We start from the raw sequence: 57671 nt of genomic DNA, 5'->3' as shown, positions 1-57671 counted from the left end.
TCAATGTTCTTATGAAGCCATCGCTGCTGCTGAAAGAATGGTAGGAGACGGCGAGGTCACTGCTGTTTTGATGGGCGAGGACGTTCGTGCTTTTTCAAAAGAGATGATGGCTTATGGTGCTGACGGTGTGTTGGAAATCAATCACCCGTTATTGGAGAACGGTACACCGGACAGTTATGCGCAGGCTCTTTTTAAGGTGTTGGATGATTACTCATTTGATAGGATCGTTTTTCCTGATTCACCGTTCGGAAGAGAGCTTTCCGCCCGGGCAGCTGTAAGGATGAGGTCTGAACTCATGACCGGGGTGACAGAAATCGAGAGACTGGATGGAGGCGTTGAATTTACGGTCCTGCCTTCTCGACGAAACAGTTTGGAAGAGAAAATCAACGGTGAAGCATGGAGGGTTTTCACCATCCAATCGGGTTGTTTTACTCCTGGGATTAAGGAAGAAAAGAAAGGGTGGAAGCGCTTGGTGAACATGGAGATTGAAGATTTGAGAATGGAGCGGTTGGATGTTACAGACCTTTCCCATGGGTATGAGAGGGCTGGTGTATAAAATGATCCAGAATATCAGTGTCATTGGAGCAGGAACGATGGGCAGAGGGATCGCGTTTGCTTGTGCTCTTTCCGGTCTAGCGGTATCTGTTCAAGATAAGTTCGAAGAAAGCATAGAAGGTTGCAAGGATTACATCATTAAACAATTCGATAAAAGTATAGAAAAAGGAAAGCTTTCGAGACAGGAAGCAGAGGAAAGGAAGGAGAAGATCCGGTATTTTCAGGAACTAGAGGGGGCTGTCCGTCAAGCCGATCTCGTCATTGAAGCTGTTCCGGAGGTGATGGAATTAAAAGTGGACACCTTCAAGGAATTGGATCGCTATGCTCCTTCGGGTGCGATTCTTGCTACCAATACATCCACGATGAGTCCTACTGAAATATCGGCCCAGACATCAAGACCCGATCGCTGCATTGCCCTCCATTTTTTCAATCCTGTACCAAAAATGAAATTGATCGAGGTCATCTGTGGGCTGGAAACCTCTGAACGAACTATTGAAGAATCGTTCCACTTTGGAGCATCGATTGGAAAAGAGTGCGTGAAAATCAATGAATTCCCTGGCTTTGCTGTCAGTCGCATGAACTGTCTGATCGGTAATGAAGCGATGAACATGGTTATGGAAGGTGTCGGGTCCGTCGAGGACATTGATAAAGCCATGAACCTTGGGCTGAATCACCCCATGGGTCCGCTCGAATTGGCCGACTTAGTGGGGTTGGATACAAGACTCCGTAATATGGAATATCTCCATAAGACGCTTGGAGAAAAATACCGTCCATGCCCGATTTTGACGAAGTACGTGAAAGCAGGGCACTTGGGCAAGAAGACAGGTAAGGGATTTTATACGTATTCCTAATGAAGGGAGAAGAAGATATGAACTTTCAACTAGATGAAGAAATTGAATTCCTGAAAAAGAATGTGCGTGATTTTGTCCAGACAGAAGTAGAAGCGGCTGCGATGGATATTGAAAAAGAGGATAAAATCCCTGACCGGATCATTGAAATGTCCAAAGAGATGGGACTGTTCGGGCTTAGTATTCCAGAAGAGTATGGGGGCCTCGGAATCGGGATGGTCGGCAAGTGTGCTTTATATGAAGAAATCGGTGCCACACATAATGGGTTTACAACTTTGATTGGTGCTCACACGGGAATAGGCACAGTCGGAATTGTGGAACTCGGAAATGAACAGCAGAAGCAAAAATATCTGCCTGCGCTAGCGCGTGGGGACTACATCGGAGCTTTTGCCCTGACAGAGCCAAGTGCCGGATCTAATGCCACGAACCTCAAAACAACGGCCGAAAAAAAAGGCGACAAATACATCCTGAATGGAACGAAGCACTATATTACCAATGCAACAGTCGCTGATGTCTTTACTGTCATGGCTGTGACAGATGCGAGTAAAGGAGCGAAAGGCATCACCTCTTTTATTATTGAAAAAGATTTTCCAGGTTTCAAAGTGGGGGCGGTCGAACCGAAGATGGGCTTGCATGGCTCTCACTCTGCTGAAATTATTCTGGAAGATTGCGAGGTTCCCGCTGAGAACGTATTGGGAGAAGAAGGGCAGGGGTATGTGAACGCGCTTAAGATTCTCGCCAATGGAAGAGCTGGTTTAGCGGCAAGGAATCTAGGATCCTGCCAAAAACTGCTTGATTTGTCCATGCAGTACACGCAGGAACGTGAACAGTTCGGCGTTCCAATTATTGAACATCAGGCCGTCGCTCATATGGTTTCTGAAATGGCCGTCGAAACAGAAGCCCTGAGGTCGTTTACTTACCGCGTCGCCTGGATGGTTGACCAGGGGAAAAAAGTGATTAAAGAAGCGGCCATGCTCAAACTCTATGGCTCGGAAGTCTATAATCGGGTAGCAGATAAGGCCGTACAGGTTCACGGAGGAATCGGGTATATTTCCGACTATCCAATTGAACGTTTCTTCCGGGATGCCCGCATCACCCGAATTTATGAAGGTACATCTGAAATACAAAAAAATATCATATCGAGCCAATTGAAGAAGGAATACGCTCTTTAAGGAGGATGAGAATGAACGAAGAAATTGTCATTGTAAGCGCTGTACGTACACCGATCGGCCGTTATGGAGGTGCCCTGAAGAATGAATCATCCGGGCACCTGGCTTCCATTGCCATTAAAGAAGCTGTGCATCGTGCTGGAATAGCTTCTGAACAAGTGGATGAAGTCATTATGGGAGAAGTCCGGCAGACCACAGAGTCATCGAATGTAGCCAGAGTGGCTGCTTTGAGAGCAGGGGTTCCTGAATCATCTCCGGCCTATACGATCAATCGTCTATGTGCATCCGGTATGCAGTGCATCGCTTCCGGAGTTCAGCAAATTATTTTTGAACAAGCGGATATTGTCGTTGCTGGTGGGACGGAGAGCATGAGTCGTTCTCCTATCTACCTTAGAAACTCAAGGTTTGGCGGAGACCGCACGCAGTTGGTAGATTCCAATACAGAAGCAGGTCAGCAGCCCAAAGAAATATACGGGAATAACCTTGGAATGGGCATCACAGCTGAAAATGTGGCCGCCCGTTATGAGGTGACAAGAGAAGACCAGGATGCTTTCGCTATCGAAAGTCAAAGGCGGGCTGCCCGCGCCATAGAAGAAGGGAGATTTAAAGATGAAATTGTCCCTGTTGAGGTGAAAGAGAAAAAATCTTCGTGGACATTTGAGGTCGATGAGCACCCTCGTCCGAATACCACGTTAGAGAAGCTTTCCCATTTACGGCCTGCTTTCAGGGATAACGGAACGGTAACAGCTGGGAATGCGTGTGGTAGAAATGATGGGGCAACGGCTCTTGTTCTCATGCGGGCATCAAAAGCAAGGGAACTAGGACTGACTCCGCTCGCAAAAATCGTCGACTGGGCCACGGCGGGTGTCTCTCCAGAATTAATGGGGATCGGCCCCGTACCAGCTGTGAAAAAACTATTGGAAAGAACCAATAAATCCGTAGAACAGATTGGGTTGGTAGAGCTGAATGAAGCCTTCGCTTCTCAATCCTTAGCTGTCATCAGGGAATTAGGATTGGACCAGGATAAGGTCAATGTCAACGGTGGAGCTATTGCACTTGGACACCCCGTCGGTGCAAGCGGGGCAAGGATCGTCACCACCCTTTTACATGAAATGAAGAAAAGAAAAGAACAGCTTGGCGTGGCAACCTTGTGCGCTGGTGGCGGCCAGGGAATGGCCATCATGGTTGAACAAATGTAGCCGGGGGAGGCTTTTCATGAGGGATTTTTCAGCTTTTTTCGCTCATATCGGGTTCCACAAACATTTGGATGAGGAACAACGCGTCATTCTTGAGCTGCCACTTACCGCTGAGGTCTTGAATGAGGATGGGACCGTTCCAGCGGGCTTGTTCTCAACCATGCTGGACATTGTCATTGGATCGACGATTGGAGAAGTATTACAACAACCGACGAGTACCGTCAACTTGAACATGAATTATTTTGACTTGTCGGATAAAGGCCCCTATACCTCTTACGCATGGGTTACCCATCAGAGTGGGAAAATCGTAATCGGTGAAGGGGTTGTGGAAGATTCTGATCAGCGTGTTGTAGCAAAGGGATCAGGGACCTTTAAAGTACTGGCTGCAGAAACAAAGGAGAAAGGAAGATCATGATGGCATTAGAAAATATTGAATATGTAAGAGAAGGGCAACTCGCTTTCATTACCATCAATCGCCCGGATGTGCGCAATGCGCTTAACAAGCAGACTTTGGATGAGATCGAAGAAGCGCTGGACCGCGCCTCGGCCGATACGGAAGTAGGCGTCGTTATTTTTACGGGAAAAGGAGACAAGTCCTTCGCAGCTGGAGCAGATATCAACCAGTTGACAGAAAAGACCGCTTTGGATGCTTTGCAGGGGAATGGAATGCAGGACATCTATAATAAAATCGAAAGCTTTGAAAAGCCTACAATCGCTATGATTAATGGTTATGCGCTGGGTGGCGGCTGTGAATTAGCCATGAGTTGTGACATTCGTGTTGCTTCTACCCATGCAAAGTTAGGACTTCCGGAACTGAATCTTTCCATTATCCCGGGAGCAGGGGGGACCCAGAGACTCGCGCGCCTAGTCGGCAAAGGCAAAGCATTGGAGATGATCTTGACCGGTAAAATCATTGATGCAAAAGAAGCGCTTCAATGCGGTCTCATTACGGAGATGGCCTCTCCCGAAGATTTACTCGATAAGGTGAGAGAGGTAAGTGAAAAGATTCTTTCTAAAGGGCCACTGGCTGTGCAGCTGGCTAAGCTCTCTGTTCATATGGGTACAGAAACGGACCTGAAAACAGGACTTATGCTGGAAAAACTATCGCAAGCCGTCTTGTTTAATTCGAAAGATAAAAACGAAGGGACGAAAGCCTTTCTTGAAAAGAGAACGCCTGTGTTTAAAGGGGAATAAAGGAGGCGGAAGCGTGCAATCATTAGAGGAAGTTCAGAAGAGTTTTGAAGAGAGTCCATTTTTTGATCATGTCGGGTTTGTTATTTCCCGTTTCAACGAAGGAGACGTCCTACTGACCCTCCCCATTCATGAGCGTTTGTATAATGTGAACGGTACATTGCATGGAGGAGTTCATGCCACCATGATTGATTTAGTTTTAGGAATGGCGATACGTTCTAAAACAAGGACCCGGTGCACGACAATGAATTTGAACATGAATTATCTTGCTCCTGCACAGGGAGGAGAAATTTATGCTACAGGGAAAATCATTCAGGAAGGATACAAAATTGTTACGGCTGAGGGGGAATTGCGGGATCAAAGCGGAAAGATGCTGGCCAAGGGAATCGGGACCTTCAAATTGATAAGAGATGAATAGAGGGAGGGCGGACTATAGATGAGGTCCGCACTTCCTTTTTTATTGAAAAAGAACAGGGAATAAACGGGTGCACTAGGTGTGTAAAACGAAACCAATCAAGAGACATTTTTAAAACTCACCCTCCATAAAAATAAGGGAAGCCGGTTAGGGCTTCCCTTATTTTTTACAAGCTTGGACGGTAAGCAGTCTCAGGGATGTCTTCGTAATCTTCAGGGTTTACATCTTCAACCGTGTCTTCTGCTACACCTTCAATAATTCCTCTCAGTCCAGTTTCAACAGCTTTCACAAGCATTCCTTTCTTCTTCTGACCAAGACTTTGGGTTTGACCAGTCACTTCAAAAAGGACGGTCCCACTGCCGTTAAGTGCAAAAGAACCTAATGCTGTACCAGGAAGGTCGAGCCCTTGTCTGTAAAGGGTGATGTTGTCAAACGGGGAGTTCCCCATTTCTTGCAGCGCATCGTAGGCAGCGACATTCAACTGGCGGGAATAATCGAAATCATAGTTGTCTGCATACTCAGAGTACTTCGATCCTTCTTCTGAATTTGGATCAGGGACGAACTGGCCGGATAGAGATAATGTGACTGGATCACTCGTTCCATCCACATAATAGAGTCCCTGGTGGTGGAGGTCTATGAAAACATCGACCGTCCCGAACTCATTTTGCAAGTTTTTGTAAACATCACGGACCGTTTGGGCTTCCGGTGTAATGTACCAGCCTGGTTGTGATGAAGAACCTGGCACATCTTCCGCTTCTGGCACATAATCCAAATCAGGATTGAAGTCGCGGTTCACATCAAATCCTGGATTGGCTGCGTAATCGTCCCCTTGAATGTTGGGGGCAGTATAGTAATTCCATGTCGGTCCACCAGCATCAGCCAGTTGAGGGAAGTCTTCGACGACTTCTGACCAGGACATGTCATTGCCTCGACGGTCGAGCTCCGAAGCATCAGGGTTCATTTTTGGAAGAGTAACAAGGGTTACCTCTTCTCTGATTTTTTGGGCGTGAGGGGAGTTACTTGAACCCAAATAGCTTAATAGATTCAGAATAGCTTCGGTTCCTGTTTTTTCATTGCCGTGAATCTCGCTTTCGATAAGGATGACCTTATCGCCGTGACCGACACGGGCTTGGTAAATATCAAGTCCTTTATTGGATTGACCCACCACATCGACTTGTACGGTTCCTTGACTGGATTTTTCAATCTGCTCCAATTTTTTGGTCAGTTGAGCATAGTCTGTCCAACCCGAGCTGTTGTACGTTTGCTGCTCGGGTGTACCCGGGTGATTTCCAGCTGCAAACGTAGGGATGGCAATACTTGAAGCTAATACGATAGAACTAGCGACAGCAAAAACTTGTTTTTTCATAGACTGTTCCTCCTTATTCTGTAATTCCTACTTGATTGAATCCATCTTCGGTAGCCTGAGCTTCTTCGCTATTTTCGCCATAGAGGTCGACAGCTGACTGGATAACCGATTGTCGTGCATGACTGAAGTCAGATTCCGGCTGCAAATAGACGGTCAAAGCACGGTAATAGATTTGGCCGAGCTTGTCTTTTCCAATCTGTTCACCTGTAATGTAAGCTGCATGGTTGATGATGGAGGAGTTGATGTGGACACCGCCATTATCTAAATTCAGAGGCAAGTCATAGTACTCATCCATGTGGGAAGGATACATGCCGTTGCCATCTCCATATGGAGCGTATTTTGCACCGACAGGATACTTACTTGGATCACTCAGACTTCTTAAGGATGTTCGTCCGGAAGCAACAGCATCTCCCCCCATGATATCTTCACCGATTTCCCAATCTTCCTCATCAACGAGGGCTCCGAAAATATCAGAGAAAGCTTCGTTCAAAGCTCCGGATTGGAAACGGTATTTAAGACCTGCTGAGTAAGTGGTTACACCGTGAGCCATTTCGTGTGCAGCGACATCGAGTCCAGCGGAAAGAGGGATGAAGAATTCACCATCACCGTCGCCGTACGTCATTTGCCGGCCGTTCCAGAAGGCGTTGTTGTAATCTACACCATAGTGGACCGTAGACTTGATAGCCATTCCTTCCCCATCGATGGAATTGCGATCGTGTTCTTCTAAATAGTACTCGTACACTTTCTCAGAATTGTAATGGGCATCGACGGCCGGTTTCTCGTAATCATCATGAAAGGAAGCATTCGGAGAAGTGAACAGCTTGCCCGGTAAAGCAGAGTAGTCCCAGCTGTTTTGTGCATCGTATGTGTAAATGCCGTCTAGATTTTCATGCGATTGATCATACAGGTAAAAGTCCGTTCCGTTTGCTTCCACACCTTTTTCATTGCTGTGGGTAATGTGCAGGTTACGGTGGTCGCCGAGGACACCTGTTCCGGATCCTTTAGAAGATTGGTATCCATCAGCGTGCATAAGCGCGTTATATTTATCAATCACTTTTCCAGTGTTGGCGTCAACATACACGAACCAGTTTCCTGGGTCTTCCCCAAGGAAGTTCACATTCACTTTATAAGCGAGGTAATTCTCATCCTGGAATGGATAGATGACAAGAGTGGATGTTGGAAGCTCTACGAGTTGTTCAGGAGCATCTACGGACTCCCTGGCAATTTCCAACCCACTTGTTTCGCTTAAAGAAGCGTTCGTAGAAAGATCTTCTTGCTCAACCGCCTCGTTGAACTGCCCGTTGACGGCTTGGACTTTGTTTTCCTTATCATAGTGGACAACCACTTGGTGGCCTTCTACTGGAACGCCATTCTTCTCTTGCTGAAGCTTGACGTGAGTCATTCCCAGTTCATCTTTTGTAACGGTTGCGTTTCCTAAACTACGTTCAGGATCAGCCATTTTGAATCGATCCTTGTTCTTGTTCAAGTGTGCTTTCGCAGAGTTCTCATTCGCTTTTGTGTACTGTTCTTTTTGTTTTTCCTGTACAAAGATTGGACGATTGTCATGATCCTTATGTACACTTTTCTGCTGAATTTGCGCGTGAGCATTTGGACTTGCGTTCTCACTGATCGCATGGGTCTGTGTCGGTGCGACCGTTCCCATTAAGAGTGCAGATGATAAGACGGCCATTGGAATCACGTGTTTTTTCTTCATAACCAACCTCCTCGTCATAATGTATCCAATTATAGGTAATGAAGGATAAAGTATACAGAGTAGATTGAACTGTTTGTATATTCTGAAAATAATGTCGAATAGAAGATTAATCTAAGACTTTAATCCCGTTTATTAGACATAATCACCGTCATACGAACATTTCGAGTAACGAAATAGATTCCAACTATTGAACTAAATGGAGGAGGGATTTTAAATGGAATTATTTGTATGACCTGGTACGTAAATATATGGAAGTCTATTCTCTCTCGTAATCAATGAAAAAAGCTCCTCCACGAATGTGGAGGAGCGGGTTGGATTATACGTGAGCTGGAGTTTGAAGGGCTTCTTTTACTGGTTTGTATTCGTAACCGAGATCACGAGCTACGGCTTCATAAGTAAGGTGGCCGTTTGCTGTGTTTACACCTGCTTCAATGGCTTTGTTTTCTTCTACAGCTTTGTTTACACCTTTAGAAGCGATTTGCAAAGCGTAAGGAATCGTTACGTTTGTAAGAGCGATCGTTGATGTGCGTGGTACCGCTCCTGGGATGTTTGCAACGGCATAATGAAGGACGCCGTGCTTTTCATAAATCGGATCATCGTGTGTCGTGATGTGATCGACGGTTTCGAAGTTACCACCCTGATCAATGGCGACGTCAACGATGACAGAGCCATCTTTCATTTCTTTGACCATGTCCTCTGTCACAAGTTTCGGTGCTTTTGCTCCCGGGATCAGGACAGCTCCGATTACGAGGTCGGCTTCTTTGACCGCTTCCGCAATATTGAACGGGTTGGACATCATGGTTTGAATGTCTTTGCCAAACTGATCATCCAACTCACGAAGACGATTCGGGTTCAAGTCCAATACGGTGACGTGAGCACCAAGGCCGATCGCAATTTTCGCTGCGTTCGTACCCACGATTCCTCCGCCAATGATGACGACTTTTCCGCGGGAGACACCAGGAACTCCGCTTAATAGAATTCCTTTTCCACCGAAGGATTTTTCAAGGTATTGAGCTCCAACCTGTGTCGCCATACGTCCAGCTACTTCACTCATTGGAGTGAGGAGAGGGAGTTTGTTATCAACGGCCACCGTCTCATAAGCAATGGCCGTCACTTCGTTTTCTACTAAAGCTTTTGTCAGTTCAGGTTCCGCTGCAAGGTGAAGGTATGTGAATAGAATAAGTCCTTTACGGAAGTATCCGTATTCAGATGGAAGTGGTTCTTTCACTTTCATGACCATTTCTGAATTCGACCAAATATCGGAAGCGGTTTCAACAATCTCAGCGCCAGCATCACGATATTCTTCGTCGGTAAAATTACTGCCTGTTCCGGCCTGGGTTTCGATGCGGATCGTGTGTCCGGCTTTCATGAGATTGATGACACCTGAAGGCGTAATCGCTACGCGGTTTTCATTGTTTTTAATTTCTCTTGGAATTCCGATAATCATGGGGAACGTCCACCTTTCAAATTGAATGTAACCAAAGTATAGCCCGCATGACTCATTTTTTGTTTAGGTAAAAATGAAAAAATAAACAGGAGGATTTGTGAAAAATCACAAATCCTCCTGTTCGTTCTCATAAATCAGTAAATCCAGATAAAGCATTGTCTTTTGGTTCATATCCTTGAAGTCGATATTTCCAATTTCTTTGATCCGTTTCAAACGGTAATTCAACGTATTCGTATGAATATGCATATGGGCGGCTGCCTGGTGTACATTGCTGTTCTTCTCAAGGAAAACTTTCAACGTTTCCAAGAGCATGGAGTTATGACGTTCATCGTATGTTCGAATATTGGTCAAGGCATCGTTTTTATAATTCTCCCGTTTTTGAAGGGAGGACAGTTCATTGAGGAATTGGTAGACACCAAGATCCTGGTAATTGTCGACATGCTGAAGCCCTGCAGAATATTGCTCCTTCAATTCCAGTACTTTCAACGCCTGCTTATAACTGTCACTGATTAGAGTCGGTGAGTCATAGATCAGCCCGAACGCTCCTTTTAGGTCTTCAAAGTTGAGACGTTCTTTCATTTTTTGTGTGAACTCACGAATGAACGCCTGATTCATTTCATTCGCATCTTCCTTATTATCGGTGCGGACAAGGAGAATGAGCTGCTGGTCATCAAAGATCCGGTTCACAATCCGGGTTTGATGGAGCGTTTCGGTTAAGTAATAGGCGTGGCGCTCTACCGCCTGGCTCATATCTTCGGTGAACTCGAACACGGCTACACAAAGTTGTCCTTGCAAATTCATATGAAATTTCTTAGCGAGGCGTTTGATCTCTGCCGGATTTTGGAGCGATCCTGTCAGCAGCTGCCAGAAAAACTCTTTTCGGTTTTCTTCGGTTTTTTTCTTTTTCGCCTGCTGTCTTAGGAGATGGTGGCTGACCCACTGGGCAGCTTCTTTCATTTCTTCCAAATGTTCCGCTGTCACGGAGAGGTCATTGGTCTGTGCCCATATGAATCCAAGAATTTCGTTATTTTTGCGGACAGAGACAGCTAACCTGTGGCCGAGACCAATAGAATCAATGGTTTTCACAATGATCGGCTGGTCACTTTCAAAAAGCTTGGCCATGATGCCTTGTTTCCACAATCCATTGATCACATGTTCCGGAACTTTCCGTCTCATGATGGTTGCGATTCTTGCTTCATCTACATTTTTTTCATGTTTGCTGTAAGAGACGATGCGGTGGTTGGCATCTTCAATGGTCACCGGACATCCTAAGGTTTCCGCAATGCTGTCGGCAAGCCCCTCTGGGGAATCGATGTAATCTTTATATGAATAGTTCAAGTGTGATGAATGTTTCATAGCGGTGCTCCTTATGGTGTGAATACCTTTATATTATCATTGTTTCTCTTATAGAAACATCCATTTTCCGATTGAAGAGTTTGTTGAATTTAACAAATAAAGGGAAGGGATTCATTGATTCCACCCAAAATAAGAAAGCGTATTCATTCTGAGCTGATTTCACTTATTTCACAAAAAGATTTAGCCTTTTGACGATGTTTTTATGTATGAATGTTTATTATTGACAGAATTGTCAAACAAGTTTATGATGATTGGAGAAAGTAATCCCTCAAAAAGGTACCCCCTTTCGAATCCGGATTACTAGAACGTAACTGATCATTTGAACTGTTAAGACTGTTATAACCTCCATTACCAAAGAGGTAAATCCGCAGTAAGAAGCCAGTTCTTCCCTAGTAGGGGAGGACTGGCTTTTTTTCGTAATCAGTTCATAAACTATCAAAAATTTTGGAGGGATTTTTTATGAGTATGGTTGAGACGAAAAAGCATCCGGAGCAAGTATGGACAGGTCATGGGTATCGTATAGAGCCTAATAAGGAACATCCTCGATTGTATAAAGTAGAATTGGAACAATGGGTGGTACAGCAATTTTTGGCAGACGTCAAAGACATCAGCGATGAACAACTGGAGTATATTCCTTATCAGCGCCTTATGGTTGCAAAAGCCCTGCAGGACTTACTGGATGAATCATTCGGTGAAACCATTCGCCATATTCTACATGATCGTTTATCCGGCGGATTCACGGTCGGTCTGGGTGGGGAAAATGCAGACGCCCAGGATTATGTGAAGTTTTCAACTGCTTTTTCTCACCTGGCAGGTATTCCTAACTTTGATGCCATGTCGAAAAAGTATTACGCCCGATTCTCTGTGAAACATACCGATGACAGTGATTCCTACCTTCGTCAAGCTTACCGACGGTTTACGTTGCATACGGATGGAACCTATGTGGACGAACCAACGGACTGGCTGCTTATGATGAAAATGGAAGAGGAGAACGCTGTTGGAGGAAGCTCAAGACTTCTTCACTTGGATGAGTGGGAGGATTTTGAATACTTCTCCAATCATTCGTTAGCTTCTTATCCTTTTACTTATAAAGCCCCTGCAAGTAAGAACGTTTCTGAAGAGGTTACCAGAAAGACATTTTATACATGGAACAACCTGCCTTGTATTTGTTTTATTGATCAATTTGTTTATCCTCAAACGATTCAACAAGCGGAATACCTACAAGAGCTCTCCTATGCAATCGAACAATCCAAAGGAGTGATCGAGTTGGAACTTCCTGTAGGGGATCTTGTTATGTTGAACAATCGTTTCTGGCTTCACGGTCGAGGGGCTTTTGAACAGAATACAGAGCTGCATAGAGAGTTGCTCCGTCAAAGAGGTCGATTTGTTCAATAACGGGAGGTTTTGGGATGTATGATTATGCTGTAATCGGGGGCGGAATTGTCGGATTGTCAACCGCTCATGCTATTAAGAAGAAGGACCCACATGCAAGGGTCGCTGTCATTGATAAAGAAAAAAGGATATCGATCCATCAAACCGGACGAAATAGTGGAGTGATCCATTCTGGTGTCTATTATAAACCTGGGAGTCTGAAAGCAAGGATGGCTGTTCAAGGTCGCCAATCCATGGTGGACTTTTGTGAAAAAAACGATATTCCTCACGATGTGTGTGGAAAAGTGCTCGTAGCAACTGAAAAAGAAGAGCTTCCACGTATGGAGGCCTTGTATGAAAGAGTCCAGGAGAATGGATTGAATGTTACCAGGATCGACCGAGAGGAATTGAAAGAAATCGAACCCTATGTCGATGGAATCGCTGGGCTTAAAGTACCGACCACCGGAATCGTTGATTATAAACAGGTGAGCCAGAAGTTAAAAGAACTGTTGGAAGCGGCAGGGGTTGATATTTTGCTCGGGCAACCGGTTGAGGACCTTCATGAGAACAAGGAAGAGGTAGTCATCGATCTTCCCGGCAAGAATATACGTGCCAGGTATGTGGTGAACTGTGCAGGTTTGTTCAGTGATCGCATTGTTAAGATGGCGGGGATTCACAGTGAATTGAGGATTATTCCGTTCCGCGGGGAGTATTTCAAATTAAAAGAAGAAAAAAGCCACCTCGTAAAAGGATTAATCTATCCAATTCCTAACCCGGATTTTCCTTTCCTTGGTGTCCATTTAACGAAAACGATGGATGGAGGGGTCCATGCAGGTCCTAATGCTGTACTCACATTCAAGCGTGAAGGGTACAGGAAAACGGACTTTGACTGGAGAGATACACGAGATATTCTATCTTTTCCGGGCTTCTGGAAAATGGCTGGTTCCAATATGAAAGAAGGGATGAAGGAAATGGTACGTTCCTTTCATAGAAAAAGTTTTGTTAAGAGCCTGCAGCGTCTCGTCCCTTCCATTGAACCTGAAGATGTCCTTCCATCAGATGCTGGAGTGAGGGCACAGGCCATGTTGAAGGACGGAAAGCTCGTGGATGACTTTTATATCATTTCAGGAAAGAGGACCGTACACATTTGCAATGCCCCTTCTCCAGCAGCAACCGCATCACTGGAGATAGGCAAAGAAATTGCTGAGCGACTTCCTGAACGGTCGTATGCTATAGCAAAATAAGCAGAAAAAGGACCAGCATGTGCTGGTCCTTTTACATATGTTGGTGATACTGTTTGTGTGCATCCTTCAGGGCGGCTTCAAGGGCATTCCCGGCTTTCCCAAGATACCCTTTTCTTAATGTATTCAATGGTTCTTCGATTCCATCCTTTAAGCTGAACCCTTTTAATAATGATTTAATATAGCCTCTTCCGTGGTCAGTAGCAAGCGTACAGGAGGCATCTACGATGACACCATATTTTTGATCGATTTCCAATGTTAAAGTGAGAGATTCAGAGATATGGTTGGCAGCAATACCCGTCGGTAATTTAGAATGACCAGCGACAAACACGGTTCTCATTTCATCTTCCTCCTCAAGTGTGAAGTTATTCTTCTTGTATTCGTTCTAGTTCTTCCATCAATGATTGGCTGATATCAGTATTTTGATAGATACTTTTAAATTTCTCTTTCCAAAGCTCTTTTTGTTCGCTGCTTAAATAGTGAATCTCCATGAAGTCCATTCGTTTCATTTGGCGAAGGTGTGAGTCATTCATTTCAATGGCATGTCTCCATATCCATGCGGTCGTCTCATCCAGTGCGTTCGTAATAATCAGTTGATGTTCTTTTGAAAGCTCTTCCCAAAAATCGTTATTCATTAGGACAACATAGCCTAAGTAACCGTGATTACTAATGGTCATATAGTTCTGTTCTTCATACAATTTCTTAGAAAAAATATTGGAGGCTGTATTTTCTTGTCCATCGATAAAACCGACTTCCAAATTGCTGTAGGTTTTATTGAAAGGAATCTCACTGGTGCTTGCGCCCAGCGATTTGAATTGGGATTGAATCATAGGGCTTGGCATAATTCTAAAATGCGTCCGTTTGAAGTCTTCGGGTAAAAGCAATGGCTTTTTGTCGTTTGTGATTTGTTTGAATCCGTTATACCAATAGGTCATTCCTCTGATGTCACTGTCCAAACGATCGAATAACTGGTTACCTAATTCTCCTTCATAAGCTTTCTTTACATCGTCGAAAGTTGAGAACGCGTAGGGGAGGTCAAGAACCTGCCATCCAGGGTCATGGGCTGTCATTTTTGATGTAGCAGGAGCGATCATTTCGATATGTCCGTCTTTTAAGGCTGCATATTCGTTTTGATCATTATATAGACTGCCATTCGCATAGATTTCCACTTTGATTTCCCCGTTTGATCGTGTTTCGACAAGGGAGGCAAATTTTCTGGCTGCTCTCGCTTTTGGTGTGTTTTCGGCTACGACGTGGCTGAATTTAATAACAACTTCATCATTAATTCCTTCTTGTTCATCGTCATATTCAAGGGTCTCAGAGGCCTCGCTGAAATCAAAGCCCAAATAAAGCGCCGTTAAAATCCCCGTGCAGATAAAGAGACCGATCGCTGTGAAGGTCTTCAGAAGAATCCCTCCTGGAATCGTTTACATCAGTTTACCATAGTTCGACAATTAAGTGATACACTAGAATGAAGAGAGGATAGGAAAGGGGATGGACCATGTCACTGAAACATATGCCGATTCGTTGGAAGATTACGATTCTATCATTCGGGATCGTCCTTTTTTCTATCGTCATCGGTGGCATCGTCATTATAGGGAACACCATTGAATCCAGAGAGAAGTCTCTTGGAGAGCATGCCCTTGTAACGGGACGCACGGTAGCCAATTTGCCAGCGTTAAAAAAACATTTATCCGAACCGGAAGGATGGGACGAAATTAACCCTGTGGTGGATAGGATTCGGACCATTAACAACTCTGATTACATTGTGGTGCTCAATATGAATCGGGTTCGTTTTTCTCATCCTTCAGAAGATAAGCTTGGAACCCTTTCCTCAGGAAAGGATGAAGGACCTGCATTTGCTGAACATAGTTATACAACAAAAGCTCAAGGCGATGCCGGGGTAGCGGTCCGAGGTTTTGTACCCGTGATGAATGATGATCACGAACAAATTGGAGTCGTGATTGTAGGGAATCTTCTACCATCGATCACTGAGATTTTATCGGATATGAAAAGGGAGATTTTTTTCATCCTGTTTCTGACTTCCTTGTTCGGAGTTATTGGTTCCTGGTTACTTGCCAGGCACCTTAAAGAGCAGACGTACCGATTGGAACCCTATGAAATTGTTCAATTGTTAGTAGAGCGAACGGCTACTTTCCAAGCCATGAATGAAGGTATCATTGCTGTAAATAAAGATAGTCAGATCACCATTATGAATGAAAAGGCGAAAGAGATTCTTGGTCTGAATGGAAATTATTTGAGCAAGCCCATTCAACATGTGGTCCCGGAAATGCGGCTGCATCACGTCCTTGTATCAGGAGAGACAGCTTTCAATGAGGAAATAAGGTATGGCAGTGCCATCCTGTTCAATACAAGAGTTCCCATACGGGTGGATAAAGAAGTGATCGGGGCAGTCATGGTGTTTCAGGACCGTACCAATATTACCAAACTCGCAGAAGAACTGACGGGCGTAAAAGCGTTTGTTGATGCGCTGCGTGTTCAAAACCATGAGCATTTAAATAAATTACATACGATTGCAGGATTGATTCAGCTTGATCAAAAGGAACAAGCCTTAAACTTTGTGTTTGAAACGTCAGAGAAACATGAGAATCTTTCCCGGATGCTGGTCCACAAATTCAAAGATTATAGTTTAGCGGGGTTGTTGATTAGTAAAGTGAGTCGGGGCAGAGAGCTTGGAATTGATGTGTCCATTGATGAGAATAGTACGTTGAAAAGTTATCCTCCATTATTGGATCAACACGATTTTGTCCTCATTGTCGGGAATCTCGTTGAAAATGCTTTTGATGCTCTGCATAGCATCCATCGAGAGGAGAAGTTGGTGAGTGTGTCCATCTTGCAGGATCGACATCAGTGTACCGTTATGGTTGAGGACAATGGGGAAGGGATATCGGATGAACAGAAAGAGAAAATCTTTCAAAAGGGTTATTCAACGAAAGGAGATCAAGGGTCCGGCATTGGATTATACCTCGTGAAAAATATCGTACATAAAGGCTGCGGAGAATTAGAAGTTGTCTCACAAATCGGGGAAGGCACAAGTTTTGTTATTGAATTCCCTATGGAAAAAGAGGAGGGACAGGATGAGAAAACAACGATCGGATATTCGGGTGTTATTGATTGAAGATGATCCTATGGTCCAGGAAGTGAACCGGCAATTCATCGAGAGGGTGGAAGGTTATCATGTCGTTGCTATCGCTTCTAATGGAGAAGAAGGGTTGAAGCTTATCCGGGAACATCAACCTGACCTGGTCATTTTGGATATCTACATGCCCGCCCTGGATGGGAGGCAGACATTGCAGGAACTTCGTCGTCTAGCCTTCGATGTAGAGGTTATGGTGATCACTGCGGCCAATGACAAAAGCATGATTCGTTCCATGTTTCAATATGGGGTGGTGGATTATATTATCAAGCCATTCAAATTTGAACGATTGGAACGAGCTCTTCTCGATTATAAGAATTTCCGTACCCGTATGACAGGAGAAGGTGGGGTCGCTCAGGAACAGTTGGATACTTTATTCAACCATGCTCCGTCATCAAAAGGAATGAATCACCTTCCTAAGGGATTGAATCAACAAACCTTAAACCAAATTTTAGATTACTTGAAACAGGATGCCGTTGCCTTATCCGCCGAAGAGGTAGCGGACGGTTTAGGTATGGCTCGGGTGACAGCAAGGAGATATTTAGACTATCTTCAGAAAAATGGACAGCTGAATATCGATATCCAGTACGGCGGTGTCGGCCGTCCGGTCAATCGTTATCAGGTGAAACCATGAGGTTCTCTTATAAAAAAAGAGGCCTCTTTTTTTATGAATAAGAGCAAAGACCAAAAAGACCAAAATGTCCAATATGTCCGTAATGTTTTTTTTAATAATTGAAAGCGTTACCATTATTTTTAGAATATTACGAATTGGGGGAATAAACACGATGAAACGGTTATTATTTGTTTTATCTTTAGCATTTACGTTAGTTTTGGCAGCTTGTGGCAGTGATGGCGGGTCGGAAGAGGCTTCAAGTTCCGGAGGAGGATCTGAGTCCATAGTCTTTGGAACTGGTGGAACGTCCGGGACTTATTATCCTATTGGTGGAGCACTCAAGCCGGTTTTTGAAGAGAGCGACAGTATTGATAATGTGACCGTAGAATCTACGGGGGCATCTGTAGCGAACATCCAAAACATTGAGGACAGCCTTAATCAGATGGCCATTATTATGAGTGACGTTGGTTATGATGCGATTGAAGGACAAGGTCAATTTGATGGGAACGCCGTAGAAGTACAAGCGATGGCGGGGATGTATCAGAATGTCGTCCAAGTCGTAGCTTTGAAGGACAGCGGTATTTCATCCATTGAAGATCTTGAAGGGAAAAAAGTAGGCGTAGGTAAAGTAGGATCTGGTGTTGAACAAAGTGCGAAGAAAGTGCTTGAAGCGGTTGGCATTACTTATGATGATCTTTCAAAAGTAACACATACGGGTTATGCCGATAGCGTACAGGAAATGAAGAATGGAAATTTAGATGCTGCGTTCTTTACTTCAGGCGTACCAAACAGCAACATTACGGATTTGATGCAGCAGACGGATATCAACTTTGTTGAAATCAAAGGCGAAACCGCTGATGCACTTATGGAAAAATATCCATTCTACAAGGCGAATACGATCGAAGCTGGTGACGAAGCCCGTTACAATTTAGACGAAGCGGTTGAGACGGTGGGTATTCAAAATATGATTATCGTCAGCCCTGATCTGAGCGAAGATGTCGTCTATGACATGACGAAACGGTACTATGAATATTTGGGAACAGAAGAAGTTTCTGTCGGTGCGTTGAAGCAATTGGGTCGTGATGAAATTGCTAAAGGTTTAATTGCTCCATTGCATCCAGGTGCTAAGAAGTTTTATGAAGAACAAGGCATTTTAGAGTAAAGGAAACAGGGCATCGTTCCGGTGCCCTTTTTTATTCCATGAAAAAGACCTATTTTGTTGTTGGTGTTTTTATCATTCTTAGTGCAGCACTCTCCTTATTCTTTGTGAAAGTGGAAGTGCTCGGTATTTATACAAATCAGGAATTAAGCAGGATTTTTGAGCTTGAAGAAGGAGAAGGCTTTACCATCAGCTGGACCCATTCTGTTGAAAAAGAGACCTGGGAAGAGATGTTTGTCATCGAGGATAGGTCGATTAAATTGACGGCCACACGCTTCAAGACGTTTGGGGCAGGTGTACCGAACGATACTGGGGAGGAGACCTTTCTGAAAGATGGCTGGGTTTACATGACGGGAATCTCCCAGAGGATAGGTAAGCAGCTGGCGATTCGAACAGGAAAAAGCACCAATCATACGGTTATGTATGGAAAGGATACCATCTTATCGCTTGAAAGTCAGAAAGCTTATCAAATAAAGGTTCAGAAGGTTCCGCTAGGTCAGTATATAGCAATTCATTGGAGGGGTGAAGAAAAGTGAATAAGCAGCAGAGCGAAACAGCGGAAAAATACGATCGTGAGAGTACCACGCGTGTGAATATGGCAAAACCGATCGCCATAACGATTTCTGTATTGGCAATCGCTTTATCATTGTTTCATTTGTACACGTCTTATGCAGGCTCACTTGTTGATGTGAAACAGAGAAGTATCCACCTTTATACATTGATGACCCTTGGTTTTTTTATGTATCCGTTCCTTAGGAAAAGAGGGCAGAGAGGTCTCCCTTTTTATGATTACATAACGGCGGGGCTGTCTCTTTTTGTGGGGATTTACATGTTGGCTACCGCTGAACGGATTATCCAATCCGGCGGCCAGATCAATGACACTGACTTTTATGTCGGGGTACTTATCATTCTATTATTGTTCGATATTACTCGACGTGTAACCGGATGGGGGCTTGCTCTTTTAGGACTTGGTTTTCTCATTTATGGATTCTATGTGAAATTGTCGGTGTATCCGGAACTGAATCCTGCGGTCATCACAAGTGTTTCCAAACAGATTATTTCTCAACTGGTCTTTATTACAGAAGGTGTGCTCGGGACCGCTATCGGAGTTTCAGCCAGTTACATCATTCTGTTCATATTGTTCGGGGCTTTTCTCGCAAAGTCGGGGATGGGCCAGTTATTTAATGATTTAGCCCTTGCTGTGGCCGGTCATACCAAAGGTGGACCAGCGAAAGTTGCGGTGATTGCCAGTGGATTTCTAGGTTCGATAAACGGATCTGCCATTGCGAATGTCGTCACGACCGGTACGTTCACCATCCCTCTCATGAAGAAAATTGGTTATAAGAAAGACTTTGCCGGAGCTGTAGAATCTGCAGCCAGTGTAGGAGGTCAAATCTTACCACCCATCATGGGGGCGGCGGCTTTTATCATGGCAGAAAACTTGAATGTCGCTTACACGAAGATTATTTTAGCTGGAATCATACCTGCTTTACTGTTCTATGTCGGCATATTGCTGCAGGTTCATTTCCGAGCCTCAAAACGAGGACTAAGAGGGCTGCCGAAAGAAGAACTCCCATCATTAAAAGGGGTCCTTGTCGAGCGTGGTCACTTAATCATTCCAATGTTGACTTTGCTTTACCTGCTTTTCTCTGGGAAGACACCTTTTTATGCTGCTTTTTGGTCCATCATTGCAACGGTAGTGATTGCCGGATCGAAACGGATGCTTCCGATTATTGTTGCCCTTTCTTTATACTTGATTTTCCAACCCCAGCTTTCGGCTTTGGTCACAGGTGGGAATATGCCGAATATCCGTAGTGATTGGTGGGAACTTTTATTGATTGTTGCTCTTCCTCTTGGAATCAACCTTTGGAGAAAATGGCTTCAAATCGAAGGGGATGAAGTGGGGGTTAAAGATTGCTTAAATGCCCTTGAAGAAGGGGCTAAAACGACTGTCCCTGTAGCGATAGCATGTGGTGCTGTCGGTATTGTTGTAGGAATCGCTTCCCTTACAGGGGTTGCATTAGAGATTGCTAATAGCATTGTGAGTATTGGTAGTGCCGTCAACAGCCCGCTGATCCAATTGATTATCACGCTGATATTGACGATGATCACTTCTATCATTTTAGGAATGGGCCTTCCAAGTATCCCAACGTACATCATTACAAGTACGATGGCTGCGCCTATTCTCTTACAGCTTCCATTATATCGTGAGCTGGCGGGATCTACGGAAACGGCTACTTTCGTGGCGCATATGTTTGTTTTTTACTTCGGTATCTTTGCCAATATTACGCCACCAGTGGCTTTGGCAGCTTTTGCGGGTGCAGGAGTAGCAGGTGGAAACCCAAACAAGACCGGATTCCAAGCTATGAAACTTGCAATCGCTGGGTTTATCGTTCCGTTTATGTTCGTCTTTTCTCATGAGATGTTGATGATTGACGCAACCGTCCTGAACATTTTGCTGATCACCGTTACTTCCCTCGTTGGCGTCTTTATGCTGTCGATCATGGCCGAAGGGTACCTGAAATCATCCGTACCCGTCTGGATGAGGGCCTTAGCAGGAGCAGGAGCTTTACTATTGATTTATCCAGGGCTCCTCACCGATTTTATCGGTTTAGCCATCTTTGCTTTTGTACTTGTCACCAATTTGAAAAGTAACAATGATCTTCAACAACAACGAACAGCTCTTTAATAGAGGAGGAAGATGTTATGCGCTTATCTACGATTCTGAAAGATGGAAAAGAGATCGCAGCAATAAGAAGGGAGGAAGGGCGAGTCACTCCTTTACCTGATGTGAATGATTTCTTTGAACAATCCTGGCCTACGACAATGTTCGAATTGATTCAATCTAACCAATTGAGTCGTTTTAAGAAATGGTGGAACGAGGTGGCGGATGAGGACAAAGAACGGGTTCCTTCCATTGAAGATCCGGATTACCGTCCCCTCTATCGCCACCCCAGAAAAATTTGGGGGATTGGTTTAAATTACGTCGACCATGCTTCGGATTTGGACGAAGCTGCTCCTGAAGGGGAACCTGCGAGCTTTATGAAGCCAGATACGACAATTATCGGCCATGGGGACAAAATAAAAGTCCCTCTGCAGTCTGAACGAACGACAGGAGAAGCAGAGTTGGGTGTTATTATCGGCCGAGAGTGTAAAGATGTCGAAGCTGCTGAGGCGGGGGATGTAGTTGCCGGTTATACAACCATCATTGATATGACAGCAGAAGATATTTTGCGTAAAAATCCTAGATACTTAACGAGGGCAAAAAGCTTTGATACTTTCTTTAGTTTCGGTCCAGAATTCATCACCCCTGATGAAGTCGGTGATCCTTTAGAATTGAATGTCACAACAAAAATCAATGGCAAGGTTCATCGGACGAACAAAGTAAGGAATATGACTTTTCAACCTTACGAATTGGTTTCTTTCCATTCTAAAGTCATGACACTCCTTCCAGGGGATATCATCTCCACGGGAACTCCAGGAGCAGTCGTTATTAGAGATGGTGACAAGATTGAATGTGAGGTTGATCGCATGATGGTACTGGAAAATTCGGTCGTAGATTTAAAAAATCATGAGGAGTGAATGGAAATGGACTTGCAGTTAGAAAATAAATCCGTCGTTGTACTAGCTTCGAGTAAAGGGCTTGGAAAAGCTGTCAGCCTGGAGTTCGCCAAAGAAGGAGCACGCGTCCTTATTTCTAGCCGGAACGAAACGGAACTTCAATCAGCGAAAGCAGAAATTCAAGAAGCGAGCGGGAACACTCAAGTCGAGTACCAGGTTTGTGATGTTACTAAAAAGGAAGATATTCAAAAACTGATTCAAAAAGCTATTGATCTTTTTGGAACAGTCGATGTGCTGATTAATAATGCCGGTGGCCCTCCAGCGGGAACATTTGAAAACTTTGATGATGAAGACTGGCAGAAAGCATTTGAACTGAATTTACTCAGCTTTACGCGCTCCATACGGGAAGTGTTGCCTGCCATGAAGAAACAACAGGCAGGAAGGATCATCAATATTGCCTCATCTTCTATCAAACAAACGTTGGACAATCTTATCTTATCCAACACCTTTCGGGCAGGAATTGTAGGCTTGTCTAAAAGTCTATCTCAAGAGCTTGCTGGGGATCAGATCCTCATTAACACCGTAGGACCGGGGCGGATCGCTACAGATCGGGTAGCGGAGCTTGATCAAAAGAGAGCCGAAAAACTGGAGGTCTCTGTAGAAGAGCTGAAAAAGAGTACAGAACAATCGATTCCAATCGGTCGTTACGGCGAACCAGAAGAATTCGCCCGAACCGTTGTATTTCTCGCCTCAGGAGCCAACACCTACCTCACAGGCCAATCCCTGGTGGTAGATGGAGGATTAGTAAAAGCACTCTAAAGAAAAAAGCAGTCAGCTAAAAGCTGGCTGCTTTTTCCATTATCTGTATGACCTGGTACAACAAATAATGGAAGTGAACCTCGGATATGCGTTATGGTTGTATGAGAAGGTTTTCATAAGGGAGTGGATGAGATGAATAAGCATGAGTGGTGGAAGAAGAGTGTCGTTTATCAAATTTATCCGAAGAGTTTTAATGATACGAACGGGGATGGAATTGGTGATATTCCCGGAATTATAGAAAAGCTGGACTATTTGAAAGAGCTGGGCGTGGATGTTCTCTGGCTGTCACCAGTCTATGACTCTCCACAAGAAGACAATGGCTATGATATTCGCAACTACCGCCAAGTGGATGATCTATTTGGTCGTATGGAAGACTTGGAAAGATTGCTGGAAGAAGCTCATAAGAGAGACATGAGACTCGTCATGGACCTCGTCGTCAATCACACGTCTGACGAACACCCTTGGTTTGTCGAGTCTTCGAAAAGCAAGGAGAATCCATATCGCGATTATTACATATGGAAAGAAGGCAAGGAGAACGGAGAGCCACCGACAAACTGGACCTCTGTTTTCGGTGGTCCTGCCTGGGAATATGACGAAACAACAGGTGCCTATTATTTGCACATCTTTGCAAAAAAACAGCCGGATTTAAATTGGGAAAACCCCAAGCTCAGAGAAGATATATATGACATGATGAAGTTTTGGCTGGATAAAGGAATGGACGGGTTCCGTATGGACGTCATTAACTTTATCTCTAAAGATCCAGATTATCCGGATGGAGAGAATGGTGATGGAAGTCCCTATTTTATGAATGGGCCACGTGTTCATGAATTTTTGCAGGAAATGAATAAGGAAGTTCTATCAAACTATGACGTGATGACAGTAGGGGAAATGCCTGGGGCTTCTCCAGAAGATGCGACACGCTATACAGATCCTGAGAATGAAGAATTGAATATGATCTTCACTTTTGAGCATATGGATTTAGATTCGAACGGGGACAAGTGGAACTGGACGAACCTGAACCTCGTAGATTTGAAGAAGAATTTTGAAAAATGGCAGACCTCCCTCCATGGTGTCGGTTGGAACAGTTTGTACTGGAACAATCATGACCAGCCCCGTATCGTTTCCCGTTTCGGTGATGATGGTGAGTACCGTGTGAAATCTGCGAAAATGCTTGCCATCTGTCTGCATATGATGCAGGGAACGCCTTATATTTACCAAGGCGAAGAGCTCGGTATGACGAACGTCCACTTTGACACGCTCGAAGAATACAGGGATATTGAGCTTTTCAATATGTATAAAGAGAAGAAGGAACAAGGATGGTCTCATGAAGATCTCATGAAAGCCATCTATGTAAAAGGCCGTGATAATGCCCGAACTCCGATGCAGTGGAATGACTCGGAAAATGGTGGTTTTACAGACGGAACTCCTTGGATACAGGTGAATCCGAATTATGGAGAGATTAATGCAGAGCAAGCCCTGGCAGATGAAAATTCTGTCTTCTATTTCTATCAACAGTTGATTCGCTTGAGAAAAGAAATCGATCTAATCACAGATGGGCGTTTTGAACTGTTAATGAGAGAAGATCCGAATGTTTTTGCTTACAAGCGTGTCGGTGATGAAGGAAGTCTTCTTGTCGTCTGTAACTTTTCTTCAGAAGAAGTGGCAATAGATGAGGAGGTCTTGAAAGAAATCGAAGCAAAGCCCATTGTAATTACAAATGAACCAGAGTCATCGAATCGCACTGCATTGGCTCCTTACGAGGGAACGGTCTATAGAGTTTAATGGAAATAATAACCACACCAGGTCATCCAAATATTGGATGACCTGGTGTGGAATTTTTTTACAACTGCAATGTTTAATTTCTAACTTAAGTGAACGGCACGATTATCTTTTACATTCCTTTTTGAAATAAAATTACAAATATTTAAAACATATGTTGACATAAAAATTCAAAAATTCTATAATAAAGCCAACAAAGATTTGGAGGAAATCCATGAACTATGTGATTGGAATAGACGGAGGCGGGACGAAAACCACGTGCCTGTTCCTTGAAGCAAATCATTGTACATACCCGAAACAACCAAAAGTCATCCAGGGGCCGGGGACCAACCCTCATCAAATTGGTTTTGAGGAAGCCGGTCGTCGGTTAATGGCACTGATTGAAAAAGGATTACAAACATTCAACGTAGATTCTGCACAAATCATAGGCATTGGCTTCGGACTTGCTGGTATTGGAAGACCAGAGGACGAAGATAAAATGAAGAAGATTGTGCAGAATATTTTTTGGAATTTATCATTTTCTGAAAATTTAAACTCGTTTATTGGATCCGATAGTTTAGCCGCGCTGAAAGGAGCTCTTTCCCTTAGAGATAAGTCTGGAATACTTGTCATCTCAGGGACAGGGTCGAATGCTGTTGGCGTCGATCTTGAAGGGGGAATCCATAAATGTGGAGGCTGGGGCCATCTGATCGGGGATGAAGGAAGTGGATACTACCTTTCTTTGAAAGCGTTATCAAAAGTGGCGAAGGCTGCAGATGGACGTGGAGAGGAAACCCTTATGACTCCTCTTATATTAGAGAAGTTACACCTCCATAAGCCTGAAGATCTTGTCCGTCACATTTATGGGAGGCCTCAAGAAAAACACGAGATTGCCAAGCTTGCGACATGTGTAATAGAAGCGTCGGAACAAAAGGATGAAGTTGCGGTGAGGATCTTGGAACAAGCAGCCGATGAGCTCGTTTTACATGTAGAGAGTATCGCTCGCCGCGGTTTTGAAAGAGATACAAACATTACAGCAGCTGGGTCTATTTTCAAGCACTCTAAAGTTCTGAAACAGCATTTCATCCAGAAGATCGAAACAAAAGGGTTAGGTGTATATCGAGAGCCTTATGCTCCACCTGAGTTTGGAGCAGCGATGTTAGCAATTCCTGAAAATTAATCAAAGGTGGTGCCAAAGGTGACAAATTCCTTGACGTTCCTAACAACAGAGCAACGAAATGAACGAACAAAAAACATGGATGAGATGACCACATCGGAAATCTTGAAAGTCATGAATGAAGAAGATCACAAAGTTGCAGAAGCCGTCAAACGAGTTTTGCCGGCGATTACGAAAGCGGTGGATCGTATTTCCGATTCGTTAAACAAAGGAGGGCGACTCTTTTACGTAGGAGCGGGTACGAGCGGTCGTCTTGGCATTTTGGACGCATCTGAATGTCCGCCGACTTTCCTGGTGGATCCTGATATGGTTCAAGCCGTGATGGCAGGTGGTGGTTCTGCGTTTACGAAAGCGAAAGAGAATTCCGAAGATGATGCAGCTCAGGGAGAAAAAGATTTGAAGGCAAAAAAACTCACCTCAGACGATATTGTGGTCGGGATTACGGCAAGCGGCCGGACTCCTTATCCGATCGGAGCTCTCAATCACGCACGTTCGGTCGGGGCTTACACCATCTCTTTATCCTGCAACCATCGTTCCGAAATCAGTGATTCTGCCGATTGTCCCATAGAGGTTGTGGTCGGGCCTGAGGTTTTGACAGGTTCGACACGGTTGAAAGCGGCGACGGCTCACAAAATGGTGCTGAATATGATGAGCACGACAGCTATGGTCAAACTCGGAAAGGTCTACGAAAACTTGATGGTGGATGTTCATGCAAGCAACCATAAATTGAGAGAACGCGCGAAAAGCATTCTGATGGAGTGTACCTCAGCGACTTATGAGGAAGCGGAGGATACGTTGAAAAAAGCGAAGCTTCAAGTGAAGCCGGCGATCGTTATGCTGAAGCGAAGCGTTTCCTATGAGCAAGCCAAACAAATGCTTCAGTCGAATGAGGGCAATTTGAGAAAAGCCATGCAAGAATCTAAATGATTTGAAGACCATTGTTCATGGTTTCAAATAAATTTTTCAATCAAAAAGGGGGAGCTTATGTTGAACATGTGGCGGAAAACATCTGCTTGGTTGATGATGGCGGTTTTGTTCGCTTTCTTGTTGTTGGTCGGTTGTGCACCAGGAGCAGGGACGGAAGAAACGGACAGCGAGGGCACAGAGGAAGAGTCCAGTTCTGAAGGGTCTTCGGAATCTGGTGAATCCGGTGAAGTTTCGGGAGAGCTTGAAATTCAGTACTTTGTCGGTGGTTATGGTGATTCCTGGTGGAAAGAAGTCATTGCTGATTTCCAGGAAGAGTATCCGGATGTCTCGATCACGGAACATGCTGGTCCTAATATTAATGAAGAAATGCGTTCACGCTGGGTATCCGATGATCCACCTGATGTCGTTTATATTGATGGTGCGGGTTCCAGTGAAACACAGATGGTTGAAGATGGTCAGCTCATGAATTTGACGGAATGGTTGAGTGGAGTTGAGCTTGAAGATGGTTCCGCTCTAGGTGAAAGTTTCATTGTTGATCCTGCTAAGTACGATGGGGAAATCTACAGCTTACCACTTGTCTTCGATACATGGGGCACATGGTATGACAATGCCTGGTTTGAAGAAAACAATTGGGATGTACCGAAAGACTTCCCTAGTTTCATGGATACGATGAGTCAAATTAAGGAAGATGAGGGCATTGAGCCTTTCGTTACGACAGGACAATATCCATACTACTTCCTGCGCGGTATGCTTTACCCTGCCTTTGGTGCAGCTGGTGGAGACGAGTTACTTAATGATGTCATTACAGGTGCAGAAGGCGCTTGGACGAGTGAACCTGTCCTTAATGTCATGAAAAAAGTGGAGCAGATGCAGCAAGAAGGCATGATTGATTCTGGATTTGGTGCGTTGAACCATACGCAATCCCAAATGAATTTCCTGCTTCATGACAATGCATTCATTCCCGTTGGTTTCTGGCTGCCGAATGAAATGGCCAATGATACCCCGGAAGATTTCGAATATGGATTCATTCCTTCTCCGATGCAGGATGAAGGTGAACCAGCTGCGATTGTTCCAGACTTGCGTCCACTAGCCATTGCGGAAAAAGCAGAAAATCCAGCAGCAGCGAAAGCTTTCGTCGAGTTTGTTTTCACAAAAGAATATGCCAAGAGTTTCTCTGAACATACGGGAGCGATCATGAACCTGCAAGGGGTGGACCTTGCTTCAAGTGAGGAAGTTCCTTCATTCTTGATTGATGCCAATGAGATGATTAACGATCCTGAGCAAGTCCAGATTTATCAAAAGCCACACCCGATGAGTTCAGAGCTTGAAACGCCGATCAGCAACTCGCTCGTATCTTTGATGCTCGGTAACATTACAGCCGAAGAGTTCGTTGAGGAAGCTGAACAAGCGGCAGCGGAATACCGCAGCAGTTTGGAGTAAAGGACAAGTGGAATGTGGAGGCGGAGGTCTTCACATTCCATTTTTCTTAAAGGCATAAGCCAATCAACCGCGGGATGCCATCCTGCTGTTGCTTGACTTATGCTAGTAAAAACATATTCAAACCAGAAAAAGAGGTGGTTGTAAATGGTCCAGTCCAAACGACAGCGGAACTTGTTTCTTGCCTTCTGTCTTGTTCCGACATTCTTATTGTTTGCCGTGTTCACGTTGTATCCCTTGTTCAATGGTCTTTATTATTCCTTTTTCAAATGGTCAGGGGCTTCTTCACTCGCCGAGTTCGTAGGTTTTGATAATTACCGCCGGTTATTCAGCGATGATATTATCCCAAGCACGATCTGGCACGATTACTTTCTTGTCATTACAAAAGTGTTCGGCATCATGATTCTGTCGACCTTTTTTGCGGTAGCCTTAACACAAATGAAAATCAAAGAAGCTCCGTTTTATCGGATTGTCTTCTTCTTTCCGAACATCATGTCCGTCGTCGTGATCGGGATCTTGTGGATGTTCATCTATAATCCTAGTCTTGGCCTTGTGAACTCAGGTCTCGAATTGATTGGCCTTGAGAGCTGGACACGTCCATGGCTTGGGAGCGAAGACTGGGCTTTGCCAAGTCTTGTCCTTCCTTCTGTGTGGGCAGGGATCGGGTTGTTCATGCTCATGCTGATGGGTGGGATTTCCAACATATCGAAAAGTTACTATGAAGCAGCTGAGATCGACGGGGCGACCGAGTGGCAGCAGTTTTGGAAGGTGACCTTACCGCTGATCTGGCCACAAATCAAAATCTCCATCTTGTACATCATCATTACGACCTTGAACGGATCCTTCATTATCGTTCAGGTCATGACCAAAGGTGGCCCGAACAATTCAACACACGTGATGGGTTCCTATTTATATGAACAGGCTTTCGTTAAATACAACTTCGGATACGGGGCAACAATCGGCGTTATGATTTTAATCTTGTCTCTCGTGACCGTTTTAATTATGCAATTCCTGATGAGAAGAGAGAAAGTGGAGTATTAACAGACAGGAGGGGAATAGAGTGCAAAAAGCGAGTATTTTTTCAAGAACGATTGTACGGATCCCATTGATCATCTGGTCTCTGGCCGTCTTATATCCGATTTTCTGGATGGTGTTGGGCGCATTCAAGTCCAATGCAGAAATCTACGCCAATCCGTGGGGACTTCCGGAATCATTCAGTTTCAGTAATTTCGTCGATGCATGGAGCAATTACAATATTGATGCGAGTGTGTTTAATAGTTTTATCGTGACCGGTCTTGGAGCCACACTGACCCTTGCGATGGCGATTCCGACTTCTTACGCTTTAGAACGCATGCGCTTTCGCGGAAACCGGTTATTGTTCACGCTTTATATTTCAGCGATGATGATTCCGATGGTCCTCGGCTGGATTCCGTTGTTCTTTCTACTCATGCAGCTGAATCTGCTTGATAACATTTTCGGTCTCAGTATCGTTTATGCGGTCAGCCAACTGCCGTTCAGTATTTTCGTTTTGACGAGTTTCATGGCAACGATTCCAAAATCTCTTGAAGAAGCGGCTGCAATCGATGGAATGTCGCCGTATGGGATCTTGTGGAAAATCATTACGCCGCTTTCGACAACGGGGATTATTACCGTTACGATTATGAATATGATCCAGTTTTGGAATGAGTATTTTATGGCGCTCATCTTCCTGCAATCGGAGGAAAACTATACGCTTGCTCTTGCGATTGATTATATTAGTAATGAGACGCAATATACGAATGCCTGGGGGACGCTGTTTGCAAGCCTTGTCATTGCCATCGTACCGGTCATCGTTTTGTATGCGATTTTCCAACGCCGAATCGTTAAAGGAATGACTGAGGGAGCCATTAAAGGATAAGTGTGGTGAAACAAATGAAGAATTCTCTAACCGGTGGACTTGTCATTTTAAATGAAATGAAGGACAAGCTTCCACCTTCTGAAAAAAAGATCGCCGAATTTATTTTGGATCAGCCTCATGAAGCGATCCACTGTACGGCGACACAACTCGGCGAGCTGAGCTCGACGAGCAGTGCAGCCGTCATCCGGTTGTGCAAGTCTCTTGGTCTGAAAGGCTTGCAAGAATTGAAATTAAGGATCTCCGGGGATTTACAAAAGAAGCCGGAGGCCAGGTACCGGGATATTCAACCGGGTGAGCCTTCTGATTCAATCGTAGAAAAAATAACGAGCAACAGTCTTCAGGCGATCCGCGAAACAACGGAAATGGTGGACTACCGGACGTTATCAGAAGCGGTAAAGCTTTTGAACGAAGCGGGTGCCATTCACTTTTTCGGCGTGGGTGCGTCCGGGATCATCGCTCAGGATGCCCAACAGAAATTTTTACGGATGAACAAGCCGACCTCTGCGTTTACAGATATGCATAATGCCGCGATGAACATTGCTAACGTAACGGAGAATGATGTCGTCTTCGGCATCTCGTTTTCCGGTGAAACCTATGAAACAGCGAAGATTATGGAAATTGCAAAGAAAAAGGGAGCTCGCACAATTAGTTTGACACGTTATGGACAATCTCCCGTTGCAGAACATGCCGATGTATCGTTGTACATTTCCGCCTCAAGAGAGATTCCTGCACCATTTCGAAGTGGTGCCACATCATCCCGTCTTGCCCAGTTACATATGATTGACATTCTTTTCGTCAATGTCGTCACAGAACAATGGGACAAGGCCTCCGAGTACTTTCATGAAATTACCGACGTCATGGATTTGTTGAAAGGGAAGAAAACGAAGGGATAAGGAGGAATCATCGTATGGAAAAGTGGTTGGAGGAACTGCAGTCTTTGCTTCCGGAAGGGCGTGTTTTAACGTCCTTGGCCGACCGTCATAGTTACAGTTTTGATGCTTCTTTCGGGGAACACCTGCCGGATGCTGTGGTTCAGGTAAAAGAAAAGCAGGAAGTCGCTGATGTTCTGAAGCTTGCCAATCGTTACAAAGTACCGGTTCACCCACGCGGTTCCGGCACTTGCCTGAGTGGCGGCCCTCTTCCTGTTCACGGCGGGATTGTTTTGGATATGTCGCAGTTCCCGGCGATCATTGACCTTAGTCCCCGCGACTTGACAGTAAAAGTGACGCCGAGTGTATTGACCGGAAACATCAATAAAGCCGCAGAAGAACACGGTCTGATGTATGCTCCGGATCCGAGCAGTGCTCATGTTGCAACGATTGGCGGGAACCTTGCGGAAAACTCCGGCGGCCCCCGCGGCTTGAAATATGGAGTAACGAAGGATCACGTGCTCGGGTTAGAGGTCGTAACTCCTGAAGGTGAAATCATTAAGACAGGTGGTCAAACGATCAAGAATGTCACGGGCATTGATTTGACGAAGCTGATCGTCGGATCAGAAGGAACGCTTGGCGTTATCGTCGGGGCTACGTTGAAGCTGATGCCGAAGCCGCCCGCTGTGCAGACGATCATGGTCGCTTTTGACGAAGTGCGAAAAGCAGGGGAAGCGATCTCTCAGACGCTGACATCAGGAATCTTGCCTGCCAAAATGGAGTTTATGGATCAAGCCTGTATTGTCGCCGTTGAAAACTTCCAGCCGGTCGGCCTGCCTGTCGATGCAGCTGCCGTCATCATCATTGAGCTGGATGGACATCCGGAAACGCTGCGTGTCGAGCGAGGGCTGGTCGAAGAAATTATGGAAGAGATGGGCGCGAAAGAAATCATTATTCCTAAGAGTGATGAGGAAGCGGCTAAGCTCTGGCATGCGCGCAAACAGGTGTCACCTGCTATTGCGAAAATTAAACCGACGAAAGTATCCGAAGACGCGACGGTTCCAAGGAGCAAGATCCCGGACTTTATGGACCGGTTAGAGCTTATTAAGGAGAAGTACGGTCTGGAAGTCGTGGCCTTTGGTCATGCTGGTGACGGCAATCTGCACCCGAATATTTTATGTGACAAGCGAAATGTGGAAGAGATGAAGCTTGTTGAAAAAGCAGTGGAGGACATGTTTCAGGCTGCTCTTGATCTTGGTGGCACACTTTCCGGCGAGCACGGCATCGGTACAATGAAGGCACCGTTTATGGAGCTTGAACTTGGAGCGGTCGGATTGGATATGATGAAGCGGATCAAGGATAGCTGGGACCCGAATGGAATCTTAAATCCGGGCAAAGTTTTTCCTGAAAAGGGGCAGAAGTTGGTGCTGCATCATGACTAGTTCACTGAAGGAACGCCTGAATTATGACAAGACGTTCGACTGTGTCCAGTGCGGCTACTGTCTTCCGGCCTGTCCCACGTATGAAACGATGGAAAAAGAAACCCATTCACCGAGAGGGCGCATCAATCTCGTGAAGATGGTTGCGGAAGGGAAAGCGTCTGTCGAAGATTTGAAGGAGCCGATTGAAAAGTGCCTTGGCTGTATGGCATGTACGACGGTTTGTCCGACCAACGTTCAATATGGAGAGATTTTTGAAGGAGCCAAACGCGTAATTGATGAGGAACGACCACGCGGGCTAGTAGAGGACTTCTTGTTTCAGTCGTTCTTTCCTTCTTCCAAATGGATGAATACATTGGGAAATGCGACTTGGATTTATCAGAAGAGTGGGTTGCAGAAAGTTTCCCAGCGGTTTGGATTGACGAGAAGAGCCCCGCTTCAGATTGATAAGTTTGAAGCAGCTTTACCGACGATGCCTGGACCGAAAAAGCGGCGTGCCCGTGCGGATCGTTATGTGCGTAAGCGGCCGGCTGCGGCAAAGATTGGATTCTTTAAAGGATGCGTCATGGACAGCGTCTTTTTTGAAACGAATCAGAATACGGTGGAGCTTTTACTTCGGAGCGGCGCGGAAGTTGTTTTCCCAGAAGCGCAAACGTGCTGCGGTGCTCTTCACGCACACACGGGAAAGGTCGATCAGTCAGTGGAACTTGCCAAGAGGAATATTGAAGCTTTTGAGGAAGAAGGCTTCGATTATATTGTGAATAATGCTGGTGGCTGCGGCGCGCGTTTGGTCGAGTATGAGCATTTGTTTGAGGAGGGTACGGAGTGGCCCGAGCGTGCGGAGCGGTTTGTTGATCGAGTGCGGGATATTTCTGAAGTGCTTGTCGAGTTGGACGGGCTTGTCTTTGAAAAAGAGCTTGAGAGGACTGTTACCTATCAGCCTTCCTGTCATTTGCGCAATGTACAGAAGGTGACGAGCGAACCGCTAGATTTGATTCGTCGCATACCTGGTGTTGAGCTGCGGGAGTTGGAGCGGCCGGAATTTTGCTGCGGATCGGCAGGCGTTTACAATATCGTAAACTATGAAGATGCCATGGATATTTTGGATGTGAAAATGCAGGATGTATGTGGCACGGGAGCTAGCGGTGTCGTGACTTCCAACCCCGGTTGTCATCTGCAGATGAAGCTTGGGGTGGAGCGTGAAGGTTTGGCGATGGATGCTGTACATTTGGTAGATTTATTGATGGAGGCTGATCCTAGGCCGAAGTGGTGAGGCGATCTCTTAGTGAGGTCGTCTTTTTTTGTGTGTGGAGTGTGCTTACCCTTGCCCATGCCCATGCCCTCTGGTATCGGTGGGTTTGGTGATTTTATCAGTGGCTTCGGTTGTTTTATCGGTATGTTTTAGAGTTTTATCGGTGACTTTGGAGGATTTATCAGTGGGTTTAGCTTATTTATCAGTATCTTAGAAAATAGACTCTAGATTTTTTAGTACCTTCATACCTCAAACTCACTTTTTTGAGTATTCCTTGAGCGACAGTAGGTGATTTAATGAGAAGAAAATCTCTTAAGCTTTTATTTGTAATCTTAGGACCCTTCAACAAACAGAAGTCTCGCAGTGCAGGGTGGTGAGCGGTTTTATCGTTGTGGCTGCAATGACTGCATTTCCATTGTCCATAATCCCAACCCACTGCTAATCGTTGGCAACTTGTACAAAACACCCCTTTTCTAATATCTGAATCGTTGATTGATAGTTCTTTCATATAATCGTAATTGTTGGGTGTATCCCCTTCCAAAATTTCTTTACTGAGCATTTCAGGAAGGGAAGTTGGAAGTCTGTCTCTGTTATGTTTTTGACGTATCTCGTCTACTTTTTCCGGTAAAGCGTCCGTACGGATTACGATATCGAGTGAAGGATCATCTGTGTTTATTGAAGTTCCAGGGTGGCTGTTGGCCACGAGGCAGTAAATGGGGATCACAGGAAAACCTTTTAAATGAAGCCATTGCTGCAATTGTCTTCGGTGACGCCGGACTTGAAGGACAGGGTCAGAAAACGTTTGAGCTCCATCATCCCATGTCCTCGATAGAAAGTTGAATCTTTGATTGTAGAACAATTCCCCGCCAATATTTTTGGCTTCAACAATCAAAATCCATTGGTCCGTCAAAATCAAGCAATCGATTTGGAAAAAGTGGGTGCCGTCATAGAGACGCAGGTGATGAAAGATTCGGTAGTTTTCAGGGAGGTAGGAAAGGGGAAAGTTTAGAGCAAGCTCGCCTTTGTGTCCGGATAAGCGATTTTTGAGTAGTTCTTTGACTTTTGGCAGTTGGGGATGGTTTGCATCGAGGCGTCGTTCTAATGCCTGCAGTTGTTCAATGTCTCTTGGAAATATGCGCTGCTTAATAATCATGGCATCCGTCCTTTCTACTTAATAGTTCGACAAAAAACAATGATTCCTATCTTATATTTCAGACCACCCCCTACCCATATGCTAGAATGAATGCAGCAAAAGTAAAAGAGGGATGAATTCGAAGAAGAGGAATTTTAACTATGAGGTTCCTATTGATGGCCAGTCAGGTGAGGTTAAAGAGTTTGAAAAAACACACGAAAATAACTAGTTTTGTAATAAATGGAGCTCCACCATTCGTAGGTGGAGCTTTTCCTATGAATGAACGTTATAAAACAGAACTCGCCGTCAAGACAGGCTTTATTGAGTTTCTACTAATTTAAAACCAATTGTTGAAAGAGCTGTCTGCAGGTTCGGAACGGTCTTCGGTTTGGTTTTAGTCAGCACATTGCTTTCAATTTCTTTCTGTGCTATTTCCGGGGTAATACCAGTCAACATTGCATCAATCCCCATTACTTGTAGAGCGTGAATCAGTTTCGGTAACATTTCGGAGAAAAATTGGTCCCGAACAACTAATCCGGAAAGATCAAGCACGAAATAATCGATATCCTGTTCTTTTCCATATCGAAGGGCATCCCCCATCAATTTCTCCGCACGTCCTTCATCGACGATGCCCTGAATAGGTAAAACAGACACTCCATCCGTGATAGGGATGATGGGTGCATTCATCAATCCCATATTATAGTGGGTCTGATCAAGTTCAATCATATGAGAAAGGACAGATGCAATGGTTTGTAAAAATTCGATATCTTCTTCGTTGAAGTTTTTCTCTTCTTTATCCATCACACAAAGTGTCCCGAACACATTCCCTTTCAGATCTTTCAGCGTCACACCAAGGTACCCTTTTACCTGTAAAAGGGCAGAAGCTTCCATTTCGTGAGTCAGTTTGTCTTCCATTAAATTGTTTGTTCTAAGTATGTGGTCTTGATCATTAATGATTAACCGGCAGTGACTTTCTTCGTAATCAATCGTAAATCCCTCGGGGACGATTTCCTCCTGCTTATTTAATGAACTCAGCACGGTCATGGAGTTTTCGCCTCGCATTGTGATGTAGGTTGTCTGGATATCGAGCCTCTGTGCGATGACCTCAAATATCTTTTGCGCAGCAGACTTGAGAGAATAATATGGCTCAGATCCAAAGTGATTTTCTTCCGACATGTAAAACCTTCCCTTTTACAAAAGTAGGAACTATCCCCTATTATACCCTATTACCCTTTATGGTTGAGATTAATCCCCTTTTTTCTTATTTTTTTGTCGTAATCATTAGTTAATTGACAAAATTTAAAGAAAATGTGAGCAATCATTCAAAAAGTTTAATAGAATCGCTATTTTCAGTCATAAAAAGCGTTAAAAGTATTATTCAGAAAATTTGCAAGAGTAGTAAAATTTGAGATAATAGAGTTCACATAATAAAAGGGGGAAAAATGAATGAAAGCAAAATGGTACTTATTCATTATGGTTATGGCTTTAAGTATGCTTCTTGCCGCCTGTGGCAGTGACAGCGAAGCCGGCACATCCGGAGATTCCGAAGGGGATTCCGGTGGAGAAACATACACAGTAGCGACGGATAACAACTTCGTTCCTTTCGAATTCATGAACGAGGAAACGGGTGAAATGGAAGGGTTCGATATTGATTTAATCAAAGCGATCGCTGATGAAGCAGGGTTCAACATTGAAATTGAATCCATGAAGTTTGATGGCGTAGTCGCTGGTATGCAATCCGGTCGTTATGACATCGGTATTGCTGGTATGACGATTACTGATGAACGTAAAGAGACCATCGATTTTTCTGATCCTTATTATGATGCTGGTCTGATGCTTGCGGTCAGCGCAGATAATGATGAAATTCAGTCTGAAGATGATCTTGCGGGCAAAAAGGTGGGGACTCGTTCTGGTACGACAAGTGAAACGTACATCAGAGAAAACCACCCGGATGCAGAGTTAATTACATTCCCTGGGATCGTTGAAGCTTATATGGACCTTGAGTCTGGTCGTTTAGATGCGGTTATGTATGACGTTCCTAACGTCCAGTATTACGTAGCCAATGACTCTGAAGGCTTAAAAACAGCGGGGGGCATTTTGCAGGGTGAGCAATATGGAATAGCCTTTCCTAAGGATTCCGAACTTGTGAGCGATGTGAATGAAGCCTTGCAGACATTGATTGATAACGGCACATATGATGACATCTACGAAGAATGGTTCGGTGAGCGTAAATACGGCACAGAATCTTCGGAGTAATAGAGAGAAGCTGATCAGAAAAGCGTAGCAAGTGATTGGCTTGTTACGCTTTTTTCCATGAATTGAATACTGGCATGAACTATAACACCATTCAAAACACAAGGAGAGAATACATATATGGAGTTCATTACGGAATCGCACTATTTTCGTGTCATGCCGTTTTTGCTTGAGGGACTGGTATGGACACTACTCATCACGTTCGTTGGATTAATTTTCGGATTCGTTCTCGGGGCCGTCTTTGGGTTTGCCCGTTTGTCGAAAAATAAGATCATATACGGACTTGCGACGGTTTACGTTGAAGCGGTTCGCGGGACCCCGATTTTAGCACAAATTTTATTCATCTATTTCGGTCTATCGGATCTAACCGGAATCAATATTGATAAAATTACGGCCTCCATCATAGCGATTGCCATTAATGCTGGTGCTTACATAGCGGAAATCGTACGAGGAGCGGTTTACTCGATTGATAAAGGACAGGAAGAGGCTGGACGTTCGATTGGTCTTACAAGAAATCAGACGATGCGTTACATCATCTGGCCCCAAGCTTTTAGAAGAATGATTCCACCGCTTGGTAACCAATTCGTCATCAGCTTGAAGGATACGTCCCTTTTCTCCGTCATCGCTGTAGGAGAATTGCTTTACATGGGACAACAGTATTACGGAATGACGTTCCAGGCCTTCCAGGCATTGACGATGGTTTGTGTGATGTACTTGATTATCACGGTACCGACTGCGGTGTATTTGAGAAGAGTTGAAAGGAGACTGGATGTGTAATGATTACCGTCAAAGATTTGCATAAATCATTCGGTTCCAACGAAGTGTTGAAAGGAATCAATGCAGAAATCAAAGAGAAGGAAGTGGTCTGTGTCATCGGGCCATCAGGTTCTGGGAAGAGTACGTTTTTACGGTGCTTGAACCTACTTGAGGAAGTTACTTCCGGAGAAGTCATCATTCAGGGGGACAACCTGACTGATCCTAAAATCAATATCAATGATGTCCGCTCTCGTGTCGGAATGGTGTTTCAGCACTTTAACCTTTTCCCGCACAAGACCGTACTTGATAACATTACGATTGGTCCGATTAAAGTGAAAAAAATGAAGAAAGCGGAAGCCGAAAAAGTAGCACGCCCGCTTCTTGAAAAAGTCGGCTTGAGTGACAAAGCGGACGCTTACCCCGAGAGTCTTTCCGGCGGGCAGAAACAACGTGTTGCGATCGCCCGTTCACTAGCGATGGAACCAAGCATCATGCTGTTTGACGAACCGACCTCAGCGCTTGACCCGGAACTTGTCGGGGACGTGTTAGCGGTTATGAAAGAATTAGCCCAGGAAGGGATGACGATGGTGGTTGTCACCCACGAGATGGGATTTGCCCGCGAAGTCGGGGATCGGGTCCTGTTTATGGATGAAGGGATCATCATGGAAGAAGATGTACCGGATAACCTTTTCGGAAACCCACAAAACCCTAGAACGCAGGAGTTCTTAAGTAAAGTATTATAGAAAAAATCCGCAGACGCGATGTCTGCGGATTTTTTAATGATCAGAATAGGAAATAAGAAGAAACAAAATACATCACTACGATAAGGAGGGAAGGTGCTGCATAGCCAGAGAAACTCTCAACCTTTTTCCTTACCATCATGAAAATCGTCAGTACCATCATCCCAATGAATAAAAGGGCGATCGGGAGGTTGCTTCCTGATGTCGCATTCAGAATCGGACCGTTTTGATAAAAGAGGTCAGTGATGGCAAGAAGCTGCAGGTTGAACAAGTTGCTCCCTAAAATGGAGCCTACCGCCATATCGTAATTCCCCATTTTGAACGCCACAAGTACGGTGACAAGTTCAGGTAGAGAGGTGGACGCAGCAATTAAAAAGCTCCCGACGAAGCTTGAACTCATCCCTGTTTGTTGAGCTAGTTGGTCCCCTGTGATGGAAAGCGCACTTCCGGCAGCGAAGACAACAATGGCACTGATGGCAAAACCAATACTTGCCGCTTTCAAGGTAACATCCTTCCCCGTGGCTGCTGCTTCATCCATCTCTTCTGTTTCATCATTTTCAAAGAAACGGACGGTCAGGATGTACAATCCGACAAGAACGAACATTTCAATTCCAATGTTAAAAAGGGAAAGGGTGGAACTCATGGATAAGGAGACGACCACCACCAATGTGAAAATGATCCCTGCAATCGCAGAAGGGAGATGCTGCTTAGACTCGATGCTGTTGAACATTTTGTGCTTGCGGTAAATGAGATCCACCGCAGCTAGAATCAATACATTAAACACGTTACTGCCGAGCATATTTCCCACCGCAATGTCGGGATTGTCGATGTACACGGCTGTTAAACTTGTGGTCAGTTCCGGTAAGGATGTAGCTCCCGCTATAAGGAAAGTTCCGACCACGGCTCCACTCAGTTTAGACTTTTGACTGATGACATCCCCGTAACGGTTCAGCTGTACGGCAGCTAGTACGACCACAACGGCTGAGACTGCAAATATGATAGCGTTCATCGTTTTCCTCCTCTGGATTGAGCCAATAAAAAAAGACCTTGGCCCTATTTTCGTGCAGGCCAAGGTCTTGCGTACTATAGTCATAGTTTGGTGAACCGAGTGTTCGCACACACTGAAATGACGATTCACCAACCGCTTTATACGGTCGCTACTCCCCTTGTTACTATTAATATAGCTAATTCCTGTGAAAAGGTCAAAGGAATAGTCTCCCAACTATGTAGAGGTTTCTTATCAGTGGGTTAGAAGCTTTTATCGGTGAGTTTTTGGACTTTTTCGGTGAGTTTAAAACATTTATCGGTGGATTTGATGCTTTTATCAGTGACTTCTATGACTTTATCAGTATCCTAGACCTCTCTCTCTAGTATCTAACATAAAAAAAGCGGCCGGGTGGCCGCTTTTTCAGATTAATAGTTTACTGCATCATAAGAGTTGATGACACCGTGTTCGAAGTAGTAGCCCGTTCCGTAGATCGGATCAGCCGTTTGTTCGATAGCGGCGCGGATGTTGCTGTTGGAGCGCCCTTGAGATGCAAGCAATCCAGCCAGCCCAGCTACGTGAGGGGATGCCATGGATGTACCGGACATGTAGGCATATCCACGGTTAGGAACCGTAGAAGCGATGCTGACACCAGGTGCTGTTACATCTACCCATGTTCCGTAGTTGGAGAAGGACGCCTTATTGTTGTTGCTATCGACGGCACCGACGGCGATGACATTTGCATAGGAAGCCGGCTCAAACGTTGTGGATACTCCATCGTTACCTGCAGCGGCAATGACGACTGAACCTTTATTCCAAGCATAGTTGACGGCATCTTCAAGCGTTTGCGTGTCACAGTTACAACCAAGGGAAAGGTTGATGACTTCTGCTCCTACGTCAGCAGAGTAACGGATCGCATCAGCGATGTCATACAAAGAACCGCTGCCATTTGCATCAAGTGCACGGACGGCTAGGATTTTTGTGTTTGGAGCCATTCCAGCAACACCAGAACCGTTGTTTGTTTCAGCGGCAGCTGTTCCTGCAACGTGGGTACCGTGATTGTTCAAGTCCATTGGATCATAATCGTTGTCTACAAAGTCATAGCCTTTGATGGTTTTCCCATCAAGGTCCGGGTGATTGTAGTCAACGCCAGAGTCGATGATGGCAATCTCCTGGCTGCTGCTTCCGCGGGTAATATCCCAGGCAGCCTCTGTGTCTGTGTTTTGTGGACCGTACTGGTATCCACTATAGTAAGTATCGTTTGGTGTCCATGTTGCCTCGAAAACGTAGTTTGGTTCAGCATATTCGACATTTGGATTTTTACTTAGGGCCTTTGCTACGGCTTCTACGTTTCCGACTTTAAGTACTTTTACTTTGGAATCCACGAAAGAACGTTCTTCCGTAACTTCTTTTGCTCCGAATTTCTTCAGTTGTTGGTCATTCAAGGACTTGCCGTTTTTGAATTTAACGACCACTTCCCCTTTAATGAACTCCCCTTTTTCTTCCTGTACGTTGACTTTGTTCAATGACTCCGGTTGAGAATCAGCGAACGCCTGCCCTGTTGTTGGCAGGATGGCTAATGTTGCAGCCAATGATAGTGTTGCTAGTTTTTTGAACTTCAAATCTATTCCTCCTTAAAAGTTTATACTCTAGTAATTCTAATGTTTTCGCCGTTTTCCTTCAAAATACGGGTTGGGATAGTTGGATAGATCTGAGGCATTTAAAGGATGTTTTGCAGACGGATATTCCCAAGTTTTTGTGAGGTAATAGGTACTTGAGGCTTATTTATATGTAAAAAAATGAAAAAAGAAGCGCGCTCCTCGTTTAGACAACGCTTACAGTAAATCTTTTGTAAAAGATTGTAAACAAGTGAGCGTAGATATTTTTAATCATAATGTCAATTTTGTAAAGGAGTGTCTTCGACTCTTATCTCATAGTCTTATAGATTTAGATGTCTCGTAAAATTGGATGTAATTCTTACCATTTTTTAAGTTTTTTATCAAGCAAAGGGTTTTATAAGGCTATTCGTGGGAAGTAAGTGTAGAAACCAGCCAAAAATTATATACAAAAAGTAATGGGGTGGTGTGGATGTCTCATTTACGAAATGGTCAGGAGGACGACCCCTCTATTCTTGATCAAGTGGAAGGAGGTTTGAAAAAGTCTGCGGCTGCGCTCAAGGAGAAGCTGCCAAATCCGGTTCATAAAATCATTCGGAAAGCAGATGACCCGCAAGAGGCGACTGAACATGCCAGGGATGAAATGAATGATCAAGCAGGAGATTTTTTCCGTGAGCAATTCAAAAAGCAGATGCAGTCCCAAATCGAGGAGATGAAGAAAGAGCTTCAGGAAAAAACTACAGCGAACGCTGATCATGTTCATTCAAAGGCCGAGGAAGTAAAGCGAAAGGTTCAGGAGCATTTACTTGAGTTCAAAGAAAAACTCGGCTCGGTTCAAGAATCTGGAGAGCAGATGCAGCGTTCGATCAGTGAGAACAGTTCTTCAAGCGGAAGGATCAAGGGAGCCAACGATATCAAAGGGGTCTCGTCTATGAAAAGTTCCGCTTCTATTAAAGGTCCTAAAGATATCAAAGGGCTAGCGAGTATAAAAACCTATCATTCGTAAGCACAGAAAGGGAGATTTGAAAATGGCTATTCAAAAATCAACAGATAGTTCAAGTCTTGCAGAAGTGGTTGACCGCATATTGGATAAAGGGATTGTCATCGACGCGTTTGCCCGCGTATCGGTTGTAGGGATTGAATTGATTACAGTGGAAGCAAGAGTTGTCATTGCCAGTGTAGATACATGGCTCAGGTATGCAGAAGCTGTCGGTTTGTTACGGGATGAGGTAGAAGAGGAAGGACTTGGAGGCCGTCTAGGTGAAGAAAACCAATCGTCTTCATCCTCTTCGTCCAATGAACGTGGAGAATTCAGTATTTAATAAGGGAATCGGATGGAATCTTTTTTGATTCCATCTTGTTCCTATATTAAAGAGGAAAGTAGATTCATAGGAAAAGAGAGGGATACACCGCTATGAAGGTCTTAAATGAAGTGACCGATTTTTTCAATGAAAACATTGCACCGCCACATAAAATTATATCTGCACGAAAGAAAGACCAGGAGTGGCGGGTATTAGTCGAAGTAATTGAAGAAAAGGAATATATGAAAAAGTATGCCCGAGATCAAATGGTAGGGTTATATGAAGTTTTCCTTGATGAAAACAGTGAAGTGACAGGTTTTTCCCGCTTGAGCCTCAGGTACCGCAGCGACATTGAAGAACAGGTCGAGCAGTAGGAGGAGGGCTGATGAGTGTACTTAAACAAAGCAGTGAACGCTTATCCACTAAAAAAGATGTTTATGAACTCCCCTTCTTCAAAAGCTTAATCCGCCGTTCTTTGAACTATTTATCTGCAGGTTACCCCGTTCATTATACAGGGCCACCAGGGATCGGGAAAACGACCCTTGCTATCCATGTAGCCAAACGAAGAAAACAGCCGGTGACTTTGATTACAGGGAACAAAGATTTGACGAATAACGACCTGATCGGTGCTTATAAAGGGTACAGCCGGAAGAAACTGAATGATAACTTTGTCAGGACCGTTCAGAAGATAGAGGAAAATGTTACAGAAGATTGGGCGAGCGGTCATCTTTATGAAGCGGTTAAACATGGACATACCGTGGTGTATGACGAGTTCACGAGGTCAAGTCCTGAAACGAACAACCTGTTCTTATCTGTTCTCGAAGAAAAGATCCTGCCCTTATATGGTTCAAAAAGCAAGGATTCACACATCAGGGTTCACCCGGACTTCAGGATCATTTTTACAAGTAACCCCGCTGAGTACATCGGGGTGTATGATACGCAGGATGCACTGATGGACCGAATGATTTCCATTCCGTTGAATGTGCTGAGTGTGGAAGCTGAAGTGGCGATTGTGATGGAGAGGGCGAATATCAAACAGAACAAAGCAGAAGCGATTGTTCGTTTTGTAAGAGGTGTAAAAGAAACGATGGATGAAAAGAAGGGACGTTTGAGTCTGCGTGCTTCCATTATGATTGCGGACATGGCTGAAAAAACAAACGTCTGTGTGGATGGAAAGGATAAAGCGTTCCAAAACCTTTGTCTGGATCTGACTTATTTTTCGGTCTTATCCATGATAGAGGACGAAGAGAAAGCAAGGGAGATTATTCTCAATCAATGCAAAAAGGTATAGGAGGTACTTATGGCTGAAGATATCGGTGTATATGTTTTCTGTTGTATTCAAGCAACGGAGGAGAAAAGTTTTGGAACCATTGAATTTGAAGGAGAAGAAAGAGAAGTATTCACGGTCCATTATAAAGACGCCGCCATGGTAGCGGTGGAGGCCCCGGTGAAAATTTATCATCCTAAGAAAAAGGCAATCATGACTCACCAGCAGGTCATATCAAGAGTAATGAAAAAAGAGAGTTCTGTCGTTCCCATCAGTTTCGGGAATGTTTTCAATACGAAAGAGGATACCCAGGTGCTGATCGAAAACCTTTACCCTCAACTCGAGAAGTTGTTTGGAGAAGTAAGGAATAAAATCGAAATTGGTCTGAAGATCGTAGGAAAAAGAGAATGGTTGGAAAAGCAGATCCATCAGAATGACCGTGTGAAAAAGAAAAAAGAAACCGTAGCAAACAAATCAGAAGCGGCCGGGTATTTTGATCGGATTCAGCTTGGAGAGATGGCTCGTAATTTCTTTACGACCATTCAGAAAGAAATTGAATCTTCTATTCATGCCCCATTGGATCAATTGGCAGAAGCCTCTCAATTGAACGATACAATCGGTGAAAAGATGCTTTTGAATGGCGCTTATTTAATCGATCGGGATAAAGAAGAAGCGTTCGACCGTAAAGTGAATGAGCTGCATGACCGGTGGAAGGAATATGTTGATTTCAAATATACAGGTCCGTGGCCTGCCTACAATTTCATCAACATTAAGTTGAAAGTAGAAGCGTCATGATTCAAAAACTATTCACTTCACCCATCCACTTGATAAAAAAAGTCGGAGAGCATGTGAAAGAAGAAGTGGATAAGGAAATGTACGACCTTGAACATATTCAAAAGAAATTGATTCAGCTGCAAATGATGTATGAATTGGAAGAGATATCGGAAGAGCATTATGAGGAGCAGGAAGAAGAGCTGCTTTTGCGATATGAAATCGCCAAAAAGCTTGAGATGGAGCAATGGGAGAGCATGACGAAAAGGAAGTAAGGAGTTTTTCAAGATGGAAAGACTACTGTATATGTATGGTATTACGCTTAAAGAGGAAGCAGACGGGAAAGCATTTTCTGAATGGATGGGCATCGACGGCAAGGCCGGTCTTGAAGTACTGGATTACGGCTGGTGTTCAGCAATTGTGAGCGCCGTTGAGGAAGAAGAGTTTAGTGAAGAGGCATTGGAAATGAAGACGAAGCAAATGGAGTGGGTACAGGAGAAGGCTTACCTTCATCATGAAATATTAATGAGCTTGAAGGATACCGTCACTTTAATTCCAATGAAATTTTGTACCCTTTTCCAGAATGAAGGCAGTCTGAAGAAAAAAATGGATGCCCATGAAAATGAATGGATGACTCTACTTGAGAAGTTAAAAGGAAAAGAAGAGTGGAACGTGAAAATTTACAACCATCCCGACCGCTTAAGAGACCAAGTGGCCGACCATCACCCCGATATTCAGAAAAAGAAAGAAGAAATATCTCAGATGTCTAAGGGGATGCAGTACTTGCAGAGTAAGAAACTTGATCAGTCAATTCAACAGCAAGTAGCACTGGAACAGCAAAAATACGTGAGGCAATTACATAGTGAATGGGAGGCGCTATGTGAAGATACAGCTGACAAAAAAGTCTGGAATAAGAATGTGACCGGAAAGGAAGCGGATATGTGTTGGAATGGCGCCTACTTGATGGATCTGGAAAAAGTCGAAACTTTTTTAAAGGAAGTAACCACGGCAAATGAACAAGGAGAAAAAGCTGGCTGGGAGGTTGAAGTTACAGGGCCGTGGCCCCCTTATCACTTTTCCTCCCTCTCTAAAAGCGAGGTGAGATGAGTGTCCTACAGAGAAAACTTTGAGAACCAGGAAATCGCTCTTATTGATATCTTGGATACTGTCCTGGACAAAGGGGTTGCCATCAAGGGAGATATCATTATTTCCATTGCCGGCATTGACCTTGTCTATGTAGATTTGAAAGTATTGATTTCTTCTGTAGAAACACTCGTCCAATCCAGCCTGGATGACTCCTTGAACTCAGAAGCGATGGACAGAGAGAAGGAGGCGTTGGCACGTGTCACAGAACAATCTTGAAGAGCAGCCTTTTAAAAGCGGACGAGTCAATTTAGACCCGGACGGAGCAGAGCAAGGCCTTGCACAACTTGTCTTAACGGTCATCGAACTGCTTAGGCAGCTCGTCGAAAGGCAGGCGATCCGCCGCGTCGACGGTGGTACCTTGTCGGAAGAGCAGATTGAACAACTGGGCGTAGCGCTCATGAACCTTGAAGTGAAAATGGACGAGCTGAAAGAGATTTTTGACTTGGATGATGAGGATCTCAATATCGATTTAGGACCTTTAGGGAATTTGTTATAACAAAGGAGGCATCATAGATGTCCATTGAACACCCGACTCAATCGAACAGTATTGTCGATGTGTTAGAGACCGTGTTGGATAAAGGTGTCGTCATCGCTGGAGATATCAGGGTAGGACTTGCGGATGTCGAGCTTTTGACCATCAAAATCCGTCTCATCGTCGCATCTGTTGATAAAGCGAAAGAAATCGGCATGGACTGGTGGGAAACCGACCCGTACTTGAATTCGAAAGCCGCTCAATCGAACACAGAGGCCTTGGAAAAAGAAAATGAAGAACTCCATAAACGCATTGCACAACTAGAGAAAAATATGCAGGAAGTCTATCAAAAATAAAAGGAGAGAGATCATGAGCGAATCTAAAACGCAGTTGACCAATCCTACGGATGAAGGAAACAAGCAACAGGAAGCGGAGAACAAAAGCAGTCACCGGGTGACCAGAGCCATTGTCGGCGGTGTCCTTGGAGCAGCAGCAGGGTTTTTATTAAACCCTAATCGTGCAGGAGAACATAAAGAAACTATGAAGGGGAAAGCAGAAAAAGCTGGTGGACAGCTGAAAGATTTGAAAAACCAAACGAAAGAAAAAACAAACGAAGTGGTCGGACGCGTAAAAGATAAAGTGAGAAATAGCTCGGCCGAAGAAGGGGAGGAAAAAGAGACACCTTCCCTGGATGGAGCAGACCTTTCTCAAAAACAACTCGAGTCCCCTGGTGATGAAGCTGCTGCCACAGAGGAATTCGATCAGGGTGAGGATGAAGAAATGGTTAACGAAGGTCATGAAGAAGGGGACCATGTGGAAACAGAAGAGGAAGAATCAGCGAATGATATAGAACAGGAAAATGACCATTTAAACCATGAAGAAGATGATCATGCAAAAGTAAAAACAGGGAAAACGACTTTGACTGTCAATGACGATACCACGAAGTAGAATTCAGGAAAGAAGGGACGAGGGTATATGGATAATATTCTACGAAACTTTGTGAAAGCGGCAAATCAGGGTGATTTCTCTCTTGATCTTACATTGAATGTCAATGGTGCTTTGGTGACTGGAACTACTGTTTCAGCGAAGAAATATATGCAATCGTTGAGCCGCACTTTTGAAAACGGCAATGAGATTTCTCAGGAATTGAGTGAGAAATTGTCCCGTGCGAGTGAAGTGAATTATGCGCATGAGGAAATCAACTACATCCATTTGCAAGAAGCACAAGTGTATAATGGGGATGCCCAGCCTACCCCTTCTGAAGGTCGTTTTTACTGGCGGGGGAAGCTTGAAGAAGTGGATGGTTTTTTCCTTGGGAAAATTGACGCTACTTAGGAAGTTGAGGGGAGCAGGAGCTTCTCTCTTTTTTTATTTAGTATTTTCAGAAAAATCTGTATATCGCATTGAATTTAGAAAGGGAAGTGATATATAATACATTTAAATGTAAACGCATACATATTTTTGTAGATTGAGGAGGGTTTTTGTGAGTGGGATTTGGTTAGCTGTTGTTGGAGGTCTCATCTTTTTTCTAGGTTATCGGTATTATTCAAAATTCATTGCCGAAAAAATCTATCGTCTTGATCCGAACTATGTCACACCCGCCCATCAGTATAAGGATGGTGTCGATTTTGTCCCGACGAATAAATTCGTATTATGGGGGCATCACTTCACTTCCGTCGCGGGAGCTGCGCCGATTGTCGGGCCTGCGATTGCCGTGTATTGGGGCTGGCTTCCGGCTGTGCTTTGGGTATTGTTAGGTACCGTTTTTGCTGCCGGGGTCCATGATTTCGGTACGCTTGTTTTGTCAGTGAGAAATAAAGGACAGTCAATCGGTACGCTTGCCAGTAAATTAATTGGACAAAAAGCGAAAGTGTTGTTTTTATTTATCATTTTATTGCTTGTCTTAATGGTAAACGCTGTCTTCGCCTGGGTGATTGCGAATCTATTCATTTCATTCCCTGCGAGTGTCCTTTCTGTTTTCATTCAAATACCTCTGGCCGTTTGGATTGGCTACAGTGTGTATAAAAAGCAGGGGAACATGCTGCTTCCATCGATTGTAGCGCTTGCGGTCATGTATTTAGCAGCCATCGTTGCGAGTTATGTACCTGTACTTCAAATCGACCTTGTCCGCTATTTTGGTGGCGAAGGTGCTTCCACTTTATTTGGACTTAATGCGACGTCCATGGCCTTCTTCGTATGGATTGTCGTGCTGATGGTGTACGTCTATATTGCTTCAACCCTGCCGGTTTGGAAGCTGTTACAGCCGAGAGACTATATCAACTCTCACCAATTAATTGTAGGTCTTGGTCTTCTTTACCTCGGTCTGCTTTTCACAAACCCGGAGATTACGGCACCCGTGACAAATGCTTCTGCCGATACATCCTGGTTCCCGCTATTGTTCATTACGATTGCCTGTGGAGCGATTTCCGGTTTCCACGGCCTTGTGTCGTCGGGAACGTCTTCAAAACAGTTGAATAAAGAGACAGATGCTCGCTTTGTTGGTTATTTGGGATCTGTGGGTGAAGGAGCTTTGGCGCTTGTTGCGATTATCGCTGTTGTAACCTTCTTCCCTACAGCTGAGGAATTCACAGCGACTTACAGTGGATTTGCCGCAGCAAGTGGTGCTGGACTTGGCGTCTTTATCCAGGGGGCTGGGCAGCTTGCATCGGGACTTGGTATTCCGGCATCTGTCGCAGCAACTATTGTTTCCGTCATCGTCGTCAGTTTTGCTGCAACGACGTTGGACTCTTCGGTTCGATTAATGCGTTATATTATCGCTGAACTTGGAACGGAATATAAGGTGACGCCACTGACGAAAACGCACGTGGCTACAACAGTCGCCGTCGTTTCCAGTGCGGCTTTGACTCTGATTCCACAAGGCCCTAAAGGGTTCGGTTCTGGTGGATACTTGCTTTGGCCTTTATTCGGGACATCGAATCAGCTTCTGGCAGGAATCAGTTTGCTGCTCGTTTCTATTTGGCTGAAACGTCAAGGCCGAAACTACTTGCCGACGATCATCCCAATGGTCTTCCTCATGTTCATGACGTTATGGGCCATGATTGATCAGGTGGTGACCGAGTGGGCCCCATGGAATGAAGGTAGTGACTGGATGCTGTTTACTTTCGGCGCGATTATTCTTGTGTTTACCTTCTGGATTCTCATTACGGCTGTTTCTGCGATTAGCGGCAATCGTAACGATTCTATTGAGAAAAGTGCGTAATCAAAAAAAGGAAGCCGGCTTTTGTCGGCTTTCTTTTTTCCTTGAAAGGAGCAGCGACACCATGAAAGAAATCATGATCATTCGCCCTGAGAAAGAAATTGGAATGGGGTGTTGTGGAGGAATATGCAGTGATGACGATGGTTTCATTGACATGAAAGAAGAGTTTAAGCACCACGATCAGGACCGTGAAAAACTCGGAGAGTGGTATAGAGACAACCAGGGTGAAGGGATTCATGTGGACTATGTAGATCCAAGGAATCTTCTTGCCATTCTTGTCTATTTTATCAAGCACGTAAAGGCAGGCCATGTCTCCATTTGGAGTGCTTTACGGTCGATCTTTTTTCGAATGCGTTACAACAGCTTGTTCATTAATGGGAAATGGATAGAAAATAAGGAGGGAGAAGCTTGGAAAAAAAGTTTTCGTTAAAACGGTTATTTGAATTTTATGATGAAGTGTTAAGTCTCCCTCACAAACAGGAGATTGCTAGAGAACTAAGGGATGAGGACGATCTTTTCTTACTTCTCGTTTACTCTGACATGTTAGGGATACCGAATCCGGCATTTTATTATACGTTAGAACTTTATCCGCACATCATAGAAAAGTTTCACGATTGGCATCTGCGTATGGGGATGGAAAAGTCTCCGCTGGATGGCATTCGTTGTTGTTAGAGGAGGTAGTAGAATGAAAGGTTTGCATAAGAATAAAGTAATTTTTGTGGGTGGAAAAGGGGGAGTAGGAAAGTCGACATCCTCTGCTGCCCTTGCTGTTGCGTTTGCGAAAGAAGGGCATCGGACTCTTGTCGTATCTACCGACCCGGCTCATAACCTTGGAGATATTTTTCACGAGAAAGTCAATCATGAGAAGACAGCTTTAATGGAAAACCTGTGGGGGATTGAAATCGACCCTGTTCGTGAGTCCAAACGCTATATTAACGGGGTGAAAGATAACTTAGAAGGCCTTGTAAAATCAAAAATGGTCGAGGAAGTTCATAGGCAGATTGATATGGCGAGTGCTTCTCCGGGGGCCGATGAAGCGGCTTTGTTTGACCGTCTCATCTCGATTATTCTTGAAGAGTCCGAGCACTTTGACAAAATAGTATTTGATACAGCTCCGACAGGGCACACGATCCGATTGTTGACTTTACCGGAGCTTATGAGTGTTTGGATTGATGGGATGCTCGAACGCAGGAAAAAGATTAATGATAACTACACACAACTTCTGAATGATGGCGATCCAGTCGATGATCCCATTTATGATGTGTTGCAGCGTAGGAAAGAAAAATTTGCTGCCGTAAGGAAAGTGATACTTGATCCTGCTCAGACAGGTTTTGTATTTGTGCTGATTCCAGAGCGGCTTCCCATACTTGAAACCGAACAGGCGATTCGTAAATTGAAGCAGCATGACTTGATGGTGAAGACTTTGATCATCAATAAAGTGTTGCCAGATTATGCCGACGGTGAATTTCTTGCCAAGAGACGAAAACAGGAAGGAACCTATCTTGAGGAAATTAGAGAGAAATTCAAAGATCAGCAGTTAATTCAAATCCCATTATTTGAAGAAGATGTTTCTGATATGAACAAATTAAAAACCTTCTCAAACAACCTCAGTGAAGGAGTAAAGGCACGGTGATGCCTTTGATTTCCATTTTATGTATGACCTGGTACGACAAATATTACCAATACAACAAAAAAAGCGCACAGTCAGCTTGTATTTGCTTGACTGTGCGCTTTTTTGTTTGGTGTGACAAATGATTTTTTCAGCCATATTCTTGATTTCCACCTGCGCAGCATCAGGATTCCGCGCAGCCATTCGTCAATGATGAATCCGATCCAGATTCCGATCAACCCATAGGCATAATGGAGACCGAAAATCCATGCAATCGTTACCTGAATCCCCCACATCGATAATATCCCTACGATAACAGGAAAACGCACGTCTCCAGCGGCTCTAAGGGAATTGATGACAACGAGGTTGAAGGCTCGTCCAGGCTCCAGCAGAACCGTCATCAGCAGCAAGATGCTACCTGTTGTTAATATAGTAGGATCGTCTGTAAACAGTCCTAGTAGAAAATCGCTGGAAAAATAGAATACGATGGCAACAGATAAAGAGATGACAATGGCTAACTGTAAGCTCCGGATACATTGCCGGTAAGCTTTCTCCGTCTCTTTTGCGCCGATGTGATGGCCAATTAATATTTGCGTCCCCTGCCCGATAGCGATGGAGCACAAGAATATGAACATCATCAAGTTTTGAGCATAGACTTTCGTCGTAATCGCGGTCGCTCCCATTTGGGCCACGAAATAAGTGATGACCATCTGACTGGCATTGTAGGAAAGTTGTTCGCCTGCAGATGGTACTCCAATGTGGAGCAGGTTTTTTAGGTGTGCTTTTTCATAGTGATATAAAGACCGCCATGGCAAATCCCCGGATACACGCTTGATCAGCAATAAAAGGAGAACGAGAAAGCCGGAAGCTCTCGAGATTGCTGTCACATAAGCTACACCTTCTACTCCAAAAACGGGAAGACCGAACGGCCCGAAAATGACAAAGTAGTTGCCGATGACATTCAGGATATTCATACCAATCGTGACATACATCGGGTCTTTCGTGTGACCGTAACTTCTTAAAAGCGCGCCGATCGTCATAAGCATCGCCTGTACAAAAATAAGTCCGCCGACAATGTTCATGTAGTCCGTGGCGTCTCCCATCAAGGATGTAGGCAGGTCCATCACATTCAGGATCTGTTCGCTGAATATAAAAAGGCCGAAGCTAAGAAGGAGCGAAAACCACAAGTTGACACTGAGGGACGTGACGGAAATGCTTCCCGCCTCTTTCTTTTGTTCGGCACCGAGGTTTTGTGCAACTAAGATGGCCGCTCCCGTCGCGACAAACCCAAACATGACGATCACGACGGATAGAATTTGATTCGAGACTCCGACGGCAGCTACGGCATCGTCGGAGTACTGACTGAGCATGAGGGTATCAGCATTGCCCATTAACATGTGCAAAAGGACTTCAATAAAAATCGGCCATGTCAGAGCGAACAGGGTCATTTTTTTAGCTTGAGTCATGGAAAGACTCCTCTACATTACTTTTTCTCCAAAATCAAATATCCAGATGGACTTACGGTTGCTCTTTCAGCATCGACTGTCGTTTGTTGATCATGGTCAATGATTCTTGATGATGAAACATCCTCTAATGAAACGGAGTGGGAGGAAGTGTTGATCAGGAACAACAAGGATTGCCCGTCTGTTTCCTTTTCATAGGCAAGTATATTTTTTCCGTAATCGACAAATGAAAATCGAGCGTCATTACCAAAAGCAGGCTCTGATTTACGGAAGGCAATCATTTTCTGTATAAACGAAAACAACTCCTGATCTTGATCCTTTTCTTCCCAGATCATACATTTACGACAGCCGGGATCCTGTCCACCCGTCATCCCGATTTCATCCCCGTAATAGATGCATGGAGTCCCTTCATAGGAGAGCTGGAAAAGGTACATCAATTGAGCGGCTCGCTTATCCCCATCTGCATAAGTGAGGACCCTCGGCGTATCGTGGCTGTCCAGAAGGTTGAACGCAACTTCATTCACAGATACAGGGTACATATGCTGGACATGGGACAGCTGATTCTTGAACTGTTCCATCCCTATCTTCTTCTTAGCAAAAAAGTCGATAACTGCGTTTGTGAACGGATAATTCATGACCGCATCGAATTGATCGCCTTGCAGCCAAGGCATCGAGTCATGCCAGATTTCACCGAGGATATAGGCGTCTGCCTTTGCTTCCTTGACGGTTTGGCGGAACTCTCTCCAAAAGGCATGATCCACTTCATTCGCCACATCCAGTCGCCATCCGTCGATATCAAACTCTTCAATCCAGTAACGTGCGACTTTCAGTAAGTAATTTTTGACCTCAGGGTTCTCCGTATTGAGCTTCGGCATGCTGGACACATAGGCGAAAGCATCGTAATTCGGCAAAGGCTCTGTAATGATTTTGTCTTCTCTTAAATGGAACCAGTCTGCATAGTCGGAATCGATCCCATTTTTCAATACGTCTTGAAAAGGTTCGAAGTAGTATCCGCTATGATTGAACACAGCGTCCAACATAACCCGGATGCCTCGGTGATGGCACTCTTTTACAAGTTTGCGGAATGTTTCTTTATCACCGAATTGCGGATCGATCTCCATATAGTAAATTGTGTCATATTTATGATTGGAATAAGCCTTGAAAATTGGCGTGAAGTAAATGCCGTTAATGCCGAGTTTTTCTAAATGATCGAGGTGGTTAATCACTCCTTGAAAGTCTCCACCAAAAAAGTTTGTTGGTGTTGGTTCTTTGCTTCCCCATGGTAAGGTACCCTCAGGATCCAGGGAGGCATCTCCGTTAGCAAACCGTTCAGGGAAAATCTGATACCATACTGTATCTTTCACCCATTCAGGCGGCTGGAAAACGTCGATGCTATTCAGGAACGGGAAGCAGAAGTGGTAGGCCGTATCGTCTAATGGAACTTCGTCATAAAACCCTTTTTCAGTAAAGACGGTTTGCTCTTTTCCATCTTGCAGTAAAAAAGAGTACCGGAGTCTGCGGTACGGAGGTTCTAACGTTGCAAACCAATAGTCAAAAAGATCATCCGACCCGGATTTTTGCATCGGCTTTTGTTCAGTCTGCCACTGTCCATCCGCCCAGTTGTAAGGATCTCCGTGAATGAGCTGGACAGCATCGACATCCTCTTTTTTTGTTCGTAAACGAATGTGAAGGGTCTTCTCATCATACGCGTAAGCATAATTATTCTTCGGTCTGTGATGCACGGCTTCTTTAAACATGGATCTTCATCCTTTCTGAACAATCGTTTGCACATAAAAGTGCGTTTCTACTAAATAAAACTATAGAAGAAATAGAGGGAAGTCAATGAAAATGTGAAAGCGTTAACGTACTGTTATAGATAGTAAAACATTCATTCAATATTTTAAGAAAACGCTTGCAAATCTATTATTAGTTTGTATAATAAGAATCAAGATGTGTGCAATCGGTTTCACTATGGTTGCGTGGCATATCCATCTAGGAAACTATTAGGGGGAGTTAAGTATGAAAAAGTGGTTGAGCTTATTGTTTATCGCTTTTCTTACGGTTGCGATGCTGGCTGCATGTGCGCCGGATCGTGAAGAGGAAGCGAGTGGAGGAGAGTCTAGTAGTGATAATGCATCTTCTGAAACGTCAGAAGACGGCATGCCTGAAAAACCTGAAAAGCTGGTCGTTTGGGAAGATAAAGAAAAAGGTGTCGGCCTGGAGCCTGCGATTGCTAGTTTCGAAGAGGAACACGGCATTGAGGTTGAATTCAAAGAGTTAGATATGGCAACGAAAATGGGAGAACAGCTTCGTCTCGACGGACCGGCTGGGACAGGCCCTGACGTTTTGACATTGCCACATGATCAGATCGGTCAAATGGCTATTGAAGGACTGCTTTCTCCGATTGAAGTGGACAGTTCTGTGACAGATCTTTATACAGAAGCGTCCATCCAAGCACAAACATACGATGGAAACCTATACGGACTTCCAAAGTCTACAGAAACTCCGGTTTTCATTTATAACAAAGAACATATGACAGAAGTACCTGAAAACTTTGATGAACTATTTGAGTTCTCCAAAGAATTTAATAATGGCGATCAATATGGTTTCTTAGCTCTATGGGATAACTTCTACTTCGGTAACTCCGTCCTTGCTGGTTACGGTGGGTACGTATTCGGTGAAGAAGGTGGAGCTTTGAATCCTCAAGACCTTGGATTGAGTAACGAAGGCGCTGTCGAAGGTGCTCAGTACATCCAAAAATGGTATGAGGAAGTCTTCCCATCCGGAATCGTTGGTGAGAGTGGTGGTTCTGCGAAAGATGGTCTTTTCCAAGAAGGTAACGTTGCCGCCATGATGGACGGCCCATGGGCTTACCAAGCTTTGAACGAAGCAGGAATCGACTATGGTGTTGCACCACTTCCGAAACTTCCGAATGGGGAATACCCGCAAACATTCGTTGGTGTGAAAGGCTGGCATTTGTCTGCTGCTTCTGAAAATAAAGAGTGGGCGACAGAGTTGGTCAAGTGGATCACGAACGAAGAAAACGCGAAAATTCGTTATGAAGAAACCAATGAAATTCCTCCAGTGAAGTCCTTGATTGAGGATCCAATCATTGCGGATAACGAAAAAGCACGTGCGGTTGCTGTTCAATCTGAGCGCGCGGTTCCAATGCCGAATATTCCTGAAATGGGAGAAGTTTGGGAGCCGATGGCACAAGCATTGCAGGTCGTTGCGACAGGTAAAGCTGAGCCTGAAGAAGCGTTGACGGAAGCACAGGAAACCATCAAAACACAAATTGAGTTGAATCACTCAGGGAACTAAGATCGGGCAGAGCCATACCCGTCTGTCGGGTATGGCTTTTCCTTATCCATGAGAAGTTTTATATGCTGGAAAGTTAGAAAGGAGACTGAACATGGGGGAACGTCAACCGAAGTCCAACTATGAGGGAAAAGACCATCGTCCATCGAAGAAAAATAAAAAACAAGATCCTCATGGGACGACCAATCATCGAAAAATAGCTTTAGCGCTCTCGATCATTCCTGGTTTTGGACAGTTTTATAACAAACAGTGGCTGAAAGGTTCCGCTTTTTTCATTTTAATGGCCTCTTTTTTCATAGCCTTTTCCGACTTGCTGCAGTTCGGATTTTGGGGTCTATTTACGCTTGGAACCGATCCCAATTACGATCATTCCATCGTGTTGCTCGTAGAAGGAATATTGACACTGATCGTCACCATTTTGGGATTAGGCGTCTATGCGTTTAACTTAAGAGATGCTTTTAAAGTGGGAAAACAAAGAGACCTGAATGAAGCACCAAACTCTGTCAGGCAACAGTATCAAAACCTGGTAGGTGGAGGATTCCCTTACCTGATGATGACACCGGGTTTTCTCTTACTTGTTTTCGTCGTTATTTTTCCGATATTATTTGTTGTTCTACTATCATTTACGAACTACGATTTGTATCACTCACCGCCTGCGAACCTCGTAGACTGGGTCGGCTTCCAGAACTTTATCGAGATTTTCAACATACCGATCTGGCGTGATACGTTCTTTAGTGTATTGGCCTGGACGGTTATTTGGACGTTTGGTGCTACGACTTTGCAAATTGCGCTTGGTATTTTCCTTGCCGTATTGATGAACCAGAAGGGGATCATCCTTCAAAAGACCATCCGTACGATTTTCATTTTACCTTGGGCGGTGCCTGCGTTCGTATCTATTTTAGTTTTCGCTGGAATGTTCAACGAAACGTTCGGTACCATCAACCGCGATATCCTGGCTGCCTTCGGGCTTGGGGATATCCCTTGGCTTACCAACCCGACGTACACGAAGATCGCATTGATCATGATCCAGACGTGGCTTGGGTTCCCGTTCATTTTTGCGATGGTTACAGGTGTATTGCAGTCGATTCCTAATGAATTGTACGAAGCGGCGGATGTCGATGGCGCGTCCATTTTCCAGAAATTCAGAAGCATTACGCTGCCGCTCGTGCTATATGCAACAGCACCGATCATGATTACTCAATATACGTTCAACTTCAACAACTTTAATGTCATCTTTCTCTTTAATGGAGGAGGTCCGGCTGTTCCGAACCAGAATGCGGGGGGAACGGATATCTTGATTTCCTGGATCTACAACTTGACGATGACATCTGCCCAATACGGAAAAGCGGCAGCGATTACAATGATCCTGTCCTTGATCGTTATTACCGTAGCTTTGTGGCAGTTCAGAAGAACGAAATCATTCCAAGAAGAGGATATGATGTAATATGAAAAATAACAAACGCATCCTACAGCTGACGTTTTCGTATATTGTGATTCTGGCGATGATCACGATCATCCTATACCCGATTTTATGGATTGTCGGATCATCCTTTAACCCGGGGAACAGTTTGTCAGGCTCCTCGATCATTCCTGAAAATGCAACGTTGAAACACTATAAAGAATTGTTCGACCCGGCACAGAGTGACTATCTGATCTGGTATTGGAACACGATTAAGATCTGTGTTCTGACG

59 protein-coding genes (2 of these 59 cut by a window edge) are annotated in these 57671 nt (G+C 44.5%); 47 read left to right on the top strand and 12 right to left on the bottom strand.

The window, feature by feature from the left end; translation table 11 throughout:
* The 7 genes in view from K2225_RS07970 to K2225_RS07940 are tightly spaced (at most 17 nt apart) and all read left to right on the top strand, a layout consistent with a single transcriptional unit that may run on beyond the window.
* Positions 1–556 carry the 3' end of an adenine nucleotide alpha hydrolase family protein gene (locus K2225_RS07970; RefSeq protein ID WP_220584256.1) on the top strand. Its footprint begins 704 nt before the window's first position, so the window shows 556 of its 1260 coding nt (coding positions 705–1260); its start codon lies off the left edge, out of view; its stop codon occupies positions 554–556.
* Positions 557–560: 4 nt separating this feature from the next.
* Entirely contained in the window at positions 561–1406 is an 846-nt protein-coding gene (locus K2225_RS07965; protein WP_220584897.1) for a 3-hydroxyacyl-CoA dehydrogenase family protein, read from the top strand.
* 17 nt (positions 1407–1423) lie between these two features.
* Positions 1424–2575 (top strand): acyl-CoA dehydrogenase family protein, encoded by a 1152-nt coding sequence (locus K2225_RS07960; RefSeq protein ID WP_220584255.1) that lies wholly within the window; start codon positions 1424–1426, stop codon positions 2573–2575.
* An 11-nt stretch (positions 2576–2586) separates the two neighbouring features.
* The gene (locus K2225_RS07955; protein ID WP_220584254.1) at positions 2587–3771 is read left to right on the top strand and encodes a thiolase family protein; all 1185 of its coding nucleotides are present in this window, start codon (positions 2587–2589) and stop codon (positions 3769–3771) included.
* A gap of 16 nt (positions 3772–3787) precedes the next feature.
* Positions 3788–4183 (top strand): PaaI family thioesterase, encoded by a 396-nt coding sequence (locus K2225_RS07950; RefSeq protein ID WP_220584253.1) that lies wholly within the window; start codon positions 3788–3790, stop codon positions 4181–4183.
* A complete protein-coding gene (locus K2225_RS07945) occupies positions 4183–4962 on the top strand; it encodes an enoyl-CoA hydratase/isomerase family protein (RefSeq protein ID WP_220584896.1) in 780 nt (259 codons plus the stop codon). Before K2225_RS07950 ends, K2225_RS07945 begins: the two co-directional genes overlap by 1 nt.
* A 13-nt stretch (positions 4963–4975) precedes the next feature.
* Positions 4976–5377 carry a PaaI family thioesterase gene (locus tag K2225_RS07940; RefSeq protein ID WP_220584252.1) on the top strand — a complete coding sequence of 134 codons (402 nt, stop codon included), beginning with the start codon at positions 4976–4978 and terminating at the stop codon, positions 5375–5377.
* A 163-nt stretch (positions 5378–5540) separates the two neighbouring features.
* Here K2225_RS07940 and K2225_RS07935 read toward each other — a convergent pair whose 3' ends face one another.
* From K2225_RS07935 to K2225_RS07920, 4 genes are all read right to left on the bottom strand, one after another.
* The gene (locus tag K2225_RS07935; RefSeq protein WP_220584251.1) at positions 5541–6740 is read right to left on the bottom strand and encodes a M14 family zinc carboxypeptidase; all 1200 of its coding nucleotides are present in this window, start codon (positions 6738–6740) and stop codon (positions 5541–5543) included.
* A 13-nt stretch (positions 6741–6753) separates the two neighbouring features.
* Positions 6754–8454, bottom strand: coding sequence for a M4 family metallopeptidase (locus K2225_RS07930; protein ID WP_220584250.1), 1701 nt, complete (start codon positions 8452–8454; stop codon positions 6754–6756).
* Between the two features lie 316 nt (positions 8455–8770).
* The gene (ald, locus tag K2225_RS07925; protein ID WP_220584249.1) at positions 8771–9901 is read right to left on the bottom strand and encodes an alanine dehydrogenase; all 1131 of its coding nucleotides are present in this window, start codon (positions 9899–9901) and stop codon (positions 8771–8773) included.
* Positions 9902–10006: 105 nt separating this feature from the next.
* Complete coding sequence (locus K2225_RS07920) at positions 10007–11257, bottom strand: PucR family transcriptional regulator (RefSeq protein ID WP_146817099.1); 1251 nt, start codon at positions 11255–11257, stop codon at positions 10007–10009.
* A 459-nt stretch (positions 11258–11716) separates the two neighbouring features.
* Between K2225_RS07920 and glaH the strand changes: the two genes are divergently transcribed.
* Both glaH and lhgO read left to right on the top strand, forming a co-directional pair.
* Positions 11717–12652 carry a glutarate dioxygenase GlaH gene (glaH, locus tag K2225_RS07915; protein ID WP_220584248.1) on the top strand — a complete coding sequence of 312 codons (936 nt, stop codon included), beginning with the start codon at positions 11717–11719 and terminating at the stop codon, positions 12650–12652.
* A gap of 14 nt (positions 12653–12666) precedes the next feature.
* The gene (gene lhgO / locus K2225_RS07910) at positions 12667–13872 is read left to right on the top strand and encodes an L-2-hydroxyglutarate oxidase (RefSeq protein WP_220584247.1); all 1206 of its coding nucleotides are present in this window, start codon (positions 12667–12669) and stop codon (positions 13870–13872) included.
* Between the two features lie 31 nt (positions 13873–13903).
* On the opposite strand, the gene K2225_RS07905 is transcribed toward lhgO, so the two are convergent.
* Together K2225_RS07905 and K2225_RS07900 are read right to left on the bottom strand one after the other, a co-directional pair.
* Entirely contained in the window at positions 13904–14209 is a 306-nt protein-coding gene (locus K2225_RS07905; RefSeq protein ID WP_220584246.1) for a DUF3870 domain-containing protein, read from the bottom strand.
* A gap of 25 nt (positions 14210–14234) precedes the next feature.
* Complete coding sequence (locus K2225_RS07900; RefSeq protein ID WP_255574325.1) at positions 14235–15215, bottom strand: DctP family TRAP transporter solute-binding subunit; 981 nt, start codon at positions 15213–15215, stop codon at positions 14235–14237.
* 155 nt (positions 15216–15370) lie between these two features.
* Between K2225_RS07900 and K2225_RS07895 the strand changes: the two genes are divergently transcribed.
* The 16 genes from K2225_RS07895 to K2225_RS07820 all read left to right on the top strand — a co-directional run bounded on the left by K2225_RS07895 (position 15371) and on the right by K2225_RS07820 (position 33955).
* Complete coding sequence (locus tag K2225_RS07895; protein ID WP_220584245.1) at positions 15371–17008, top strand: ATP-binding protein; 1638 nt, start codon at positions 15371–15373, stop codon at positions 17006–17008.
* Complete coding sequence (locus K2225_RS07890) at positions 16968–17660, top strand: response regulator (RefSeq protein ID WP_220584244.1); 693 nt, start codon at positions 16968–16970, stop codon at positions 17658–17660. Before K2225_RS07895 ends, K2225_RS07890 begins: the two co-directional genes overlap by 41 nt.
* Positions 17661–17811: 151 nt before the next feature.
* The gene (locus K2225_RS07885; protein ID WP_220584243.1) at positions 17812–18801 is read left to right on the top strand and encodes a TAXI family TRAP transporter solute-binding subunit; all 990 of its coding nucleotides are present in this window, start codon (positions 17812–17814) and stop codon (positions 18799–18801) included.
* 38 nt (positions 18802–18839) lie between these two features.
* Positions 18840–19334, top strand: a complete 495-nt coding sequence (locus tag K2225_RS07880; RefSeq protein ID WP_220584242.1) for a DUF1850 domain-containing protein — start codon at positions 18840–18842, stop codon at positions 19332–19334.
* Entirely contained in the window at positions 19331–21487 is a 2157-nt protein-coding gene (locus tag K2225_RS07875; protein ID WP_370632727.1) for a TRAP transporter permease, read from the top strand. Before K2225_RS07880 ends, K2225_RS07875 begins: the two co-directional genes overlap by 4 nt.
* Positions 21488–21504: 17 nt before the next feature.
* Entirely contained in the window at positions 21505–22380 is an 876-nt protein-coding gene (locus K2225_RS07870) for a fumarylacetoacetate hydrolase family protein (RefSeq protein ID WP_220584241.1), read from the top strand.
* Between the two features lie 6 nt (positions 22381–22386).
* Positions 22387–23178, top strand: a complete 792-nt coding sequence (locus K2225_RS07865; RefSeq protein WP_220584240.1) for an SDR family oxidoreductase — start codon at positions 22387–22389, stop codon at positions 23176–23178.
* Between the two features lie 132 nt (positions 23179–23310).
* Complete coding sequence (locus K2225_RS07860) at positions 23311–24960, top strand: alpha-glucosidase (protein ID WP_220584239.1); 1650 nt, start codon at positions 23311–23313, stop codon at positions 24958–24960.
* Positions 24961–25171: 211 nt separating this feature from the next.
* Positions 25172–26116 (top strand): N-acetylglucosamine kinase, encoded by a 945-nt coding sequence (locus tag K2225_RS07855; protein ID WP_220584238.1) that lies wholly within the window; start codon positions 25172–25174, stop codon positions 26114–26116.
* An 18-nt stretch (positions 26117–26134) separates the two neighbouring features.
* Positions 26135–27040, top strand: a complete 906-nt coding sequence (gene murQ / locus K2225_RS07850) for an N-acetylmuramic acid 6-phosphate etherase (RefSeq protein ID WP_220584237.1) — start codon at positions 26135–26137, stop codon at positions 27038–27040.
* Between the two features lie 57 nt (positions 27041–27097).
* Positions 27098–28480, top strand: a complete 1383-nt coding sequence (locus K2225_RS07845) for an ABC transporter substrate-binding protein (RefSeq protein WP_220584236.1) — start codon at positions 27098–27100, stop codon at positions 28478–28480.
* Between the two features lie 144 nt (positions 28481–28624).
* Entirely contained in the window at positions 28625–29518 is an 894-nt protein-coding gene (locus K2225_RS07840) for a carbohydrate ABC transporter permease (RefSeq protein WP_220584235.1), read from the top strand.
* A gap of 19 nt (positions 29519–29537) precedes the next feature.
* A complete protein-coding gene (locus tag K2225_RS07835; protein WP_220584234.1) occupies positions 29538–30374 on the top strand; it encodes a carbohydrate ABC transporter permease in 837 nt (278 codons plus the stop codon).
* A 14-nt stretch (positions 30375–30388) separates the two neighbouring features.
* Positions 30389–31267 (top strand): MurR/RpiR family transcriptional regulator, encoded by an 879-nt coding sequence (locus K2225_RS07830; protein WP_220584893.1) that lies wholly within the window; start codon positions 30389–30391, stop codon positions 31265–31267.
* A gap of 14 nt (positions 31268–31281) precedes the next feature.
* Positions 31282–32685 carry an FAD-binding oxidoreductase gene (locus K2225_RS07825; protein WP_220584233.1) on the top strand — a complete coding sequence of 468 codons (1404 nt, stop codon included), beginning with the start codon at positions 31282–31284 and terminating at the stop codon, positions 32683–32685.
* Positions 32678–33955, top strand: coding sequence for a (Fe-S)-binding protein (locus K2225_RS07820; protein ID WP_220584232.1), 1278 nt, complete (start codon positions 32678–32680; stop codon positions 33953–33955). The genes K2225_RS07825 and K2225_RS07820 overlap by 8 nt, the downstream gene beginning before the upstream one ends.
* A 181-nt stretch (positions 33956–34136) precedes the next feature.
* Here K2225_RS07820 and K2225_RS07815 read toward each other — a convergent pair whose 3' ends face one another.
* Positions 34137–35087, bottom strand: coding sequence for a nuclease-related domain-containing protein (locus K2225_RS07815; RefSeq protein ID WP_220584231.1), 951 nt, complete (start codon positions 35085–35087; stop codon positions 34137–34139).
* A gap of 297 nt (positions 35088–35384) precedes the next feature.
* Positions 35385–36242 carry a GAF domain-containing protein gene (locus K2225_RS07810; RefSeq protein ID WP_220584230.1) on the bottom strand — a complete coding sequence of 286 codons (858 nt, stop codon included), beginning with the start codon at positions 36240–36242 and terminating at the stop codon, positions 35385–35387.
* Between the two features lie 270 nt (positions 36243–36512).
* Here K2225_RS07810 and K2225_RS07805 point away from each other — a divergent pair, with 270 nt between their 5' ends.
* The 3 genes from K2225_RS07805 to K2225_RS07795 all read left to right on the top strand — a co-directional run bounded on the left by K2225_RS07805 (position 36513) and on the right by K2225_RS07795 (position 38818).
* Positions 36513–37322: a glutamine ABC transporter substrate-binding protein gene (locus K2225_RS07805; protein WP_220584229.1), complete on the top strand. Its 810-nt coding sequence runs from the start codon at positions 36513–36515 to the stop codon at positions 37320–37322.
* Positions 37323–37439: 117 nt separating this feature from the next.
* Positions 37440–38096, top strand: a complete 657-nt coding sequence (locus tag K2225_RS07800; RefSeq protein ID WP_115822824.1) for an amino acid ABC transporter permease — start codon at positions 37440–37442, stop codon at positions 38094–38096.
* A complete protein-coding gene (locus K2225_RS07795) occupies positions 38096–38818 on the top strand; it encodes an amino acid ABC transporter ATP-binding protein (RefSeq protein ID WP_146817064.1) in 723 nt (240 codons plus the stop codon). Before K2225_RS07800 ends, K2225_RS07795 begins: the two co-directional genes overlap by 1 nt.
* Positions 38819–38858: 40 nt before the next feature.
* Here the strand turns inward: K2225_RS07795 and K2225_RS07790 are convergent, their stop codons facing one another.
* Complete coding sequence (locus K2225_RS07790; RefSeq protein ID WP_220584228.1) at positions 38859–39824, bottom strand: sodium:calcium antiporter; 966 nt, start codon at positions 39822–39824, stop codon at positions 38859–38861.
* Between the two features lie 404 nt (positions 39825–40228).
* Entirely contained in the window at positions 40229–41422 is a 1194-nt protein-coding gene (locus K2225_RS07785; protein ID WP_255574324.1) for a S8 family peptidase, read from the bottom strand.
* A 466-nt stretch (positions 41423–41888) separates the two neighbouring features.
* Here K2225_RS07785 and gvpQ point away from each other — a divergent pair, with 466 nt between their 5' ends.
* The 16 genes from gvpQ to K2225_RS07705 all read left to right on the top strand — a co-directional run bounded on the left by gvpQ (position 41889) and on the right by K2225_RS07705 (position 51223).
* Positions 41889–42422 carry a gas vesicle protein GvpQ gene (gene gvpQ, locus K2225_RS07780; protein ID WP_220584227.1) on the top strand — a complete coding sequence of 178 codons (534 nt, stop codon included), beginning with the start codon at positions 41889–41891 and terminating at the stop codon, positions 42420–42422.
* Between the two features lie 22 nt (positions 42423–42444).
* Positions 42445–42738 (top strand): gas vesicle structural protein GvpA, encoded by a 294-nt coding sequence (gvpA, locus tag K2225_RS07775; protein ID WP_220584226.1) that lies wholly within the window; start codon positions 42445–42447, stop codon positions 42736–42738.
* A gap of 92 nt (positions 42739–42830) precedes the next feature.
* The gene (gene gvpO / locus K2225_RS07770) at positions 42831–43091 is read left to right on the top strand and encodes a gas vesicle protein GvpO (protein WP_220584225.1); all 261 of its coding nucleotides are present in this window, start codon (positions 42831–42833) and stop codon (positions 43089–43091) included.
* 11 nt (positions 43092–43102) lie between these two features.
* Positions 43103–44008 carry a gas vesicle protein GvpN gene (gvpN, locus tag K2225_RS07765; protein WP_220584224.1) on the top strand — a complete coding sequence of 302 codons (906 nt, stop codon included), beginning with the start codon at positions 43103–43105 and terminating at the stop codon, positions 44006–44008.
* A gap of 9 nt (positions 44009–44017) precedes the next feature.
* Positions 44018–44779, top strand: a complete 762-nt coding sequence (locus tag K2225_RS07760) for a GvpL/GvpF family gas vesicle protein (RefSeq protein ID WP_220584223.1) — start codon at positions 44018–44020, stop codon at positions 44777–44779.
* Positions 44776–45030, top strand: coding sequence for a gas vesicle protein GvpG (locus K2225_RS07755; RefSeq protein ID WP_220584222.1), 255 nt, complete (start codon positions 44776–44778; stop codon positions 45028–45030). Before K2225_RS07760 ends, K2225_RS07755 begins: the two co-directional genes overlap by 4 nt.
* A 13-nt stretch (positions 45031–45043) precedes the next feature.
* Positions 45044–45862: a GvpL/GvpF family gas vesicle protein gene (locus K2225_RS07750; RefSeq protein ID WP_220584221.1), complete on the top strand. Its 819-nt coding sequence runs from the start codon at positions 45044–45046 to the stop codon at positions 45860–45862.
* The gene (locus K2225_RS07745) at positions 45863–46117 is read left to right on the top strand and encodes a gas vesicle protein (RefSeq protein WP_220584220.1); all 255 of its coding nucleotides are present in this window, start codon (positions 45863–45865) and stop codon (positions 46115–46117) included.
* Positions 46098–46397, top strand: coding sequence for a gas vesicle protein K (locus K2225_RS07740; RefSeq protein WP_220584219.1), 300 nt, complete (start codon positions 46098–46100; stop codon positions 46395–46397). The genes K2225_RS07745 and K2225_RS07740 overlap by 20 nt, the downstream gene beginning before the upstream one ends.
* A 17-nt stretch (positions 46398–46414) precedes the next feature.
* Positions 46415–46729 (top strand): gas vesicle protein, encoded by a 315-nt coding sequence (locus tag K2225_RS07735; protein WP_220584218.1) that lies wholly within the window; start codon positions 46415–46417, stop codon positions 46727–46729.
* 13 nt (positions 46730–46742) lie between these two features.
* Complete coding sequence (locus K2225_RS07730; protein ID WP_220584217.1) at positions 46743–47321, top strand: YtxH domain-containing protein; 579 nt, start codon at positions 46743–46745, stop codon at positions 47319–47321.
* A 27-nt stretch (positions 47322–47348) separates the two neighbouring features.
* The gene (gvpU, locus tag K2225_RS07725; RefSeq protein WP_220584216.1) at positions 47349–47708 is read left to right on the top strand and encodes a gas vesicle accessory protein GvpU; all 360 of its coding nucleotides are present in this window, start codon (positions 47349–47351) and stop codon (positions 47706–47708) included.
* Between the two features lie 148 nt (positions 47709–47856).
* On the top strand, positions 47857–49593 hold the full coding sequence (locus K2225_RS07720; RefSeq protein ID WP_220584215.1) for a carbon starvation CstA family protein: 1737 nt from the start codon (positions 47857–47859) through the stop codon (positions 49591–49593).
* A gap of 61 nt (positions 49594–49654) precedes the next feature.
* On the top strand, positions 49655–50020 hold the full coding sequence (locus tag K2225_RS07715) for a hypothetical protein (RefSeq protein WP_220584214.1): 366 nt from the start codon (positions 49655–49657) through the stop codon (positions 50018–50020).
* Entirely contained in the window at positions 49999–50262 is a 264-nt protein-coding gene (locus K2225_RS07710; protein ID WP_089651275.1) for a cory-CC-star protein, read from the top strand. Before K2225_RS07715 ends, K2225_RS07710 begins: the two co-directional genes overlap by 22 nt.
* A 13-nt stretch (positions 50263–50275) precedes the next feature.
* The gene (locus K2225_RS07705; protein ID WP_220584213.1) at positions 50276–51223 is read left to right on the top strand and encodes an ArsA family ATPase; all 948 of its coding nucleotides are present in this window, start codon (positions 50276–50278) and stop codon (positions 51221–51223) included.
* A 71-nt stretch (positions 51224–51294) separates the two neighbouring features.
* On the opposite strand, the gene K2225_RS07700 is transcribed toward K2225_RS07705, so the two are convergent.
* A complete protein-coding gene (locus K2225_RS07700; protein WP_220584212.1) occupies positions 51295–52665 on the bottom strand; it encodes an MATE family efflux transporter in 1371 nt (456 codons plus the stop codon).
* A 17-nt stretch (positions 52666–52682) separates the two neighbouring features.
* On the bottom strand, positions 52683–54419 hold the full coding sequence (locus tag K2225_RS07695; RefSeq protein WP_220584211.1) for a glycoside hydrolase family 13 protein: 1737 nt from the start codon (positions 54417–54419) through the stop codon (positions 52683–52685).
* Positions 54420–54681: 262 nt separating this feature from the next.
* Here K2225_RS07695 and K2225_RS07690 point away from each other — a divergent pair, with 262 nt between their 5' ends.
* The 3 genes from K2225_RS07690 to K2225_RS07680 form a co-directional block, all read left to right on the top strand.
* Positions 54682–55983 carry an extracellular solute-binding protein gene (locus tag K2225_RS07690; protein WP_220584210.1) on the top strand — a complete coding sequence of 434 codons (1302 nt, stop codon included), beginning with the start codon at positions 54682–54684 and terminating at the stop codon, positions 55981–55983.
* Positions 55984–56074: 91 nt separating this feature from the next.
* The gene (locus K2225_RS07685; RefSeq protein ID WP_255574323.1) at positions 56075–57424 is read left to right on the top strand and encodes a carbohydrate ABC transporter permease; all 1350 of its coding nucleotides are present in this window, start codon (positions 56075–56077) and stop codon (positions 57422–57424) included.
* 1 nt (position 57425) lies between these two features.
* Positions 57426–57671, top strand: the start of a protein-coding gene (locus K2225_RS07680) for a sugar ABC transporter permease (protein WP_220584209.1). It continues 594 nt past the right edge of the window; only the first 246 of its 840 coding nucleotides appear in the window; it begins with the start codon at positions 57426–57428; its stop codon lies beyond the right edge, outside the window.

Source organism: Halobacillus sp. Nhm2S1 (assembly GCF_019599545.1).
Lineage (GTDB): Bacteria > Bacillota > Bacilli > Bacillales > Halobacillaceae > Halobacillus.
This window is presented reverse-complemented; position numbering and strand designations above follow the sequence as displayed.

What these genes read in the sequence shown, in the direction of transcription:
- K2225_RS07960 (WP_220584255.1), top strand. Translation starts at nt 1,424, where the DNA reads ATGAACTTTCAACTAGATGAAGAAATTGAATTCCTGAAAAAGAATGTG.
- K2225_RS07955 (WP_220584254.1), top strand. Translation starts at nt 2,587, where the DNA reads ATGAACGAAGAAATTGTCATTGTAAGCGCTGTACGTACACCGATCGGC.
- K2225_RS07950 (WP_220584253.1), top strand. Translation starts at nt 3,788, where the DNA reads ATGAGGGATTTTTCAGCTTTTTTCGCTCATATCGGGTTCCACAAACAT.
- K2225_RS07945 (WP_220584896.1), top strand. Translation starts at nt 4,183, where the DNA reads ATGGCATTAGAAAATATTGAATATGTAAGAGAAGGGCAACTCGCTTTC.
- K2225_RS07935 (WP_220584251.1), bottom strand. Translation starts at nt 6,740, where the DNA reads ATGAAAAAACAAGTTTTTGCTGTCGCTAGTTCTATCGTATTAGCTTCA.
- K2225_RS07930 (WP_220584250.1), bottom strand. Translation starts at nt 8,454, where the DNA reads ATGAAGAAAAAACACGTGATTCCAATGGCCGTCTTATCATCTGCACTC.
- ald (WP_220584249.1), bottom strand. Translation starts at nt 9,901, where the DNA reads ATGATTATCGGAATTCCAAGAGAAATTAAAAACAATGAAAACCGCGTA.
- K2225_RS07920 (WP_146817099.1), bottom strand. Translation starts at nt 11,257, where the DNA reads ATGAAACATTCATCACACTTGAACTATTCATATAAAGATTACATCGAT.
- glaH (WP_220584248.1), top strand. Translation starts at nt 11,717, where the DNA reads ATGAGTATGGTTGAGACGAAAAAGCATCCGGAGCAAGTATGGACAGGT.
- lhgO (WP_220584247.1), top strand. Translation starts at nt 12,667, where the DNA reads ATGTATGATTATGCTGTAATCGGGGGCGGAATTGTCGGATTGTCAACC.
- K2225_RS07905 (WP_220584246.1), bottom strand. Translation starts at nt 14,209, where the DNA reads ATGAGAACCGTGTTTGTCGCTGGTCATTCTAAATTACCGACGGGTATT.
- K2225_RS07895 (WP_220584245.1), top strand. Translation starts at nt 15,371, where the DNA reads ATGTCACTGAAACATATGCCGATTCGTTGGAAGATTACGATTCTATCA.
- K2225_RS07890 (WP_220584244.1), top strand. Translation starts at nt 16,968, where the DNA reads ATGAGAAAACAACGATCGGATATTCGGGTGTTATTGATTGAAGATGAT.
- K2225_RS07885 (WP_220584243.1), top strand. Translation starts at nt 17,812, where the DNA reads ATGAAACGGTTATTATTTGTTTTATCTTTAGCATTTACGTTAGTTTTG.
- K2225_RS07880 (WP_220584242.1), top strand. Translation starts at nt 18,840, where the DNA reads ATGAAAAAGACCTATTTTGTTGTTGGTGTTTTTATCATTCTTAGTGCA.
- K2225_RS07870 (WP_220584241.1), top strand. Translation starts at nt 21,505, where the DNA reads ATGCGCTTATCTACGATTCTGAAAGATGGAAAAGAGATCGCAGCAATA.
- K2225_RS07865 (WP_220584240.1), top strand. Translation starts at nt 22,387, where the DNA reads ATGGACTTGCAGTTAGAAAATAAATCCGTCGTTGTACTAGCTTCGAGT.
- K2225_RS07860 (WP_220584239.1), top strand. Translation starts at nt 23,311, where the DNA reads ATGAATAAGCATGAGTGGTGGAAGAAGAGTGTCGTTTATCAAATTTAT.
- K2225_RS07855 (WP_220584238.1), top strand. Translation starts at nt 25,172, where the DNA reads ATGAACTATGTGATTGGAATAGACGGAGGCGGGACGAAAACCACGTGC.
- K2225_RS07845 (WP_220584236.1), top strand. Translation starts at nt 27,098, where the DNA reads ATGTTGAACATGTGGCGGAAAACATCTGCTTGGTTGATGATGGCGGTT.
- K2225_RS07840 (WP_220584235.1), top strand. Translation starts at nt 28,625, where the DNA reads ATGGTCCAGTCCAAACGACAGCGGAACTTGTTTCTTGCCTTCTGTCTT.
- K2225_RS07830 (WP_220584893.1), top strand. Translation starts at nt 30,389, where the DNA reads ATGAAGAATTCTCTAACCGGTGGACTTGTCATTTTAAATGAAATGAAG.
- K2225_RS07825 (WP_220584233.1), top strand. Translation starts at nt 31,282, where the DNA reads ATGGAAAAGTGGTTGGAGGAACTGCAGTCTTTGCTTCCGGAAGGGCGT.
- K2225_RS07820 (WP_220584232.1), top strand. Translation starts at nt 32,678, where the DNA reads ATGACTAGTTCACTGAAGGAACGCCTGAATTATGACAAGACGTTCGAC.
- K2225_RS07815 (WP_220584231.1), bottom strand. Translation starts at nt 35,087, where the DNA reads ATGATTATTAAGCAGCGCATATTTCCAAGAGACATTGAACAACTGCAG.
- K2225_RS07810 (WP_220584230.1), bottom strand. Translation starts at nt 36,242, where the DNA reads ATGTCGGAAGAAAATCACTTTGGATCTGAGCCATATTATTCTCTCAAG.
- K2225_RS07805 (WP_220584229.1), top strand. Translation starts at nt 36,513, where the DNA reads ATGAAAGCAAAATGGTACTTATTCATTATGGTTATGGCTTTAAGTATG.
- K2225_RS07800 (WP_115822824.1), top strand. Translation starts at nt 37,440, where the DNA reads ATGGAGTTCATTACGGAATCGCACTATTTTCGTGTCATGCCGTTTTTG.
- K2225_RS07795 (WP_146817064.1), top strand. Translation starts at nt 38,096, where the DNA reads ATGATTACCGTCAAAGATTTGCATAAATCATTCGGTTCCAACGAAGTG.
- K2225_RS07790 (WP_220584228.1), bottom strand. Translation starts at nt 39,824, where the DNA reads ATGAACGCTATCATATTTGCAGTCTCAGCCGTTGTGGTCGTACTAGCT.
- gvpQ (WP_220584227.1), top strand. Translation starts at nt 41,889, where the DNA reads ATGTCTCATTTACGAAATGGTCAGGAGGACGACCCCTCTATTCTTGAT.
- gvpA (WP_220584226.1), top strand. Translation starts at nt 42,445, where the DNA reads ATGGCTATTCAAAAATCAACAGATAGTTCAAGTCTTGCAGAAGTGGTT.
- gvpO (WP_220584225.1), top strand. Translation starts at nt 42,831, where the DNA reads ATGAAGGTCTTAAATGAAGTGACCGATTTTTTCAATGAAAACATTGCA.
- gvpN (WP_220584224.1), top strand. Translation starts at nt 43,103, where the DNA reads ATGAGTGTACTTAAACAAAGCAGTGAACGCTTATCCACTAAAAAAGAT.
- K2225_RS07760 (WP_220584223.1), top strand. Translation starts at nt 44,018, where the DNA reads ATGGCTGAAGATATCGGTGTATATGTTTTCTGTTGTATTCAAGCAACG.
- K2225_RS07755 (WP_220584222.1), top strand. Translation starts at nt 44,776, where the DNA reads ATGATTCAAAAACTATTCACTTCACCCATCCACTTGATAAAAAAAGTC.
- K2225_RS07750 (WP_220584221.1), top strand. Translation starts at nt 45,044, where the DNA reads ATGGAAAGACTACTGTATATGTATGGTATTACGCTTAAAGAGGAAGCA.
- K2225_RS07735 (WP_220584218.1), top strand. Translation starts at nt 46,415, where the DNA reads ATGTCCATTGAACACCCGACTCAATCGAACAGTATTGTCGATGTGTTA.
- K2225_RS07730 (WP_220584217.1), top strand. Translation starts at nt 46,743, where the DNA reads ATGAGCGAATCTAAAACGCAGTTGACCAATCCTACGGATGAAGGAAAC.
- gvpU (WP_220584216.1), top strand. Translation starts at nt 47,349, where the DNA reads ATGGATAATATTCTACGAAACTTTGTGAAAGCGGCAAATCAGGGTGAT.
- K2225_RS07715 (WP_220584214.1), top strand. Translation starts at nt 49,655, where the DNA reads ATGAAAGAAATCATGATCATTCGCCCTGAGAAAGAAATTGGAATGGGG.
- K2225_RS07705 (WP_220584213.1), top strand. Translation starts at nt 50,276, where the DNA reads ATGAAAGGTTTGCATAAGAATAAAGTAATTTTTGTGGGTGGAAAAGGG.
- K2225_RS07700 (WP_220584212.1), bottom strand. Translation starts at nt 52,665, where the DNA reads ATGACTCAAGCTAAAAAAATGACCCTGTTCGCTCTGACATGGCCGATT.
- K2225_RS07695 (WP_220584211.1), bottom strand. Translation starts at nt 54,419, where the DNA reads ATGTTTAAAGAAGCCGTGCATCACAGACCGAAGAATAATTATGCTTAC.
- K2225_RS07690 (WP_220584210.1), top strand. Translation starts at nt 54,682, where the DNA reads ATGAAAAAGTGGTTGAGCTTATTGTTTATCGCTTTTCTTACGGTTGCG.
- K2225_RS07685 (WP_255574323.1), top strand. Translation starts at nt 56,075, where the DNA reads ATGGGGGAACGTCAACCGAAGTCCAACTATGAGGGAAAAGACCATCGT.